The sequence below is a fragment of the Neobacillus cucumis genome (assembly GCF_023715505.1).
The window spans coordinates 1-57,671 of sequence record NZ_JAMBOH010000006.1; the positions used below are offsets into that span (position 1 = coordinate 1).

A 57,671-nucleotide genomic window follows, 5' to 3' on the forward strand; every position below is an offset into this window, starting at 1 on the left:
CAAAGCGAATGGGCGATTCAAAATCAAGTGTTTATCGCACTTATTGTTTTTTGCCTACATGTTCTTGTGCAAATCGAAACTAGAAGCAAGCGAAAAACCTTACAAATTAGTCGTTTTTTAAGGGCAGCATTGTGGAAACCAGCGAATATCTGGCTTCGAAAGATTGAAGGAAAGGCTACTCCTTGATAAATAAAATGTCGTCGTCACATAGGTCTAATTGTAAATAAATTTCCAAATGGATGGAGCCACCTTTGATTGGGTATTTACTTTTTTGGCTCTAAATAAGAAAGATGACTAAACTGAAAATTACGACATTTTTAATGCAACACTAGTGCTATTAGCTCTTGAAACATTTCATCAATTAAACAGCATTCTTTTTCACCTTCCATGCAGAATTGACCCTTCAAATTTAGCCATATCAGGTCCTTCACTAATGCCAATTGAAACCATTGTTACCTGCTTTAGTTCAAATGCCTCCCTAAAATTCTGGTAAGTAATATTTTAATTCTGGATGGAGAAAATACATTTGACAAAAGATTGTAACGAAAAGGGAGGAAAGGAAAAAATGACAAAAGTACAAGATTTAATGTCAAAAGATGTAAAGGTATGTACACCGCATGAGCCAGTGACAGCCGCAGCAAAAATTATGCGTGATATTAATTGTGGTTCAGTTCCTGTTTGTGAAGGTAAAAAAGTGGTGGGAATGATGACAGACCGTGATATTGTCCTTAACTGTGTTGCTGATGGAAAAGACTGTAACTCAATCCATTGCCATGATGTTATGACTTCAGATGTAATTACCTGTTCTCCGGATACAGATGCACATGAATGTGCTCGTATGATGTCTGATAATCAGATCCGCCGTATCCCTGTGGTCCAAAATGGAGAATTGGTTGGCATTTGTGCTATTGGTGACCTAGCAACAGTTGACATTCATATTAATGAAGCAGGGGATGCGTTAAGTGATATTTCTCGACCGCTTCAATAAGAAATTTTCATATTAATAAAACAAGGAATAAACCAGGGGAAACAGGTTTATTTCTTGTTTAATTCAGGAGCGTGTAGGTATTGTTTTCTAAGTAGTGAATTACCTACTTAATTTATTCTCATGATTTTTGTAAGTCTATTTTAAAATTACATAATCAGAATGAAGTGGCTCACTTTTGAAGTGATCGCTCTGGATCAAATTAATATTGACAAATACAGCTGTGTAACTCCCGATATTCATCCCACCATTCCCGTAATCCTTCTGTGTTTTTAAGTAGATACCCGATGTCAATCTTGCTTGATCGTCCGTTAAATATCTCATGATGGCACCCAATAAACGGCTGAGGCGCATTTTTTCGTCTTCACTTTTTCTATTAAATTGGGGTTGAACGTTCAACGTTCATGTTTTCCTCTATGTTCTCTTCGTTAGCTGGTTCGTTTTGACTTGGAGTGTCTTTTCCCTCCCAATATTTTAATAATAGTTTTAAAATATACTCCACCATATATGTTATTTTATATTATATCTTATCATATAAAGTTATCTTTAATTCCGTTTGACAATATCATGATTACTATTAAATAATACATATAAAGATATTAACCATTGGAAAAAGTTAACGTTATTGGATATAAACAAATTTATTTTTGATCTTCAGGGTCAGCCTCTCTTTTCAATAAGATGGATATTAATCATCGTTGCGTACGGCTAGACCCATACTTTCTAATTTATCTATGATCTCTTTTAAAGATTTTTGTCCTAAGTTGCGTAATTTTCTTATATCTTCTTCGGACTTATTAGCTAAGTCATGAATCGTATTAATGCCATTGCGTTTTAGACTGTTAAAAGAACGAACAGAAAGGTCTAAATCCTCAATAGTCAGGTTAAGAATTTCTTTATCTTTTGAAACTTCTTCTCTTTCCAACATAATTTGGCTATCTTGTAATTCAGGATTAAGTCCTACTAAAAAAGTAAGATGTTCCTTAAACACTTTTGCACTTTCAGAAATGGCTTCGCTAGGCCCTAAACTTCCATCTGTCCAAACTTCAAAATATAACCTTTCAAAACCATCCAATTGACCTACACGAGTGTTCTCAACTAAATAACTGGCGCGTGTAACCGGTGTATAGATTGAATCTATTGGTATGACTCCTACTTGAATGCCATCACGTTTGTTTTGCTCTGCAGGAACATAACCGCGTCCACGTTTTGCAGTTAGGCGCATTCTAAAATGTACATTTTCTTTAAGGGTAGTAAGATGCAAATCGGGAATTAAGACTTCTACATCACTATCATGAGAAATATCAGCAGCTGTTATTGTACCGGTTCTATGTACATCGATCATCAATTCTTTCTCATCGTCAGAGAGAATATTCATAGATAATTTTTTTATGTTCAAAATGATAGTTGTTACATCTTCTTCTATCCCATCAATAGTTGAAAATTCATTCTGCACCCATCTATTTTGTATGGAAGTGACAGCGGCACCGGGGAGTGAAGATAAAAGGATGCGACGTAATGAGTTGCCAAGTGTCGTTGCAAATCGTTTACCGAAATCTTAAAAGATCTCCCTCAGATATGGCGGAATGGGTAGAATCCTTACAAACAAGAAGAAAGAAGTTAGATACTTATAAGGAAATAATCCGATCCTGGCTGAGGGAACATCCTGATATGTCAGCAGCTCAGGTACAAGATTGGCTACAGGAAAGGAATCCAGCACTAGAGATAGGTGAAAGCACTGTGAGGGCCTATGTCCGGAATAGCTTCATATTCTCTTGGTGATGTCTCTTTCTATATCTTATATTCATTACGTAGATAAAAGTAGCAGTAGTAGGGTTATCCCCTCCAAATCCAATGAACAAATATTTGAAGGAAAACGATGCACAAATGTTTTTAACTTGTTTAAGTTGATATAAAGGGACTTCAGGAAGAGATTCATCTGCAGACGGAGAGTAATTCTCCGTTTTTTTATTTATAGTTCGATATCTTTGGTTGTATTTCCATATACATTTCCCACTTATCCACCTTTTCTGTACCCTCCATTGATGTATGAATAAATTCATAGTCATCTTACAATGGAAGAGGCTTATATTTTACTGGTACATTTGGGTAAATAAGTGTTTCATCTAATCAAGCGAAAACTGTCTACTCTAGTTTAGCAGTCACAGATGCTGCCGCCGTAAAAGTCCACTGCAACAATTACATTGTTTATATGCGTGATAAATGGGTGAAATGAATATTTCGTTAGGGGGTTTTTGAATTAGAACTTAACAAAATTTGTCTTAGGGTTGATAGTGATAATATAAAAGCGATTAAATCCTATAAGTGAATAGGATTTATGGAAAAAGGGATTTTAAGACAAGAGCGATTAAGGAAATTTCGAGTTCGTTGGACCGTTTAAGAATGAGCATTCTTAAACGTAAGTTTTTAATAAAGAAATTTCCTTGGGTTTGTATATAACGTTAATAGTAAAATGGCTGACTCCTTTAATTTAAGAGTCAGCTAGTCTTGAAAAAACTTGAAAAAATCGAACTGTTTTTATTGCCCCCACTTCATCGCAACAGTTAACGTGCAGCAGTTCATCGGCTGCTGCTGAGTAGCTTGTGTCGTTAGGGTAAAGTTTACGCCGGTCGGTGTAAATTTAGTTATAACAGGGACTCTTAGACCAATCGTTTTAATTAATTGATCGACTTCAGCATTTTTTCCTTGCTGTGCTGCACTCATTACTTTTTGTGCAAACGCGGCATTTCCTAACCGATCTAACAAGATACTTCCTTGTGCCATTAACAGCCGAAACGATTTGACCGACCCTTCAAAGATTTTCGTATCGACTGGGGGATACATACGAGGGATTGGATAGTTAACGGTATAGGTCGAGTATACCGGCATGGGAGGAACAACCGGATAATAAAAAGGGTTGTAGTACATTGTGTCTCTCCTTCCATAATAAAAAACAAGACAATATACGTTATGAAAAATGGAGGTCTTTTGTTCCATGTCGATAGTGGTTACGAATAGGAGAAATTATCAAAGCGGTACATAGTCTCCATCTTTCCAACCGGATATTATTTTTTATGTAAGCCCTTAGGTGTATGTATTATCTTTTCCTAATTTTATTTATATGGAAATTTTGATTAAAATAGTGATGGAACCATTTTAGGGGGAGTGATGATCATTAATCAAGCAATTATATTGTTTATTCTTGCTGGGCTAGCTGAAATTGGAGGGGGGTACTTGATTTGGCAGTGGCTGCGTGAGGACAAGCCACTGTGGTATGGAATTCTTGGCGGAATTATATTGGTTGTATATGGGGTAATCCCCACGTTTCAAAAATTCCCCTCCTTTGGAAGGGTGTATGCTGCATATGGGGGCGTCTTTATTATTCTCGCTTTACTATGGGGATGGGGCGTCGATAAAAAGACCCCTGATTTATACGATTGGATTGGTGCGATCATCTGTCTGATTGGTGTTTCGGTGATCCTTTGGGCGCCAAGACATTAAGAATTTTATTTTTTCGATTCACGAAGTTTTTTAATCTCTGCAAAGAAATTGTGGTATTCTTTGATAGGGAGGAGAGATTAACATGCTGCAAAATTTAAATAAACGTCTTGTTAAAATCATGCCGCTTATCACTCCAGTTAGTGTAGTATTGGGCGTTCTGTTAAGCACTTATATAAAGGATTTTTCTTATTTAATTCCATGGATTTTTGCCTTCATGACCTTTGAGGGAAGTTTAAGTTCCAATTTCCGCTCATTAAAAGATGTGATTGTCCATCCGTTTCCTATATTTCTAGCGATGCTGATTTTACATGTTCTTATGCCGCTATGGGCCTGGGGGATTGGTCATGTTGCTTTTTCAGGAGATGTATACACGATTACAGGACTTGTGCTTGGTATGGTGATTCCAACGGGTGTCACGAGTTTCATTTGGGTTTCAATCTATAAGGGGAATATTCCCTTGGTTTTATCGATTATTTTAATCGATACGTTATTATCTCCGATTATTGTTCCCTTAACCCTGTCATTATTTATTGGTCAAAAGGTCGAAATGGATACGATTAGTATTATGAAAGGTATGTTGGGGATGGTGGTGATCCCGTCATTAATCGGGATGACTTTAAACCAGCTGACAAAGGGGAAAGTGAAAGAACAAATAGGGCCAAGCCTTGCTCCTTTTTCAAAAATTTGTTTAGGCATTGTTGTGATGTTGAACGGATCGGTCGTTGCCCCTTATTTGAAACATATTGACCTTAAGCTGGTTAGCATTATAGTAATTGTCTTTTTCATAGCTTTAACTGGTTACTTGTTTTCCTTCTTTGTAGGGCGATTAATGAAAAGGGGACAGAGTACTGTGATTACACTGACGTTTACTGGCGGGATGAGAAATATAAGTGCGGGTGCAGTATTAGCGGTTTCCTTTTTTCCGGCAGCAGTTGCTGTGCCAGTTGTTGTAGCGATGCTATTTCAGCAAGTCCTGGCTTCATTAAATGGTCATTTTGTTGAGCGTTTTTATAGTAAAAAGGAAGTCAGCAATCAGAAGAAGTCAATTGCTTTATAGATGTTAAAAAAGCCAGTTTGAAGAAACTGGCTTTTTTACTATGCATCATTGCTAATATGCTTAAATGTGGAAACCTGAAATAAGCCTTGATCTGTCAGCTTTAACTCCGGAATCACTGGCAGTGATAAAAAGGAAAGCGTTAAGAATGGATTAAAGTGGTCGTTCGCTCCTAACGTACGAAGAGCCAGATTTATCTCATTTAATTTACTGTACACTTCCTGATAAGGGCGATCAGACATCAACCCTGCAATAGAAAGCTCTAATGAGGCAATTACTTCCCCTTGATTAACAACTATCATCCCACCTTGCATATCTTTAATCGCGTTAGCTGCAACAACCATATCGTAATTATTAGTGCCTGCGATGATAAGATTGTGCGAATCATGGGCGATGGTGGTAGCGATCGCCCCTGATTTTAGACCCAAGCCTTTCACAATACCCAAGCCAATTGCACCTGTCATATGATGGCGTTCAATCACGGCTAACTTTAACTGATCGGCTTCTATAGATGGTCGAAATAAACCAAGTTCACAGGTATCTACTTCTTCAATTTGATGAATCGTTACTAGACTGTTAGGAATAATTTCAATAATATTCGCCTTCGTATCCTTTAAAAGGATCTGAAAACTATCCTCTTCTAACTCATGAAACCGGACAGATTCCCTTATGGATGCAGATATAGAAGGAGTTGCGTTCCCTAGTTTATCGATTAGCAAGCCATCTTTGACAACAGCAAGCCCATCTTTATATACATCGGTTATTTGGATAGTTTCCAGGTTCTCAAAAAGGATGAAATCAGCTTTATATCCAGGAGCAATGGCTCCTTTGTCATCTAGACCAAAACATTCAGCCGCATTAATGGACGCCATTTGAATAGCAGTTAAGGGAGAGAGCCCTGAAGCAACCGCCAGTCGAACGTTATGATCAATACTGCCTTCGTGAACCAGGTCATCCAGGTGCTTATCATCTGTCACAAATAGACAGCGGCGGGCATTACGCTCATTTACAACAGGAATTAACTGATTCAAGTCCTTGGCAACTGTGCCCTCACGAATCATCAAGTACATTCCTCTGCGCAGTCGCTCTCTTGCTTCGTCAGCTGTTGTACTTTCATGATCTGTTCGAATGCCCGCAGACATATATGCATTTAAACCAATAGCCTTTAGGCCGGCTGCATGGCCATCGATTTTTTTACCCAAATGTTTGGCGTCATATATTTTACTGACCATATCTTGTTCCGCGTTTACCACGGCTGGGTAGTTCATTACTTCTGCTAATCCCAGTACTCGCGGATGTTGATAAAAAGGCTTTAAATCCTCAGCCGTAAGTGTGGCACCGGAATGTTCGAAGGCTGTTGCCGGCACGCAGGAGGGGAGCATAAAGTAAAAGTCAAAAGGAAGGTTTTTAGTTGAATTAAGCATATATTGTATGCCGGGCGCCCCTGATACATTGGCAATTTCGTGGGGATCCGCAATTACGGTAGTAACCCCATGGAGGAGGAGGACCTTGGCAAATTCCCTTGCTGTTACGGTAGAGGATTCAATATGGACATGACCATCAATGAAAGCTGGAGAAATATAACAGCCTTTTGCATCAATGATGTTTTTCCCACTGTATTCTCCAATCCCTGCAAAATACCCGTCAACTATAGCAATGTCGCCTTCCATTATTTCTCCATTAAATACATCAACAATTTTTCCATTCTTAATGACGGTATCTGCAGGTTCTTTTCCAGAGGCCACAGAGATTCTTCTTTCTAATTGATTTCTCTCCATCTTCAACATCCTCTTTTTGTCAGATTAATATTCCACCTTATTTTGTGTTTTTTCCCATGTTCTAAACGGCAAGTCGCCATTAGCAGGGAAAATTTGTTTCATAGGGATTTTTCGTGCTTCGAAAGGTAATGTAAGCTGGTCATAAATAAATTGATCATCGAAGCCGATTTTGGCTGCGTCCTCTTTAGTACAGGCATAATAAACAGCTTTTGGACGTGCCCAATAAATGGCGCCAATGCACATTGGGCATGGTTCGCAGCTCGTATAGATTTCACAGTCCTCAAGCTGAAAGCTTTTTAGAGTCTGGCAGGCCTCGCGGATTGCCTGAACCTCAGCATGGGCTGTGGGATCGTTTAAGGCTGTAACTTCATTACGGCCTCTGCCAATAATTTTCCCCTCTTTTACTACTATAGCTCCAAATGGTCCACCATGACTGTTCATCACATTGGTTAGAGCCTCATCAATGGCTTCCACCATAAATTTATCAGCTGACATCATAATCTCCCCAATCGTCTATATATTAAACGTTTGTCATTATAGGTGTATGCCTTGTAATAGGAAAGTAAGATTTCCCTTTTAAACTTGAGATATATTATTCTATAACACACGCATATTTTCTCCTTTGTCGTAAGGGTTTCTGACAGACTTTTTCAAAATAGCCATTGTAAGAAAGAATGCCAACGATATGACGGTTAAAGATTGAAGGTCCAGACTTTGTAATTCTAAAAAATAAAAATTTTCATGTTAGATTATATGACGCCAATGTAGAAGCTATCTCCACTTTTGGATATTATTAGTGAAAAGCTGATGATAGAAACTTTAACATTTTCCTTAGTTACATATTCTCACCCATCCAACTGAGCCAAAATTAGAGAGATAGAACATGGTTGTTCTTAGGAGGTCTATTAATAAATTTAAGGGGGGCTTGTATGGACGGGATACATGAGATTCTAGACGCGATTGTCGGGTCTGCTAATGATGATGTCCTTGCTACGATTATTCGCGTAGAAGGATCAGCTTATCGAAAAGAGGGGACTTCCACGCTGTTTCGAGGTGATGGAACGCAAATAGGTCTTCTAAGTGCCGGCTGTCTTGAGACGGATTTGTCCTTTCGAGTTCAAGAAGTCATAAACCAAAGAAAAACAAACACCGTTGTTTATGATTTAAGGGACGAAGACGATCTGTCATGGGGGCAGGGGGCAGGCTGTAACGGTGTAATAAGTGTTCTGTTGGAACCGATTGATGCCTGTTTTCGTGAGCATCTCTGTAAATTAAAGTTCCATTTAGATAATGGGAACCGTGTGACGGTGATAAAAAAATTAGCGAAAGACAATTCGGTTACTGACTATTTGTTTATCACAGATCATCAACAGCTGTTTGGAAAGTGGCACGGAAGAGTACCCCTGCAAATAAAAAGGCTTGTAAATGATATACATCAAAAAATACCGAAAAGTGGAATTTCTTATTTACCGGAATTATCAGCTGATATTTTCATCCATTGCTTTGAACCAAAGCCGCGGTTAATTGTCTTTGGGGCTGGCCGGGATGCCATTCCATTAGTTAATATGGCAGCTCAAGCAGGCTTTTCCGTCCTTGTCTCTGATTGGCGCTCGGCGTTATGTAAAGAAGAATATTTTTCGGAGGCTAATCAATTAATTGTGGGTTTTCCGAATGAAGTGATGCCTATGCTGACTTTATCCAGCTTAGACTCTGTCATCATCCTTACACATCATTTCCAAAAGGATCGAGAATTGTTACATCTTCTAAAAGGTAAAAACTTAAGATATTTGGGTGTGCTGGGCTCAAAAGATAGAACGCAACGTTTGCTTGATGGCCAAGAAATTCCGCCGGAGATTAAGAGCCCGGTTGGATTGCCAATAAGGGCGGAAGGTCCAGAGGAGATTGCGGTTAGTATTGTAGCGGAACTAATTCAGAGACAGCGGACAGAGCGGCCTGAGATGGTAATGGAAAGGAGCTGGTCGAGTAATGATTAGACAGGGAGCAACGATGTTGAACTCGCCAGCGGTTTGGCTTCCGGATAATCTGGCAGCAGCCTGGCAATTAAAACAACAGTTAGGTGAAGAGGCTAGCTTTATCGCGGGAGGAACACTCATGCAGACTCAGTGGCAAAAAGGTACGGATTGCCCCCGCCATTTAATTAGTTTGGAACAGATTAAAGAAATGCAAGGTTGTGAGAGAGCTAATTTTAACGGAGAAGCTGGTATCCGGATTGGTGCTTTAACCACACTAGCAGCTTGCAAGGATCACCCTTCACTTTCAAAAAATATCCCCTTATTAGCAGAAGCTATAAGAAATGTTGCAGCACTGGCTGTTCGTAATCGTGGAACGATTGGCGGCAATATTGCGGGAGGATTTGGCGATATAATTCCTGCCCTTTTGGCGCTCGATGCAACCTTATCCTTTTATGATGGAGGTAAAACAAAACTAAAAAGATTATCAGATTGTCTAGGTAAATCAGATGCTGCAATTCTTACCGCCATTTATGTTCCTGACAATAAAGAGCTTAAAGGGAAGAGTTATTTTTATAAAAAGCTTGGATACAGGGAGGCATTTACCCCTAGTATTGTAACCATCTCCGGCTGCTGTCAGCTCAACGAACAAAAGGAGGTCGAGTACATTCGCCTTGCTGCGGGGGGAGGGACAACGCCGCCTCAACGACTGGCCGGGGGTGAAAGATTAGTGGAAGGTTGCAAATTATCCAATGAACTCTTAAAAAATCTTTTTCAAAAGATAAAAGATGAATTCAATGCAGCAACAGATATGTTTACCACGGCAGAATATAAAAAAACGGTCGCTGCCAATATGATTGTTTCAAAGATTGCAGGCTATGCTGGTTAGAAAAGGAAGGGATCTTATGGCATTACAAACTAGCCTTTCAGAGCTGAAAAGAAGGGTACGTCCTGATGGTCCCGAAAAAGTGACCGGCAGAATGAAATACCTTACAGACCTAACGTTTCCTAACATGTTATATGGGGAAATTTTAAGAAGCACGGAGCCACATGCCAAGATTGTATCTATTTCGGTCGATGAAGCAGAGCAGCTTCCAGGTGTTAGGGCGGTTGTCACTTACAAGGACGTTCCTGGTTTGAATGGTTTTGGACTTATTTTTCCGGATCAGCCAGTTTTATGTGAAGACCGCGTCCGCTATGTCGGAGATGCTCTAGCTGCTGTCGCGGCAGATACAAAGGAAATCGCCGAGCAGGCATTACGGTTAATTCGGGTTGAATACAAGAAGCTGCCAGTAGTTGATAGTCCCGAGAAAGCTCTTCAGCCTGATGCCCCGCTTCTTCATCCAGGAGGCAACATTCTACATCATCCTTATTTTAAAAAAGGAGATGTGGAAATCGCTTTTCAAACATGCGCTATTGTTGTCGAGGAAACCTACGAGTTGCCAAGACAAATGCATGCCTATATGGAAACCGAGGGCGGCGTGATTGTCCCAGAACCAGATGGGAAATTAACCGTTTATGTAGGGACGCAGCATGGTTTTAAGGACCGGTTTCAATTGGCAAGAATTCTGGATATGCCGGAAACGGATATCCGTGTAGTTTCAAGCCCAATGGGTGGTTCCTTTGGCGGGAAGGATGAATTAAATATTCAGCCATATGGGGCATTACTTGCACTCGCCACAAACTGTCCTGTCAAAATTCATAACAGCAGACAGGAATCGGTCAGAGCAGGGCTTAAACGCCATCCAATGAACATTACAATGAAAACGGGAGTGGATCAAGAGGGGAATATTCTTGCCCATAAGGTAAAAATTATCGCCGATACTGGGGCGTATGCCACTTTAGGTCCTGCCGTTTTAGATTTTGCTGTGGAGCATGCACCAGGTCCCTATATCATCCCACATATGGAAATAGAGGGATTATCTGTTTTTACCAATAATGGCGTATCAGGTGAGTTCCGGGGCTTTGGCGGGAACCAAATCACGTTTGCATTAGAGGGGCAAATGGACCGGCTTGCTAATAAGTTGAATATGGATCCAGTAACATTCCGTTTAAAGAATTTAAGGAAAGCGGATGATCCTGGGCCATTAGGACAAAAAATAGCTCCTACGAATGGAGCATCAGATGTCCTTCAAGCGATTGAACGTTCCCATGCTGAAAAATCCAAGAGGTGGAAGCAGGAGGAACTTGATAAATGGAAGGTGAGAGGGACTGGCATTGCCCTCACGATGCATGGAGGCGGACTTGGAATCGACCGGAATGATCCTGCCGGCGGCCGGCTTTCTTTTACAAAGGCCGGGAAAATTGAAGCCGCCTTCGGGTTTGAAGAGTGTGGTCAAGGTCTTTTGGCCGTGATTGAAACCTTACTAATAGAAGAATTCGAGTGTACAGAAAAAGATATTAAGATTGTTATAGGAGATACCGCTTTGGTACCTGTCAGCGGTTCATCGACTGCCTCAAGATCAACAAGTATGGTATGGCAGGCACTAATGAGAATGAAGGATTCCTTTCGGAAGCAAGTTTTAGAACTCGCACAGATGATTACAGGGATTTTTGCTGATCAGCTGCGAATGGGACCAAGGGGAATCTGGAAGGTTGGAGAGATGGACGCTTCGGGACCTTTTATTACTTTTACCCAGCTGGCGCATCAGATGCCAACTGGCCGGTCAATTAATGTCCACACTTCGTTTAACTTTCCAACGAGTCCTGATGCAACAGTGGGGGGAAGTCACTATCTTTATGCTTTTGCAGCTGTAATCGCCCACGTAGAAGTGGATTTGTTAACTGGCCAAGTGAAGGTGAGCACAATCGACCAAGCGGTAGCGGCTGGCCCTGTTGTCAGCGCATTGGGATATCTAGGTCAAATAGAAGGAGGAGGCGTAATGGCCCTAGGCTATACCATGATGGAGGAAGCCGTCATGGATAAGGGAATCTATCTAACTGATAACTTTGATAACTATTTTATTCCCACCATTTGTGATGTTCCCTACAACACGAATGTTGAGGCGATTGAAAAACTGGCGGCGGGCGACCCATTTGGTCCAAGAGGGGTGGGGGAAATTGGAACGGTTGCGGTTGCGCCGGCGATTGTTCGAGCGATTTATGATGCAACGGGCTGCTGGGTGAATAAGCTGCCTGTTTCTCCTGAATTTTTATTAAAATCGATCAGTTTAGGAGAGATGAAACCATGGATATGAAACATGTCATCCAGAGTATGGACCTGCCAATAGCTGCCCCTAAAATAGAGCTTACCCTTACTGTAAATGGCGTCCTCCATCAGTTAGAAGCAGCACCAGCAGCAAGGCTTGTGGATATTTTACGGGAGGAACTAGGGCTGTCAGGTACAAAAATGTCCTGTGAGATTGGCCGCTGTGGTGCCTGTGCCGTTCATATGAATGGTCAATTAGTTAACTCATGTCTGGTTATGGCCTATCAAGCAAACCATACCTCCATTCATACAATAGAAGGACTAGAGGAGGATGAATTACATCCGATTCAAAAGGCGTTTTTAGAAGAGGGAGGATTTCAATGCGGGTATTGCACCCCGGGGATGATCATGGCTGTTAAGGCATTGCTTGATTCAAACCCCAGCCCTACTAAACAACAAATACAGGAAGCACTCTCGGGGAATTTATGCCGTTGTACGGGATATGGCGGAATCATTCGTGCAGTGGAAAAGGCGATTACAAGCTTAAAAGAAAATCAGGTTACTAACATCGAGGAGTGATTGACCGATGGCTAAAGTACTAACTGAAGTAGTTAAGGAGGATAAAAAGACAAAAGAGCTATTGGTAAAGAATGGCCTTGTTTTTACTGAGGGAGGCTTTAAAGATATCACCATTAAAATTGTTGATGAGAAGATTGTCTCACTGGTGGAGAGTGAAGCAGGTCCAATTTTGGAGACAGCGGAAAACATTATCGATGCAAGTGGCTGCCTAGTGGTTCCCGGATTTATCGATGCCCATGTTCATTTTAATGATCCAGGCAGAACCGATTGGGAAGGGATTGAGACAGGAAGCCGTGCTGCCGCAATGGGAGGGACGACGACCATTTTTGATATGCCGCTCAATTGTTCCCCATCTACCATAAGCTTACAAAATTTAACTGATAAGAGAGAGTATTTAACGTCATTATCCCATATCGATTATGCCCTCTGGGGCGGGATGACTGGTACTAACCTAAATAATAGACAGGAATTAGCCCAAATGAGTGAGGGAGTGATTGCCTGGAAGTCATTTATGAGTGAAAGCGGGATCGATGACTTTCAATACTTATCTCCCACTGAATTGAAACAAGCCATGCTAGCGGCAAAGGACCATGGCAAAGTACTCGCCCTCCATGCGGAATGGGAAAAGGATATTGCTAGACTTATAGCTTTTAATAAACAGCATCCATGGCTGAATGAACGAAGTGCTTATTTAGCGAGCAGACCGATCTCGGCAGAAGAAAAGGCAGTAAGTTATGCGTTAGAGCTTGCCGCCAAATTTGGAACAGCTCTTCATTTTGTTCATATTAGTTCACCAAAGGTAGTTCGTCTAATTGAGGAGGCTAAAAAAAGTGGTGTAAACGTAACGGTTGAGACGTGTCCTCATTATTTAATTTTTGATGAAGAGGATTTTCTTCGTGAGGGTGCGCTCCTAAAATGTGCCCCGCCATTAAGACCACGCCAAGAGGTAGAAGGACTATGGGAATGTTTGGCAGACGATATGATTGATACGATTGGGTCTGACCATTCTCCATGTCTATTTTCCATGAAAGCAACCGATTCGATCTGGGATGCTTGGGGTGGTATCCAAGGAGTTCAATTTACGTGGCTGGCAATGGTGGATGAGGCTTTGAAACGTGGAGTGCCTCTTAAACAGATTTTCCCTTTAGGAACATCCAATGTCGCAGACCGTTTTGGGATTGAGGAAAGAAAAGGAAGAATTAGTCCGGGGTTAGATGCCGATTTAGTTTTCTTTTGTTTAGATGAAACGACTGTTGCCGAAAAAGAGTCTTTTGGATTTCGAAATGCCTATTCCCCTTATGAGGGCCGAGTATTTTCAACCAAGGTTAAGAAGACGATGCTGCGTGGCAAGGTGATTTATGACGATCAAAAGGGAGTAACAAATGAAAAAATGGGTGTCTGTCTGAACTAAGGGAGTGAGGGAAAAGGAATGAAACTTACCCAGAGGGAGCAGGAGAAATTAATGGTCGTGGTGGCCGCCGATTTAGCGAGGCGCCGGAAGGACCGCGGCTTAAAACTTAATTATCCGGAAGCAGTTGCGCTCATAACGTACGAAATTATGGAGGGAGCAAGGGATGGCAAATCGGTTGCGGAATTAATGAGTGCGGGGACCAAAATTTTAGCCTCGGAAGATGTCATGGAAGGTATTCCTGAAATGATTCGGGACATTCAGGTCGAGGCGACATTCCCTGATGGCACAAAACTAGTAACCGTACATCAACCGATTCAATAGAAATTTCGGGTTTTAGGGCTATTCAACCAAATTAGTGAGTTATTCTACGAAACTAAGGGAGTTTTCTACGTTTTCTAGGATCAATTCTACAAAAATTAAATTATTTCTACGAAATAACCAAACAATTCTACAAATAATGTAGAAAATTTACAATATGCCAATTTTACGGAGTGAAAAGTATGATTCCAGGTGAATACCGCTTAAGAAAGGACCCAATTATTTGTAACCAAGGAAGGCCTGCTTCAATGGTCATGGTGCTCAATCTTGGGGACCGACCGATCCAAATAGGGTCACATTTTCATTTTTATGAGGTAAACGCAGCACTGCAATTTGACCGCGATCAAACATTTGGCAAACACTTAAATATCCCTGCAGGCACGGCTGTAAGGTTTGAACCTGGCGACACAAAAGAAGTAGAGCTCGTTCCCTTCGCGGGCCGCCGCGAGGTTTATGGATTAAATAATCAAACAAATGGTCCTCTAGAAACTAAAAAGGAGGGACATCATGAGCTTTAGAATGTCGAGAAAGCAATATGCGGATATGTTTGGTCCCACAACAGGGGATGCCATCCGCCTTGCTGATACTGATTTATTTATTGAAATAGAAAAGGACTTCGCCGTTTATGGCGATGAAGTGAAATTCGGAGGCGGAAAGGTGATTCGGGATGGGATGGGACAGCATCCGCTCGCAACCCGAGCAGCCGGAGCGCTCGATACTGTGATTACCAATGCCATTATCGTCGATTATACTGGAATCTATAAAGCGGACATCGGGATTCGTGATGGACGGATTGCTGGTATAGGTAAAAGCGGAAATCCGCTCCTGATGGAAAAAGTGGATATGATTATTGGGGCCTCAACAGAGGTCATTGCCGGCGAAGGGATGATTGTCACGGCCGGCGGTATTGATGCTCATATTCATTTTATCAGCCCGCAGCAAATTGAAACCGCCCTATCCTCAGGGATTACGACCATGATTGGAGGCGGCACGGGACCTGCGACTGGAACCAATGCCACAACCTGTACACCAGGTGAATGGAATATCCATCGTATGTTAGAAGCAGCAGAGGAATTCCCTATGAACTTGGGGTTTTTAGGAAAAGGAAATGCGTCAGCACCAGAATCGTTAATTGAACAAATTAATGCTGGGGTCATTGGCCTAAAGCTTCATGAAGACTGGGGGACAACGGCATCGGCAATCGACCATTGCCTTAGGGTTGCTGACCAATATGATGTCCAGGTCGCGATCCACACCGATACCTTAAATGAGGGCGGGTTTGTCGAAGATACCTTGGCAGCGATCAATGGGCGGGTCATCCATACATATCATACGGAAGGCGCAGGAGGCGGGCATGCCCCTGATATTATTAAGGTTGCCAGCTATCCCTATATTCTTCCGTCTTCTACTAATCCAACCCGTCCCTATACAAAAAATACCTTAGATGAACATCTTGATATGCTGATGGTATGCCATCACTTAGACCCTGAGGTACCGGAGGATATTGCCTTTGCCGATTCAAGGATTCGCAAAGAAACGATTGCGGCTGAAGATATTCTCCATGATTTGGGCGTATTCAGCATGATTAGTTCCGATTCACAGGCGATGGGCCGTGTGGGAGAGGTCATTACCCGTACATGGCAAACTGCGGATAAAATGAGAAAGCAAAGAGGAAAGATGCCAGAGGATACGGGTGTGGGCGACAACTTTCGGGTCAAACGCTATATTGCCAAGTATACGATTAATCCGGCGATTACTCATGGTATTGCGGAGGAGGTTGGTTCTATTGAGGCAGGAAAACTGGCCGACCTCGTCATCTGGGATCCGGCATTTTTTGGTGTTAAGCCTGAGCTGGTACTAAAAGGCGGTATGATTGCCCACAGTTTGATGGGTGATCCGAATGCTTCAATTCCTACTCCGCAGCCTGTATTATACCGCCCTATGTTCGCTTCCTATGGAAAAGCAAAATATTCTACTTCGATTACCTTTATGTCTAAAGCAGCGATTAATCTTGGTGTACCAGAGCAGCTCGGATTAAAAAAACTCATCAAACCGGTCCAGGGAATTCGTCACTTAAGCAAGACAGATATGAAGCTAAATGGTGAAATGCCCAAAATAGATGTGGATCCACAAACCTATGAGGTCATGGTGGACGGGGAACTTGTGACCTGTGAACCGGCTGAGATTCTACCGATGGCCCAGCGCTACTTTTTATTTTAAAAGAGGATCAGTAAAGGGGGATAAAGATGATTATTGAACAAATCGTTGGGAATGTTGAGGATATCCCATCATCTGGCAGGCATATCGAAAAGGTCTATTTATCAAGCGATGATTTGGTGAAGCGCATCCAGCGGGTGACTACCGACCATGGGAAAGAGGTGGGGATTCGTTTAAAGGAGCCTAAAGATCTTATAGAGGGCGATATATTATATATGGATGAACACAATATGATCGTCATAAGTGTCATGAATGATGACTTGCTGGTGATTCACCCTGCGAATATAAAGCAAATGGGGGAGATTGCCCATCAGCTCGGGAACCGTCATTTGCCTGCTCAATTTGAAGGTGAAGATATGCTCGTCCAATATGATTACCTTGTTCAGGAGCTCCTAGAACAATTAGATGTACCGTATTCTAGGCAAATAAGAAAAGTAAAAAAGGCCTTCCGTCATATCGGTCATCATCATGGATAACCAGCTATTAGCTTTGCTGCAATTTGGCGATTCGAACTTTCCTTCAGGAGCCTTTTCCCATTCATTTGGTCTGGAAACCTATATACAGGAAGGCACGATTCATGATAAAGAAACATTCTTTAGTTGGATTAGCATGTTTTTGAAAAAACAACTTGCTGCAACTGATGGGCTCGCCTGCCGGTTGGCTATTGATGCCTTAAGACAGAAACAAATAGAGGAGGTTTGGGCCCTCGACCGAAAGCTTTATATACAAAATATTCCTAAAGAAACCCGCCAAGCTAATAGGAGAATTGGCGAGAGGCTCATTAAAATGGGCAGGGATTTATATTCAATTCCATTATTAGAAGATTATCAGATGAAAATAAAACAAAGTGAAGCCTATGGACATCCTGCTATTGTATTTGCGATTATTAGTCAATTTTTAAAAATAGACCAATATCAAATTATGTTGACCTTTCTATATTCCACTGTCGGAACACTAGTTCAAAATGCGGTACGCGGTATTCCGCTAGGTCAAACAGCGGGCCAACAAATTCTTTTAGAGCTTCAGCCTTATTTAGTAGAAACGGTAAAACAAATAGACAAAATGGAGCATGATGATTTTGGTGCAGTTGCCCCTGGGATTGAAATTGCCCAAATGCGTCATGAGAGGCTGCATGTACGGTTATTTATGTCTTGAAAAATAAAAGAAAGAAGGGGAGAAGATGGAGCCTATACGAATTGGAATTGGCGGGCCGGTTGGAGCAGGAAAAACCATGCTGGTCGAGCGGTTAACGAGACATCTAAATGATGAATTTAAAATGGCTGTCGTAACGAATGATATTTACACAAAGGAAGATGCCCAATTTTTAATTAAAAATAGTGTGCTGCCTGGTGACCGAATAATTGGCGTGGAAACAGGAGGCTGTCCGCATACCGCGATACGGGAAGATGCATCAATGAATTTTGCCGCGATTGATGAATTAAAGGAAAAACATCCTGACCTTTCGATTATTTTTGTCGAGAGCGGAGGGGATAACCTGGCTGCTACCTTTAGTCCGGAACTGGTCGATTTCTCTATATACATAATTGATGTTGCCCAGGGGGAAAAAATCCCGCGTAAAGGCGGCCAAGGCATGATTAAATCAGATCTGTTTATTATTAACAAGATTGATTTGGCACCGTATGTGGGGGCGAGTTTGGAGGTCATGGAATCAGATACGAAGGCAGCCAGAGGTACCAAACCATACATTTTTACGAATTTAAAAACCGATACAGGCCTTGACCAGGTAATTGATTGGATAAAAAAGAATACGTTGTTAGTAGGATTGGGATAGGTGGAAATGTGGACTGGATACCTAAGCCTAATGGCTTCCAAAAAAGGGGATCACACCATTTTAAAGGACTCGTATTCAGAGGGGGCTTTTAAAATCACCAGACCCGTTTACCTTACCACAAGCGGCGAGGCTTATTTTTATATCATGAATCCCGGTGGAGGCTACGTTGACGGGGATACCTATAAAATCGATATTGGGGTGGAAGAAGCGGCAAGCGCGGTTGTGACAACCCAATCCTCTACCAAAATTTATAAAACACGAAATCGACCGGCTTTTCAAGAGACGAACATCTATTTAAAAAGTGGAAGTGTTTTAGAGTATTTGCCAGACCCTGTCATCGCCTATCAGAATGCTCGTTTTAAGCAGACGATGGTGGTGAAGATGGAGGTAGATGCTTCGCTCATTTGCTCGGACATTTTTACCCCGGGCTGGGCTCCTGATGGAACTCTTTTTCAATATGACTTCCTCCAGTCAAAAATGGAAATTTACATGGGGGATCGATTGGTACTTTTTGATCATGTTAAATTACAACCCGACAAAGATATTGAAGGGGTTGGCATGATGGAGGGTTATACTCATTTTGGGTCATTGATCGTTATTGATCATCGGATTAATTCAGCTGCGGTTGAGGAACTGCAAGAAAGGTTTGATGAGTACCTGGATGCTAGAATCGGTATATCGATGCTGGGCGTTCCGGGTTTTGTGGTGAGAGTTTTAGCAAATTCGACACAGGGGATTGGAAAGGTCCAATCCATCTGTCATGAAACCATCCGACGGAACATATTGAAAACAGATCCTGTTTTTCTAAGAAAATATTAATCGGCAGGTGGTTTGGACCACCGCCGATTTTTTCTTTATAATAGAAATAATACTTTACCAGTTTTGGAGGGCCAGATGACTAAATTATTTGTGGACAAGACAATTGAAATTAATGCACCTGCATCAAAGGTTTGGGGTGTCTTAACCATTAGTGAATTAAATCGTCAGTGGGCAGTCGAGTTTTCAAGCGGTGGGCCAGAGTTTCATCTAGAGTCAACTTGGGAGTTAGGAAGTCCAGTCTATTGGAAAGGCCAGGACGGAACTGTAATTGTTGAAGGGAATGTAACCGCTGCCCTGCGAAACAAACTTCTCCGTTTTACTGTCTTTGATGTTCGAATGGCAGAAAGACCAAAGGTTACTGAGCAAGATGGAATTACCTTTCAATTAGATGAAGTGGAAGGCAAGACGACCCTTCATATTCTCCAAGGTGATTTTTCGGCGATGGCAGATGGTCAAATCTATCGAGATGCCAGCGCTGAAATTTGGGATAAGGTCCTGCCGAGAGTGAAAAAGATGGCGGAGGAAAACTAAAGCCGCTATTAATCGGGTTAGATATTTTTATATCTGACCTTTTTTGGTTATGGTAAAATTTTTATAAAAAGGAGTTTGGAAAATATGAATATTATTGATCTGCATTGCGATGCCTTGATGAAACTCCAAGAAGCAAAGGGCTCCTTACGATTTGCTGATGCAAATGAACTCAATACCAATAAGAAGCGGCTACAAGCCGGCCAGGTCAAAGTCCAATGCTTTGCCATCTTTATTGAGCCGGATATTAAAGGCGATCAGAAGTTTCAGGTCGCTCTTGAGCAAATTGATTATTTTTATAAGGAAGTTCTCGGCCGTAATCCAGATATGGTCCATATCAAAGAGTGGTCGGACTTTGACCGTTTGAAGCTTGGGCAGATAGGAGCGATGTTAACACTTGAGGGTGTAGATGCCATCGGAAATGATTTGGCTAAGCTTCATATTCTCTACCAGTTAGGAGTTCGGTCGGTGGGATTGACTTGGAACCAAGCAAATCTTGCTGCAGATGGTGCCGGGGAACCTCGCGGAGGAGGGCTGACTCTGTTTGGCAAGGAGATTGTTGAGTTTAATAATCAACATCAAATTCTTACGGATGTATCTCATCTGAGTGACAAAGGAATTTGGGATGTGATTGAATTAGCAAGGTATCCGATTGCCAGCCATTCCAATGCCCGCGCTCTTTGTAACCATCCTCGGAATTTAACGGACGAACAGGCGAAGGCTATGTTTACGCGAGGTGGATTGGTCCATGTGGTTTATAATCCTCCGTTTATTAAGGAAAGTGGAGTAGTGACTATTTCAGATTTGGTCAAACACATTGATCATTTTTGTTCCCTAGGCGGCGTGAAGCAAATTGGCTTGGGTTCTGATTTTGATGGTATTACTGCCTTTGTCAAGGATTTGGAAGATGCCTCTAAGAGTCATAATCTGATTAATGAATTGTTGAAGCATTATAAAGAGGAAGAGGTAAGAGGCTTTGCCTGCGAAAACTTTCTTAATCACCGTCCGGGGATTGGCGTTATTTTGGATTAAAACATTATCATTTTAGGAGCTTCAAACCCTTGAGAGAGAAGGGTTTGAGGCTTTTTTGTTCTTTTTTAATCCAACTGACAATAACTCCTCCTGCTGATGCAACTTCAATAATAGCAGCACTTGGAACAGCTCCATAAACAGCTGCAGAAATGGCAAATCCGAATGCTCCTCCAAGTGAGCTTTCCATTTTGTAAACCCCTGTAGCCGCCCAATATCTATTGGTTCCAAAAAATGAGGAAAAGAACATAAAGAAAATGTACTCAACAAAAAGGTTAGTTAATTAATCTATTCGACATACTGAACAATGAGTAAGAATGTAAATGGAGGTAAAAAGAATGAAAGACAAATTAATGAAAATGTTAGAAGACCGTAAAATAGAAATGATTAAAATTCGTCGATATCTTCATGAAAATCCCGAACTATCATTTGAAGAAGAAAATACCAGTAAATTTATTGAAGAGTTTTATAAAGGTAAAGCTGTCGAAGTACAAACCAATGTTGGAGGCGGACATGGCCTTATCGTGACCATAACAGGTGGAAAACCTGGAAAAACAATTGGGCTGCGTGCTGATTTTGATGCGCTTCCAATTTTTGAAGAAACTGATGTACCATTTAAATCGAAAAAACCAGGTGTCATGCATGCTTGCGCTCATGATGGACATACCGCTTATCTGATGATTCTTGCTGACTGCTTAATTCAACTCAAGGATGAAATCCCTGGCAAGATCAAAATTATTCATCAACCTGCTGAGGAGGTACCGCCTGGTGGCGCAATAGGGATGATTAAATCTGGTTTACTGGATGATTTAGATCATATTTTCGGGATTCATTTACTGCCGCTTGGACCAGCAGGCGTTGTCGGCTATAACAGCGGCTATGTATTTCCAGGACGTGCCTACTTTAAGTTGAAAGTTCAAGGTACAGGGGGACATGGTTCTTCTCCTCACTTAGCAAATGATGCCATTGTAGCTGCTTCCCATTTCGTAACAGCTATTCAAACGGTTGTCAGCCGCCGCTTAAACCCATTTGATATGGGGGTTATTACGATTGGGTCATTTGACGGAAAAGGAACATTCAATGTCATTAAAGATAGTGTAGTGCTTGAAGGTGATGTCCGTGCCATGACAGATGAAACCCGCGAATTAATTGAACAAGAAATTCGCCGTATCGCCATGGGGATTGAACAAGAATTTAATGTAACTTGTGAACTTACTTATACACCAGATTATCCTCCATTATATAACGATCCAGAAGTGACAGACATGGTTGCCGGATTTTTGAAAAATGCAAATGAAAAAGAAATTATGCAAGTAAAGGAATTTCCTAAGATGTCTCCATCAGAAGACTTTGCACACTATGCGAAAAGATTTCCTGCGTGCTTCTTCTACATTTGCTGCACACCAAAAGGGGTAGAAAAACCATACTTTAATCACCATCCAAAATTCGATATTGATGAAGATGCCCTATTAGTAGCCGCAAAAGCAGTCGGTCAAGTTGTTTGTGGTTATTACAAAATAGACTAACACTTTTGAAAATATTCATTTGATAACAATAAACAAAAACCTCTGCCATGAAATTTACAATGCAGGGGTTTTTAACTGTTTGTTGTCCTTTTTTCTCATTCATTTATTTATGTTCAACCTCTACGGCATGAGTTTGTTGGTGAACGGACAGAAATGAGAATAGTAGAAAATTAAGTAACTCATGCTAAAATAGGCTATAGTAGGCTTTACAAAGTTAGTAGTAGGAGTGACGAAAAAGTGTATTTAACATTAGAGGAAACGGCTAAGTATTTATCGGTGTCTGTACCATATGTAGAGAAACTAATTTTACAAGGTAAAATACGAGTTTTGCATGACGAAGATGGCGTAGTAATGATCTTCAAGAATCAGTTCAAAACACATTTTGAACAGCTTGAGAAATACAAGAAATTAGTGGAGGAATTGAAGAGTGAACCAATTCCAGAAGATATAGATATAAAAGATGAAGACTAAGTCTTTCATCAACTAAAAGTGTACCGATTAGTGCCTGACACCATTCGTGTACATTGTCCGTGTGGAGTGGACGAATGGAGAGATGACCCGTATTGAGGTGATTGTTTTTGTCTAATGTCTTTATTAAAAGAATATATGAACCATATGATGAGATGGATGGCTGCAGGATTTTGGTTGACCGGCTCTGGCCGCGCGGGATTTCGAAGGATGCAGCAAAATTATCTTTTTGGTTTAAAGAAGTAGCCCCGAGTAATGAGCTGAGGAAATCGTTTTGTCATGTACCGGAACTTTTTGAAGAGTTTCGAACAAAGTATCTTGTTGAGCTGCGGACGGATAATGAGAAAGGTGATTTAGTCAAGAAAATACTTGAGCTGGCTGAGGAAGACAGGGTGACTCTTTTATATGGAGCAAAAGAACCTATCTATAATCATGCTCAAGTGTTGATGGAGGAGCTTAGACATAAAAGACAGGAAGCCGGATCCTAGAATTACATCATCCCCAGTACAAAAGCAGAAGGCCGAACCGTAAATGGCGTCTGCTTTTAATTTTTCCGGAATCGCCCCATCACTTCCATCGTTTGTATGATATTCACAAACGCCTGAGGGTCAACATTTTTAATCGTATGCTTTGTTTCATTAAGCTCAAATTTGGTAATAACAGTTGTTAACATTTTCCTTTGCTTATGAGTGTAAGCCCCCTCGACATCGGTCATTGTAACCCCTCTCGCATGCAGTTGAAATAGAGCGTCCGTTAGTTCATGATACTTATCGGTTATAATTGTAATCGTCAATTTATTTTGATTGGTATAAACCATATCGACAGCACGGCCGGCCACATAGATCGCAATTATTGTATAAAGGGTAATATTCCAGCCAAAAATCAGTCCAGAACTCCCTACCACAAAAAGATTCATAATCGTGTTTAAAAAACCAACTTGAATGTTCCTCTTTTTGGCAAGGGTTAAACTGATAATATCAGTCCCGCCCGTGGACCCGCCTTGACGGATAATGAGTCCAACAGCAATTCCATAGAGTGCACCGCCAATAATCGAGGATAGAAGAATATCAGGACTGATAGCCCGAATCGGGATGAATCTCATACTAAGAGATAAAACCAACACCGCATATCCAGTAAACAAGACAAATTTTTTCCCTAAGTATTTCATCCCAACAAAAAATAATGGAATATTAATGGCAAGAATAATTAACCCCGTATTAATATGGGTAAAGTGTTGAATTAAAAAGGAGATACCTGTTACACCACCGGACGTTAGCTTATGGGGAATTAGGAAGGTATTAAACGCAAAGCCGAAAAGAATCGAGCATAGTCCAATGACGATAATTTGAAATATTAATCGAAACAAATTAAACACCTCAGTTGTTTTTAACCAATTTGTTATACGTTCACATGACCCCGATTTAATCCCATCCAAATTGGCTAAACTTAATAAGAAGCAGATAAACATTATTAAAACCTCATCTTAGTTTGAGTCAATATAAAAAGTTTAATGTTAACGAATTTGTATTAAATATGTATTTTTGCAAAATAAAAACGCCTTGATTAGAGGCGTTTAAATTAAATCACATACAAGTATACCGTTAAGAAATGTGACAGGGTTCCTAATAAGATAAAAATATGAAAAATCTCGTGGAAGCCAAGATATTTAGTTTCAAGGAACTTCGGTTTTGCCCCGTAAATGACTCCGCCGATCGTATAGAAGATTCCTCCAAGGATAAGTAAGAACAGTCCAATCGAGTTTAGGCTTCCGGTAAGTGGTGAGAAGACAAACACAATCATCCAGCCCATCGCGATGTACAAAGCAGTCGAAATCCAGCGCGGACAAGAAAACCAGACCATTTTAAAAACAACGCCGCTAATCGCAACCGCCGAGATAATTGAAAATAAAATGGCACCTGTTTTTCCGTTCAGACTAATAAAACAAAAAGGCGTATACGTTCCCGCAATCAGAACAAAAATCATCGAATGATCGAGCCGACGCAAAAAGGCGATCACTTTATCACGTGCAATGACCATATGATATGTCGCTGAAGCAGAGTAGAGGAGGATCATACTGACACCAAAAATAATGACGGCTGTAATCGCAATTGGAGTTGGGGTGGTCATGGACGCTTTTATGACCATCATGAGCAGACCGACAAAGGATAAAACGGCTCCGGCTAAATGGGTTAATCCATTAATGGGTTCTCGAATATAATTATGCATTTTTTTCCTCCTGATCACAACATGTAGTTTTTATAACTACTTATAATAATACTGATAAAACAGAACCTAGTCAATCTTTATCTCATTATGTATAATAATATTATCGATTTAAGTTAGCGGGGGCTTTTAAAATGGAAAATATCAAACATATCATTGATTCGATAGGTCCTGAGATAAATTTAACACTGGATGAAATTCCAAACATTGATTTATATATGGACCAGGTCATTCAATTATTTGAAAATAAATTCAACGAGTCAAAGCGGAATCAAGAAGATAAGATTCTTACTAAAACCATGATTAATAACTATGCAAAGGGAAAATTGATTTTTCCGATACAAAATAAAAAATACTCAAAAGAACATCTAATTTTAATGAGCTTGATTTACCAACTAAAGGGGGCACTATCGATCAATGATATTAAAGTGACCCTAAGCGGAATTAATAAAAAAATTATAAATGAAAAAATGGATTTAGATTCTTTTTATAGTAGTTACTTACATCTAACCAGCCAAAATGTTGCTGATTTTAAAGTAGATATTGGAGATAGGACAACTCAAGTAAAGGAGGAAATTTCTGAGGACCACCAAGAAGACGCTGCTTATTTAGAGAAGGTTCTGATGATTTCTTCTCTAGTCCATATGAGTAATCTATATAGAAGAGCTGCTGAAAAACTAGTAGACGAAATTGTGGTTGAGAAGGAAGGGAAGCGTCAAAAATAATTTGACGCTTTTTTCATCGTTAAGAAAATTATAAAATATTCGCTTATGGATAACTATAAAAAAACGGACTATCGACGTCCAGCTCCAGCGCTTTTGTTCTGTGGTCTAAATTCCGGTAGGTCAATGGGCAGCAGGGGCCATTGTTTCAATCCACACATCTTGTACACCCGGCCCAACCTCAATTTCTTCTGGAGAGCAATCTTGAATTTTAATAGAGTCAGCATGATTAACACCGCCGTAAACCTTTATACAAGGCCCTCGATTTGTAAAATCCTTGATTGTCACCCTGCTCAAAATTACATTTCTAGCTCGATATTGCACCGCAATAACCGGGTTGCCTTTAAAGTCATACTCGGGGCTGCCAACCACTGTAAATTGATTAATGGCCACATTTTTATACGCGGAAACGACTAATCCTCGTGGTGTTGAATCCTTATATAAATCAGAGTATACCGGTGCAATCGCCGCCAGATTGGCAGCGATAATATTATGGGCGCTCCTCGATTCTGAATCGTTCAGTTTATGGCGGCCTATATGGCGGAAGTTAAAAGAACGATTATCATTGAGAGAAATATGGCCCATGATTATCACGTTGGACGCCGCAGAAGAATTCTGATGGGCCTTTATTTCAATTCCGCCAAAGCATCGGGCACTCGAATTATTCACTAAACAAACATTCCGCGAACCATCATCAATCTCAATTCCGTTTGAATTAGAGAAGCCCTGTTGATGAGCACGACCGCTTGGGTCGCACATATGTGAATTAGAGATAAAAATATAATCGCTGTGGTGTGTGGTAATTCCATCGTCACCAAAACCGTAGCCAGTCACATGATCAATCCAGACATATTTGCTGCCGCCGCGGGCCCGATATCCGTCACCGGCATAATTGTATAATGTTGAAGAAATATCAAAACAATGAAGCCCGGGGTTTATTCCTTCCACGTCTTTCACCCAGCCGTAAGTAACATTTGCATAGGTTAAACAGCTTGAATGGTTGCCCCATGTACTTGTCTTTTGAACATTACCGAGTCTTTCGACGTTCCAATCCAAACTTAACCCTTGGACAAAAAGGTGATGATTTCCTTTCCAATGATTAGCGTTTGTGATTAATCTAGTGCCCTTTGGGGCTTTGTCATGAAGTTTAATCGTGGTCGTGCCTGTACCCGAGCCGATAAGCCATGACCAATTCGGCAGTGTAATACCCTTCGTGACATAAATTCCAGGAGGAACGATTACTTTAACTTGTCCGTTACCAAGTGCCTTTTTAAATGCAGAGGTGCAATCTGTCTTTCCGTCGCCAACTGCACCATAATCCAATACATTTATTTCTGTCTTAATGTTAGCTAGTAAACGCTTGTACTCCACATCAAGCTTGTCTTTCCAATCTGGAACGACATTTCCCTCATGGTCCAGTAATATTCGAGTGGGTTCCAACAGTCGAGTTCGCTCAGCAGTAAGATGAAAAACACCACCTTCAAGTTTTTTCAAGATAGAAAAAGAGTTGTTTACCTCGGGTTGAGGTATGGTTGAAATGTTCCGTGTTTGCTCAAATAGGGATTCGGTTTCTAGTATCAAATCTTTTATTGGTAGTCTGTTTCCCGTTATTTGCTCAATCAGCAATTTGTTCTGACGCGGATCATGGGATTTATCAAAATTTAGCATGGTCTTCACTCCGTAAAAGCTAATTAAGTGTAGTATACACTGGTCAGGCCTCAAAGTGAAAAAGCAAGGGTTCGTTAAAAGTGGGAATTTGAATTCTGAATCTTTTGTGAAGAACTAGTATGTTTGTAGGTAATAGGGAGTATTTGGTATACGATAAAGAGGAGAGATGAACCAAATATTAAGGGAGGGGCAATAAACATGAAAAACTACAGACCGATCAGCTTGTTGGTGGTATTAATATCTATATTTTCATTAGCCGCCACGATATATGCTCTTGTTTCAAATCAAGATCAGGGTCGATATCAATTTGAGTCAATATTCGGTAAAAGTGTAGATATTTATGGAAAGGGGCTATATCAGCATGATTCCGTATCAATGGCAACACAAGCCATCACCCAAGATTTTGTGACCTTATTTTTAGGTATTCCTTTGCTCATTATTTCACTTGTTCTAACGGGAAAGGGATTGATAAAGGGGAGGCTGCTCCTCACAGGAACGCTCGGATACTTCTTATACACATATGCTTCTTATTCGTTTCTTTCCATGTATAACTCCATGTTCCTTGTTTATATCCTCATCATGTCAGCAAGTTTCTTTGCGTTTACACTATCCATGATGTCCTTTGATATTCCGATCTTACCACAATTATTTAAGGAGGCACTTCCTATTAAATTCATTAGCGGCTTCTTAATTGTTGTTTCGACTGTGTTTGGGATGATGTGGCTCGGAAAAGTCGTACTGCCGATGATTCTCCACATTGTACCGGATGGACTTGAACATTACACAACACTTGTCATACAAGCACTTGACCTTGGCTTTGTTGTACCGGTTGGCTTCTTAGCGGCTATTTTACTCTTCAGACGAAGACCATTCGGCTATCTTCTTGCAGCCGTGATTACCCTTAAAGATGTAACACTACTAACTGCCCTTTCCGCCATGGTCATTCTACAATTCTCAACAGGTGTCCAAATAAGCCCTGTCTTAATCATCATCGTCCTCCTCATTAACATCGTATTCCTCTACACCATGGTTCTCATCTTGAAAAACGTAAAAGATGTGTCAGGCACCATTAAGTGAATTATGATAGTGAAAATAGTAAAAAGCCAAGTTATCAATATCTAAACTTGGCTTAGTAGTAAGAGAATTCGTTCAATTCATGATGGATAGGATCTAATTTATTCTTCTTTTGAAAAAAAGAGAACCCTTACATAAATGAACGGTAATTTTGAACATTTATTTACATTTTTGTCAAAAGGATAAATGAAATGATAATGAAAAATAATAACTAATGTTCGGAGGTGGAAGTGATGGAACAGAAGGATTATCAAAAAATTTACGAAGAGTATAAGGCACAAGGTGAACAGCAGGCACAAGTTGAAGCAAATCAAGGGATTAGCTCAGGAAAAGAGGAATTTGTTGCAGTTAGAAAAAATGATGATGGCGACATCATCGCGTTCAGAACTAGTTCTGGGCGGGAATTAGATTATCTAACCGCTTTAAATGAAGCGAAGGCAGGCAAACTCGCCCATGTAGATGTTTTTCATAAATATGGCCGGGACATCATTCGGAGTGAACCAGACGGCATTAAGGAGAACAATCTGGATCAACTGCCAGAATTTTAATTGCAGAAAAAATGCGCTAGGGCAATGCCCAGCGCATTTTATTTGCTTGCAGCTTCATATTGATTAATTTTATCCTGGTATGTTAAAGTGACGCCAATTTCATCCCAGCCATTAAGCAGCATTTGCTTAGGGTATGGAGCGATATCGAATGAAAGTTCAAAACCTTCATTGTCGTATACTTTCTGTTCCTCAAGGTCAACTGTTAATGTGTATTCTGTGGACTCAGCCTTTTTAATAATTGTCTGAACCTGATCCTCACTAGCTACAATCGCGAGTATACCATTTTTTACACAGTTGTTTTTAAAAATATCGGCATAGCTTGGAGCAATAATGACTTTAAAGCCGAAATCCTGAACTGCCCATGGGGCATGCTCACGAGAAGAGCCACAGCCAAAATTTTCGCCGGCAACTATGATGGATGCGCCTTTATACTTCGGCTCATTCAATGAAAAATCAGGACGAGGATTCCCGTTGTCATCAAAACGCCAGTTATAAAATAAAAATTGGCCGAAACCACTGCGTTCAATCCGTTTCAAAAACTGCTTTGGGATAATCTGGTCAGTATCAATATTGGAACGGTTTAATGGATAAACAAGGCCTTGATGTAAGCGTAACGGTTCCATTTTAAATTACCTCCTGTGCAGTAAATTGACGGACATCAACAAAATGACCAGCTACAGCAGCAGCTGCTGCCATTTCTGGACTTACAAGGTGGGTGCGGGCACCATTTCCTTGGCGTCCTTCGAAGTTTCGGTTAGAAGTAGAAGCACAGCGTCCGCCTGGAGGAACAATATCATCATTCATTGCAAGACACATACTGCAGCCTGCTTCACGCCATTCAAAACCAGCTTCAATAAACACTTGATCAATGCCCTCTTTTTCAGCGGCAAGTTTAATACTAAATGAACCTGGAACAACAATCGCTTTAACACCAGGATTCACTTTGCGGCCGCGAATTACTTCAGCGGCTTTACGTAAATCGCTCAATCTTGAGTTCGTACAGGAACCAATAAATACATGATCGATCGCTACACTTGAAAGAGGCTGTCCAGCTTCAAGACCCATATATTCAAGGGCACGCTTGATTTCGTCTTTTTCATTTGGTTTGTCGGTACCATCGGGGCTTGGTACGTTTGCTGTAACCGGTATACACATGCCTGGGTTCGTTCCCCATGTTACCTGTGGTTCAACTTCAGCTGCATCAATTTCAACTACAGCATCATAAACTGCACCTTCATCTGTTGCAAGAGCACGCCATTTTTCTACAGCTTTCTCAAACTCTTCACCTTGTGGAGCATGTCTCCGGCCGCGTAGGTATTCAAAAGTGGTTTCATCTGGAGTAATTAATCCTGCTCTAGCACCAGCCTCAATCGACATGTTGCAGACCGTCATGCGCTCATCCATGGAAAGGGCTCGGATTGCTTCACCAGTATATTCAATAACGTAACCAGTACCAAACTGAACACCAAATTTACCGATAATCGCAAGGATTAAATCTTTTGCAGTAACGCCTGTCCCAAGTTTTCCATTAACCTTTACATTAAGGGTTTTTGGTTTGGCTTGCCAAAGGGTTTGTGTGGCAAGAACATGTTCAACTTCGCTTGTTCCAATACCAAAGGCCAGGGCACCAAATGCACCGTGTGTAGAGGTATGGCTGTCGCCGCAAACAATGGTTTTACCCGGTTGTGTAAGTCCAAGCTCAGGTCCGATAACATGGACGATTCCGTTATCTGGATGATGAATGTCAGCAAGGGTTACTCCGAATTCCTGACAATTTTTTTGTAATGTATCGATTTGATTTTTCGAAACAGGATCGTTAATAGTCAGCCTCTGGCGGGTGGGTACGTTATGATCCATTGTGGCAAACGTCAGGTCAGGTCGGCGTACCTTGCGCCCGTTGATTCGTAAGCCCTCAAACGCTTGAGGGGAAGTTACTTCATGAACAAGATGTAAATCAATATATAGTAAATCTGGTTTTCCTTCTTCTTGATGAACAACATGTTGTTCCCAAATTTTTTGGATAATCGTTTTTGGTGTTTTCATAGCACACTTCCTCACTATAAGAGATTTATAGTTTTTCTGGATAGAAAAATTGCGGGTAAACCATTAACCAACTGGTTTACCCTGCAAATGAATTAATAATAACAGCTCGCGATGCATTTGGATGCATGCTGGGATTTGATATAATCAACAATCAATTTTGTCATTTCTGCGGTTCCTACTTGGCGTCCTTCTGAGATTTGGAGGTCACCTGTATGGAATCCAGAATCGAGAACCGACTGTACGGCATCTTCAATGACTTTTGCTTCGTTATTTAAATCAAATGAATATCTCAGCATCATGGCAGCTGATAAAATCATGGCAGCTGGATTGGCAATCCCTTTACCCGCAATGTCAGGTGCGGACCCGTGAACTGGTTCGTACAGACCAACACCGTCTTCACGCAGGCTGGCAGAAGGGAGCATACCAATCGAGCCCGTTAAAACGGAAGCTTCGTCACTTAAAATATCGCCGAAAAGATTTTCTGTCACAATAACATCAAACTGTGTTGGGTTCGTGATTAATTTCATTGCGGCAGCATCAACTAACAAATGTTCTACCACAACATCAGGGTAATGAGCTTTTTTCTCTTCAACTACTTCACGCCACATCTTGCTTGATTCAAGGACATTGGCCTTATCAACAGAAGTTAGGTGACCCGAGCGCTGCTGGGCAGCTTGGAAGCCTTTATCTACGATTCTTTCAATTTCCTTACGTGTATAAGAAAGTGTGTCGACTACAGCATTACCATTATCACGGCGTTCGCTTGGTGTACCGAAATAAAGCCCGCCCGTTAATTCACGTACAATGAGGAGGTCGCTACCTGACACTACTTCTTCCTTTAGTGGAGAGGCATGGAGGAGGTTCTTAAATCCCTTAATAGGCCTTAAATTTGCATACAAATCCAGTGCTTTTCGGATACCGAGCAAGCCACGTTCTGGACGAAGATGGGAAGGGTTTTGATCCCATTTTGGTCCACCCACGGCACCAAGTAAAACAGCATCTGCTTGTTTGCAGGCATCTACCGTTGAATCCGGAAGGGGAGTGCCGTACTGATCGATGGCTGCTCCTCCGATTTCATGGGTTTCAAAGCTAAAACTATGATTATATTCTTCCGCAATAGCTTGTAAGACATCTTTTGCGGAGTTGATAACTTCCTTGCCAATTCCATCACCGGGAAGTAAGACAATATGTTTTTTCACTAGAAGCAACCTCCTTATTTTTGTGTTTTAAGAGAGGGCGCCTATGTAGACGCCTAATTTTTATATAAGATTCTTTTATAGTGCTGCTGGTTCTTGAACCACTGCTGTTTGGTTAAAACAAGCACGATTGACTGCATTTAAGAAGGACTTTGCTGATGCTTCTAAAACGTCTTGGGCAGAGCCGCGGCCCGAGTAAGAGTTTCCGTTTACCGTCATCTTTACATGGACCTCCGCAAGAGCGTCGCGTCCTTGACCAACAGAGCTTAGTCTGAAATCAGTCAAATGGATTTCTTCTTCAATTAGTGCTTCAAGAGTGTTCATCAATGCTTCAACACTTCCAGATCCGGTACGTGCTGTTTCAACTCGATTACCCTCTGGAGTGGTAAGGGCAACAGTCGCAGTAGGAAGATTTGCTGAACCATAGTGCACTTGGAAAGCAACCAATTCATATTTTTTCACATCGATAGTCGCTGTCTGAATGTCAGTTAAGATGGTAAATAAATCCTCATCTGTAACTTCCTTTTTACGATCAGTTAATTGTTTAAAAGAAGTAAATGCTTCAGCAAGTTTTTCAGGTGATAAGGAGTAACCTAATTGCTCGATTTTGTCATTGAAGGCATGGCGGCCAGAATGCTTTCCAAGAACTAAGTCATTGGATGTAACCCCGACTAATTCAGGGGTGATAATTTCATAGGTTAGTGCATTTTTTAATACACCGTCCTGATGTATTCCTGATTCATGAGCGAAGGCATTTCTTCCTACAACTGCTTTATTAGGCGGAACAATCATCCCTGTTAAACGGCTGACCAAATCACTTGTGCGTTTAATTTCTTTTAAAACTAGATTCGTAGTATATGGATACTTATCTTTACGGATATTTAGGGCAACGGCAACTTCTTCTAGAGAGGCATTGCCGGCACGTTCCCCAATCCCGTTAATGGTACCTTCAACTTGAGTTACACCATTTTCAATTGCTGCTAACGTATTGGCGACGGCCATTCCTAAATCATCATGACAATGACAGGAAAGGGCAGCCTTATGAATATTAGGTACATTTTCTCTGATGTAACGGAACATCCGCCCGTATTCTTCAGGGGTTGTATAACCTACTGTATCCGGAAGATTAATGACAGTTGCGCCGGCATCAATGACCTTTGTAATAATTTGAACTAGAAAATCCAGATCAGAGCGGGAAGCATCTTCTGCAGACCATTCAATATGCGGAAATCTTTGTTTCGCATATCTAACCATGTCTACTGCTGTGTTAATAACCTCCTCTGGAGTTTTCATCAGCTTATATTGCATATGGATAGGGGAGGTAGCAAGAAAAACATGCAATCTAGGTTCGGCTGCATCCTTTAACGCATCCCACGCAATGTCAATGTCCGATTTTGTTGCACGTGCCAGGCCTGTAACCGAAGAGTTTTTGATTGTCTGGGCAATGGCTCTTACTGCTTCAAAATCGCCTTGAGAGGAAGCCGGAAAGCCGGCCTCCATAATGTCAACACCAAACCGTTCAAGCTGTCTGGCGATTTCTAATTTCTCAAGCTGGTTTAAATTTACACCAGGAGACTGTTCTCCATCACGTAAGGTTGTATCAAAGATGTTAACGTGAACCATTTACCACCACTTCTTTCTTCGCATTTACTGGCTTCTTAATAAACGGCATTAATGCACGAAGCTCGCGGCCGACTACCTCGATTTGGTGATTGTTTTCAGCACGGTTAATCGCATTGAATTGTGGGCGGTTTGTTTGGTTCTCTAAGATCCAGCCCTGAGCAAATTTACCAGTTTGGATATCTTTTAATACTTCTTTCATGCGTGCTTTAGTATCTTCGTTCACTACACGTGGTCCAGAAACGAAATCTCCCCATTGTGCAGTGTCAGAGATAGAATAACGCATGTTTTCTAATCCACCTTCATATAAAAGGTCAACGATTAATTTCAATTCATGTAAACACTCGAAATAAGCAACTTCAGGCTGGTAACCAGCTTCTACTAGAGTTTCGAAGCCAGCTTTGATTAGGGCAGTAGCACCGCCGCAAAGAACCGCTTGTTCTCCGAATAAATCTGTTTCTGTTTCTTCTTGGAAAGTAGTTTCCAATACTCCGGCACGAGCAGAGCCGATTCCTTTTGCATAAGCAAGAGCAACATCACGAGCTTGACCAGTGTAGTCTTGGTAAACCGCATATAGAGCAGGAACTCCAGCACCTTCTGTATAAGTACGGCGAACTAAATGTCCTGGGCCTTTTGGAGCTACTAAGAATACGTCAACATCAGCAGGAGCAACGATTTGGCTGAAGTGAATGTTGAAACCATGTGCAAAAACTAATGCGTTTCCTGCTTGAAGATTTGCTTTGATGCTTTCTTCATATACTTTAGGCTGCATTTCATCTGGAAGAAGAACCATTACTACATCAGCAGCTGCAGTTGCTTCTGCAACAGGACGAACGTCTAAACCATCTTCAACTGCTTTATCCCATGATTTTCCTTCGCGTAAACCAACTACTACATCAAAGCCGCTTTCTTTTAAGTTAAGCGCATGTGCATGACCTTGAGAGCCATATCCGATTACTGCGATTTTCTTTCCTTGTAAAACTTCCTCTTGAATATCTCCGTTATAAAGTACCTTTACCATTATGAATCATCCTCTCAGATATATTGTTATTTTAAAAGTGAATATGTTGCTAGATCGTTTACTTGTGGCTGGTGCCCACGCTGGAGGGCAGTCAGACCGGTTCTTGCAATTTCTTTAATGCCGTAGGGGCGAAGCATTTCAATCAAGGCATCAATTTTATCAGGACGTCCTGTAATTTGGACGGCGAGACTGTCTTTGCTTACATCAATAATTAAGGCACGGAACGGATCAATAATCCCGTTGATTTCACTGCGCAACTGGCTGTTAGATGCTACTTTTATTAGGGCAAGTTCTCTTGCGACAATTGCTTTATCAGTAATATCGGATACCTTTAAAACATCAATTTGCTTGTTTAATTGTTTTGTTACCTGTTCAAGACGCTGTTCGTCTTCAACTTCAACTACCAATGTCATTTTTGAAATTCCCTCGGTTTCAGAAGGGCCAACCGAAATACTTTCAATATTGAACTGGCGTCTTTGCAGGAGCCCGGTTACGCGGTTTAGGACACCGCTTCGGTCTTGAACGGTTGCTGTTATGATCCGTTTCATGGTTTCACCCCCAACATTTCATGAATTCCTTTACCAGGGGCAATCATCGGGAATACTTTTTCTTGCTGAAGGACACGGCAATCAACTAATACCGGACCATTATGGGCAAATACTTCCGGTAAAACCGTGATCAGTTCTTCCTGATTGTTAACCCGATAACCCTTAATTGAATAGCTGTCAGCAAGTTTGACAAAATCAGGCTGTGTATGAAGAATCGATTCTGAAATACGATTTCCATGTAAGAGTTCCTGCCATTGGCGAACCATACCTAGGGCGCCGTTGTTGACAATAATAATTTTTACCGGAAGGTTTCTTTCATATATAATCGACAATTCCTGAAGTGTCATTTGGAAGCCGCCATCCCCAACAATTGCTACAACGGTACTATCTGGTTCGGCGATTTGTGCGCCAATTGCGGCAGGGAAACCAAAGCCCATTGTTCCAAGTCCACCAGAGGTAATCCAGCGATGTGGCTGCTTAAAGGTGTAATATTGTGCTGCCCACATTTGGTGCTGCCCAACATCAGTTGCAACGATGGCGTCACCCTTAGTAACTTTATGGACTGCTTCGATTACCCATTGCGGACACATTCCGTTTGGATCATGTTTATACCAAAGCGGATACTCCTGTTTGTTCTGGCTCAGTTTTTCCAGCCATTCAGCAGCTTTAGGTGATTCAATTTCCTGATTAAGCAGTTCGCTAAGTGCCTCTTTCGTATCAGAAACGATTGGGAGATGTGTTGGAACATTTTTACCAATTTCAGCAGGATCGATATCGATATGGGCAACCTTCGCAAATGGGGCGAAGTGTTTAAGATTTCCTGTTAGCCTGTCATCGAATCGGGCACCAAAGTTGATAAGCAGATCACATTCGTAAATCGCCATGTTTGCTGCATAGGTTCCGTGCATTCCACCCATTCCTAACGAAAGGGGATTATCTGCAGGAAAGGTACCAAGTCCAAGTAAGGTAGTGACTACTGGGATTTGGTGTTTTTCCGCAAAAGCAGTTAATTCAGCGGATGCTTTTCCATGAAGGACACCGGCGCCCGAAAGAATTAATGGCTTGATAGCTTTTGAAATCGATTCGGCAAGCTTTTTAATTTGTAATGGATTTGGCTTGGTTGTTGGCTGATATCCAGGTAAATTAATGCTTGCTTCCTCAAATTCCTGGGTTAAAAATCCAGCTGAGATATCTTTCGGGACATCCACTACGACTGGTCCTGGCCGCCCTGTAGAAGCAATATGAAAAGCTTCTTTGACGATGCGCGGTAAGTCCTCAACGGATTGGACCTGAAAGTTATGTTTGGTAATTGGTGTCGTGATCGCCATAATATCTGCTTCTTGGAAGGCGTCTGTTCCGATGATGTTTCGTGCAACCTGCCCAGTGAAAACGACAAGCGGCAGGGAATCCATCATTGCATCCGTTATGCCTGTAACAAGGTTGGTTGCTCCAGGTCCTGAGGTAGCAATGACCACTCCAGGTTTGCCTGTAACGCGGGCATAACCTTCGGCTGCATGAATCATTCCTTGTTCATGTCGGAAGAGAATATGCTCGATTGTTCCTTTGGCACGGTATATGGCGTCGTAAATTGGAAGAACGGCACCACCAGGATATCCAAACAGTGTTTCTACACCTTCTTTTTTCAGTAAGTCGATGAGAAGGTCTGCACCGGTTCTCGGTTCTGTAGTTGTTTGGACCTCAAGCTTTTTTGCTTCTACTTTCACGTCATAATCCCTCCTTAAAGGTATAAATTGAATGTAGATATCGAAAAATAATGAATTTTTAAGTAAATGTCGTTTTTTGTATTATAATATAGAAATTTGTAAATAAACAGATAATTTTATTAATAAAATGTTGGAATTTTACAACAAATCTTTATACACAGTCAAAAAGGCCCATTCTCCACGAATTAACTGCAAAAACCAAAACATAAGCAGAATAATCGGGGAGAAAAGGCCTTTCATTTTCTCGGTACCACCCGTTTTTTTACAGTATCCTTACGAATACTGCCTTAGGAAGCGACAACTAATTAGAACGCTTCTTTTGGTAACAGGTGCTTTAAAAATAACACCTGATTGAGCCTACTTTATAAAACATTTCAGCCCAACACTCAGGGATGATGTCAGAATAAGTTGTATTACTGGGCTTCCAGCAACCCCAGCTCTCTGAAAATACAAGATCTTATTCCTTTATTCCCGTCATCGATTTAACTATTATTTTGTCAAATAACCATCATTGTCATTTTTAGTACCTTATCTTCCTTAGGGAAGGGGAGGGGTACTACGATTCCCGTGCTTTAGCTTCGGCAATCATGCCGTTATTTTATATCTTCATTATGCCGCCAGTATTAGCAGAAGTAACAAGCTTAGCATATTTTGCTAGATAACCAGTTTTAATTTTTGGTTCTGGTTTAACCCATGCCTTGCGTCTTTCAGCTAACACTTCATCATCAACAACTAGTTCAATCGAACGTGCTTCTAAATCAATTAAAATCTTGTCGCCATTTTCAACGAGGGCAATCGGTCCGCCTTCTGCAGCTTCTGGTGAGATATGACCAATCGAAATTCCACGGCTTGCACCCGAGAATCGGCCGTCCGTGATAAGCGCAACTTCTTTACCTAGTCCACGTCCCATTATAGCGGATGTAGGAGCAAGCATTTCTGGCATTCCTGGTCCGCCTTTAGGTCCTTCATAGCGGATTACCACTACGTGGCCAGCTTTGACGGTGCCGTTATTAATGTTTTCTTGTGCTTCTTCTTGAGAATCAAACACGATGGCTTCTCCTAAGAAGGTCTTAATAGAAGGATCAACTGCACCAACCTTGATGACGGCACCATCAGGAGCAATGTTTCCATATAGGATGGATAGTCCACCAACTGGGCTATATGGATTGTCTTTAGTCCGAATGACCGCCTCATTTGTGATTGTTGCTTCCTTCACATTTTCATGAAGAGTTTTTCCTGTAATGGTTAGGCAATTATCATGTAATGCGCCTTCTACTTTATAAAGCTCATTGATGATTGCACTTACACCGCCGGCACGATGAACATCGTCCATAGAATAATCAGATGCTGGCATAATCTTTGCAAGATAAGGGACTCTTTCAGCGATTTTGTTAATTTCGCGAAGATCGTAATCAATCCCTGCTTCATGAGCGATGGCTAATGTGTGTAACACCGTATTAGTGGAGCCGCCCATTGCCATATCTAGTGCAAAGGCATTATCAATGGCTTCTCTTGTAATGATGTCACGTGGTTTAATATCATTTTTAATTAATTCAATAAGATGTCTAGCGGCTTGCTTAATTAGTTGGTGTCTTTCTTCTGAAGTAGCAACCATCGTTCCGTTACCAGGAACGGTCATTCCTAAAACTTCCATTAAACAGTTCATTGAGTTTGCTGTGAACATTCCGGAACATGAGCCGCAAGTAGGGCAGGCATTTGTTTCAATCTCAAGTAACTGCTGCTGGCTAATTGTGCCGTTGTGGTAGGCACCAACACCTTCAAAAACTGAAGTTAGGGAAAGATTTTTTCCTGTTGATGGTGAAACACCAGCCTCCATTGGACCGCCTGATACAAAAACAGATGGTACGTTCGTTCTTGCGGCAGCCATTAACATCCCTGGTGTGATTTTGTCACAGTTTGGAATGTAAAAAACACCGTCAAACCAGTGTGCGTTGATTACAGTTTCAGCACTGTCCGCGATAATTTCACGGCTTGGAAGGGAGTAGCGCATGCCAATATGTCCCATTGCAATTCCGTCATCGACGCCGATTGTATTAAATTCAAAAGGAATACCTCCAGCTTCACGGATCGCTTCTTTCACTATTTCACCGAAATGATTAAGGTGTTTATGTCCTGGGATAATGTCAATATACGAGTTACACACTCCAATAAATGGCTTTTCAAGGTCACTCGTTTTTACCCCGGTTGCATATAATAGACTGCGGTGGGGAGCACGATCAATTCCCTTTTTAATCATATCGCTTCGCATTTTCTTAGCTCCTAACTGACAATGGTATGGTCTGTATCTTGGGTAACAAGCCACTCCGTCGTTTGTTACATTTCATCTATTAATGATTGATGATTTATTTTCGATAATCATACAACCAATCGAGAACATGGTCAATATAAAAATCTGACAATTCAAACAAATCAATTAATCTGGTAGCGTTTTCATCATTGGTCTAATAAGGAATTTATAAATAAAAAATTTTTAAAAAATTTTTTATTCTTTGAAACTGAGGAGAGGAAATTCGAAGAAATTTCAGTAGTAAGTAGGGGGGAGGAGTATAAAAGTCCAGTTGAAAACTACTATGCTAATAAGTAAAAATGTTAGATTAATATAGTAGTTTATCAACCAATTTTTGCTAAATGTTCATATACTTGTCGTAAATATCGGAAGCCTTTTTCCTCTGCTATCTGTAAATAATGTCTCCAAACTTTTGCTGTCATGATGGCATCACTAAGGGCATGGTGGCGATTTTCTACCTCAATGCCACATTCCTCGCAAACTTCTTCAAGCGGGGCTGATTTCATATAGGGGTTTGATAGGCGGATGAGAAAAGAAGTATCGACAATCCGATGGTCGAATCTTGTTCGTAAGGCGTCGCTGGTGATTCTCTTCATAAACGCCTGCTCGTGACTGGCATGGTGTGCAACTAGAAGATCGCTTTTTATAAATTGAAAGAATTGCATTAACGCATCTTTAGCAATCGGGGCAGTACTTAAATCTTCTTCGTGAATATTCGTTAAAGCAGAAATTTCACTCGATAATGGAAGATTCGATTTTACTAATGTATAAAAGGTCTCCTGTTCCTTTAATTGGCTTCCTGTCATTTTGACCGCACCAATCGAAATGATTTGGTCCCCCTTTTCGGGGTAAAAACCGGTCGTTTCTAAATCAAAGACCACAACCCTTAATTCTTTTAACGGAACGTCCAAACTGTTCTTTTCTTTCATCTCTCTTTGAATTTCTCTAAGGAATGCCATTTGCTGCAGAGAGGATTGATTTGGTAAGCTGGCAAATAGATTTGAATTTGCTCTTCCAGATATTTGGCGGAAAAATTGGATCATATCATTCATTCTCATCTAAATCATCCTTTTCTATTAACCTTTTCATATTATGAAAGAGGACTGCACCGTTTTTAATGATTTCTTTAACCTCTCTGATCTGTTCTTTTGTCAGGCGGCTGACAGCTAAATAATGACCTGAGTCATAGTCCTTATGGTCAGAAAATAATAATCGGTAGGTTAGCAGCTTTAAGAACTGTTTTTTGAAAAAAGCTTTATCACTCGCAGGAAAATAGGAATCTGGTATTTTTTCAAGACGCAAAAGAGATGAGGTTTCGTACAATTTTTCTTTCATGGAGAGAAGACGGATTGCATTTACATATGGAAAAAGACCAATTTCTTTGATATTTAGTTTTCCGGCATGGGCCCCGTGTGTTTCTGCGAGAAGCTGGCCCAATACGTTGATTCCTTTTTTGAGATGAAGGGTATTGCTTAAAGATTTCATCAGTAAGTGATGTTGGTTCATGTTTTGATAAATATGTTCCTTTAACTTTTCAACATAGGCGGCATCGCCATAAATAGATCTTCCGTCTAGAAAGATGAGCAGATAGCGGATCGATTCCCAGGTTGATTCCAGCATCCATTTCGATAATTGCTGCTTCCATTCATTAAGTGATTTACACCAGAACGGGTTGCTGGCCATTACGCCGCCGTCACAATATCTGTACCCTGCTTGATAGAGCCCTTTTGAGATTTCTTTTCCTAATGTTAGAAAGTAAGATTTGGCTTCGTTAGATGAAGCTAGATAAATAATTCCATGGTCTTGGTCACTCCACACAGATTGTTCCATCCTGCCAGCGCTGCCCATGACGAAGAATGTGAAAGGTGAAGGAGGAGGTCCATATTGGCTCGAAACCTGATTAATTGCGATATCTGCCACGCGGTGGATTAATGTATCGTGCAGTTCGTTTAGTTTAAAATGGTCATGGCATACGTTTTTCATATTGTCGTCGCGAAGCTGAACTAGTTCCATATATGGGTCAAGTTGCACATGTACACCCCCAAAATTCAAATAGCAGTCAATCCTTATTAAAGGGATTGACTGCGTTTCATTATTCATTTCTTATTGAATTTTAAATTGTTGTTCTGCTTTTACCAATTCAGGGTATCCGTAGCTGCCATGCTCGCTCATATCAAGACCAATAATTTCTTCTTCTTCAGTGACACGTAATCCATTCATTACTTTTTTCATCGCAGCTAAAAGAATGAAGGAGACAATAAAAGCGAAGGCTGCACAAGTGAAAACCCCTAATGCTTGAACACCGAGCTGATGTAATCCGCCCCCATAAAATAAACCGGGCTTACCAACAGTGGCTAATTCTTTTGTCGCGAAGAATCCATTAGATAAGGTCCCCCAAACCCCGGCAGTTCCGTGAACAGATAGAGCGGCAATTGGATCGTCTATTTTAATCTTCTCAAAGAATCTGATACTATAAAACACTAATATTCCAGCGATAAAACCAATTAATACTGCTGCCCATGTTTCTACGAAAGCACAGGAAGCTGTGATCGCTACAAGACCCGCTAAAGCACCGTTTAACATCATTGGAACATCTGCTTTCCCTAATACGATCCAAGAAACGATCATCGCTGCTATGGTTCCAGCTGCAGCGGCAAGGTTGGTATTCATAGCAACAAATCCAAAGAACCCTTTGTCAACAGATAATGTACTACCTGCATTGAATCCGAACCAGCCAACCCATAATAGTAAGACGCTCAGGGCCGTGAATACTTGGTTGTGTCCTGCTAGGTTATTAGCGGAACCGTCTTTGTTATATTTTCCAATCCGTGGTTTTAATAGAATGGTAGCCGCAAGTGCTGCCATTGCACCAGTTAAGTGAACAACTGTTGATCCAGCAAAGTCTTGTTTACCATGCTCAGCTAACCAGCCGCCTCCCCAAATCCAGTGAGCGATAGGAGGATAAACGATGACTGAGAAAAGAACGGCAAATACTAGATAAGCACTTAGTTTAGCACGCTCTGCAAAACCGCCAAACGCAATAGTAAGTGAAATACCTGCAAAGGCTAATTGGAATAAGAAGAAAACTGCGCCGGAAAGTGATAAACTGTCCATGTCATAGCCTGAATATAAGAAATTCGAGAAACCAATCAGTGAGTTACCTTTACCAAAAATTAAACCAAAACCAACTGCCCAAAATATAATGGAACTGATACTAAATGTTAGTATGGTTTTCCCCGCTATATGTCCTGCATTTTTCATCCGGGTTGATCCTGTTTCTAAGAGGATGAAACCGCCGATCATTAAAATAACTAGTACTGCTCCTAACATGACCCAAAGACTATTCATTAAGAATGTAGTATCCATTTATATTCCCCCTTATTAATGATGTTAATTTTTATAACATCCTCTGTAGTTGTAACTTTACAATAAGTTGAAGGTGCTATCTATAATTGTGGGAGATTTTCTAACATGGTTTTTGAAAAAGGGGAAATAATCTCCCTATGATATGTAAAAATAAAGCCTCGTTTCTGTTATAAGAATCGAGGGCTTTGTACTCGTTAAGGAAATTATAAAATTTTCGCTTGTGGATAACTATTAAAAAACGGACTATCGACGTCCAGCTCCAGCGCCCAGCCCCTCGATGGACTACAGCCACTCAGGGAATGAAGGCAAAGAACGCCTTCTTTCCCTGAGCATCTTATGATTGTCGGGGCTGTTCAAGGCGCTTGCGCCTTTGTTCTTTTATCAATTTCTTCGGATTCCGAACTGGGCATTTAGCTGTCCTTGGATCATTTTGCGGCGTAAATCATCCTGATTTTGTTTCTTCTGTTCTCGTAGCAATTCCTTTCTAATTTCGTGTGTTTGAATTCCATCCTCAATTTTGTTGGCGATATCCATTAACAATTCGACATCCGTAAAGGAAAATTTTCGGCTTCCGCCTGCAGATCTTTCGGGGAATATCAGCTTTCTTTCTTCATAATATCGTATTTGTCTTTCGGAAAGTCCGGTTAAGTCTCTGACAATACCAATAGTAATAACCTTTTTATCTTTGTAAGACATATCTTTTCCCATTTTACTCGCTCACCACACCCCAATGTTAGCTATAGTTAGAATATTTTTAATATTATACGTTACATTTCCTCACATGAAAATGGATATTTGTATTTATATGTTTTATTTTTATGAATAAATTTTTTTTGGAGTAGAAGGATATTATTTTTTTGAGGGCATTGACTTCTTATAAAGAATCTCCAGTTCACTGATTGTAAGTGATTGAAGCTCGGCGGATGAATAAAGCATATCGGAACCTGCTAACTTTTTAATATAAAATTGCTTTAATCGTTCAAGGCCTCTTCGTAAGTGGGTTGTCAACGTCTTTCCCTCCTTTAGATACTAGGCGTTTTGTAATTTTCGTAAAAGTTCGTGTCCTTTAGAGCCCATAGTTTTCATAAGCTCTTCATATAATTCATCACGTAATTTATCTAATTGTAAGATTTGCATCGCTAATTTAATTTCATATCGTTGATTCATGTGAATTCTCCCCCTCGATTAGTTTATATTCAAAAATTAACTGATTTTTTTGCTCTTGTCAGTGAAGATGTTAGAAAGGTTAACAGGGTATTTTCTGGGGTGCCTGAATGTATTGAAAGGAATTCTTACGAATGAAAAGACTGTGTTAAATTTGGCTGTTGATTTCCGCTCCAGGCACTTCGCTTTCCGCGGGCTCCCCAGCCCCGTACTCCCGCAGGAGTCTTCGTGCCTTCCGCTCCAAACAACATGCTCAACAATCAACAATAACCCTTTTACACAGCCAATGAAAAAGAACCGGCCAAAGACCGGTTCTCATGATGCTTTAAAATTCTCCTTCAAAAGGTGTAAATGGAATGCGGAGGCGATTTTCGATTGCTCTAACCCGTTGATTGACGCGTTGGAGCCGTCTTTGCAATTGGGCTACATCCCGCTGGAGCTGATTAATTTCTCTTTCTTGACGCTCATTTTGCCTTTCAAGCTGATTAACTCGACGTTCAAGCTGCTGGGGCTGCCGATCTGGATCATATTGGTCAATCGGAGCATAGTGATTCATTTGATCAATTGGAGCATAAGAATGAAATGGTTCATTTGGACTGTAGGAAGGGTATTGTTCTACTGGAACATAGGTATGATACTCAGTTGGCATTTGTGGACCTTGATAATAACCGTAGGGATTCATTTAGGCATCTCTCCTTGTGTGATAGTACCCTATAGATTATGTAGTCGAATGCAGTGGGAAACGGCGTATGCCTATAAAGGAAATTTGATTCAGAAATATAGGGATAGTTCATTAAATTTATAAAAAACTTATATTCTTCAAAAAAATGGAAATCCATATTTTATTAAAAATTAGTATATTGCTATTGGGGAATTATAGAAAAGTATTTCGATTTTACTATTCCAGAACATAGGATACAGGAGTATTTAGTATAAAAACTTCTATAATAGATAGGTGATTTTAGTTTATTAATTTATTAATATAGTAAGAAAATAAAATATTGAATAAAAACACAAAACAAGTTATAATCACTTATAGTCTTAATATTATTAATCTTGTAAAATTAATATTATATAAAAATAATTAGGAGGTTCAAACATGAAAAAAATGAAGTTAGTTTCAACGCTCATGGTGGTTGGATTACTCTTGCTGCTATCAGCTTGTGGAACAAGTAAAACAGGGAACAGCGAGAAGAAAACACTTAGAGTTGTAACCGATGCTGCCTATGCACCATTTGAATACCAGGAAAAAGGCAAAGTCGTCGGTTTCGATGTTGATTTTGTTAACGCTGTTGCTGAGGAAGCAGGTTTCAATGTAAACATTGAACATGTTGGCTGGGATCCAATCTTTGTAGAAATCGAAAAGAAGACAGCAGATTTCGCTGTATCTGCGATTACCATCACTCCAGAACGTCAACAGAGCTATGACTTTACTGTTCCATATTTCCTATCAAAAAATGAAATCTTAGTGCCAAAGGGAAGTTCAATTAAGAGTGCGAAAGATTTAGAGGGCAAAAAGGTTGCGGTTCAAAATGGAACGACTGGACAGGAAGTAGTCGAAAAATTATTTGGGAAAAATAACCCTAATATTAAAAAGTTTAAAAATAACAATCTAGCCATCCTTGAATTGAAAAATGGCGGAGCTGACGCAGTTGTTGCGGATAACACAGTTATTGAAACATATGTTAAAAATAATCCAAAAGATAATTTCGAATTCATTGAAGACGATACTGCTTTTTCAAAGGAATTTTATGGTCTATTATTACCGAAGGACAGTAAGTTGAAGCCTGAACTTGATAAGGCAGTTAAGGCAGTAATTAACAATGGAACATATGCAAAAATCTATAAAAAGTGGTTTGGGGTTGAACCAGATACCCAAACATTAAAAGACCAACAATAGTACTCTATTGAAATTGCGTAACTTCTATCTAATAGGCAGTTACGCAATTTTTGGTTAATAAACAAACTGGACAACGAACAATCTAAGCGGGGGGATCATAATGGATTTTAGGTGGGATATCATCGTTGATTATGCACCTTTACTTTTAAAGGGTACATTGTTAACGATTGGTTTTTCAATTGCTAGTATTATATTTGGTACCATTCTTGGTTTATTTATTGGATTAGGAAAATTGATGAAAAATAAGCTCTATTCCATGCCGTTTAGATGGTACATTAACTTTTTCCGAGGCACACCATTAATGGTGCAAATTCTATTAATTCATTTTGCTGTTGTTCCCGCATTTCTCAGTACCACAAATGCAATTGTGGCAGCCATCCTAGCACTTTCTTTAAACTCGGCTGCATATGTGGCGGAAATATTCCGGGCTGGGATTCAGTCTATTGATAAGGGGCAAATGGAGGCAGCTCGTTCTCTTGGGATGACACATGGACAAGCTATGCGTTATGTTATCTTACCACAAGCCTTTAAACGGATGATTCCTCCGCTTGGGAATGAATTTATTGTTTTGATAAAGGATTCGTCATTGGCAGCATTGATTGCAGCCCCTGAGTTGATGTACTGGGGACAAGCTATGCAAGGGGAGTATATGCGTCCGTGGGAGCCATATCTTTCATCAGCGGCGATTTATCTAGTGTTAACCTTATCTTTAAACTTCCTATTAGGAAAACTTGAAAGGAGGTTCGCAACAGAATGATTCAGGTGAAAAATTTAAAGAAGTCGTTCGGGACGAATGAGGTCCTCAAAGATATTAATGTTACGGTTAAGCCAAAAGAGGTAGTAGTTGTGATTGGTCCTTCCGGTTCAGGAAAGTCGACGTTTCTTCGCTGCATCAACATGCTTGAATCAATTACGGGTGGACAAATCCTGATTGAGGGCGTTGATATTACCGATAAAAAAACAGATATCAATAAAATTCGGACCGAGGTTGGAATGGTGTTTCAACAATTTAATCTTTTCCCTCATAAGAAGGTTATTGATAATATTATGCTTGCACCGATGAAGGTAAGGAATATACCTGCAGATAAGGCGAGGGCTAAAGGGATGGAGCTGCTGCGTAAGGTCGGTCTTGAGGATAAAGCAGATGCCTATCCGGATTCTTTATCAGGTGGACAGAAGCAACGGGTGGCGATTGCCAGGGCGCTGGCGATGGAACCGAAGATAATGCTGTTTGATGAACCAACCTCTGCGCTTGACCCAGAGATGGTTGGTGAGGTATTAGAGGTAATGAAGGATCTTGCTAAAGAGGGCATGACGATGGTGGTCGTAACTCACGAAATGGGTTTTGCGAAAGAAGTGGGGGACCGGGTCATCTTTATGGACGGCGGATTAGTAGTAGAAGAAAAAGTTCCAACTGAGTTGTTCGATAATCCACAAGAGGAACGGACGAGGGCATTTTTGAGTAAAGTATTATAACTTTTTTATTGGGGGCCTAAGAGGCTCCTATTTATTTGGTCTTGTATCTGGTGGAATATGCCTGAGAAGCTCCAATTTTGGGTGGAACGGTCAAAATTAAAAATAATTTTGCCTATGCTGGTGCTACCTTTTAGTTTAACGGTCATAAAAAAATTATTATGCAAGATAGTGAGAATTTTTCAGCGAAACGATCACATTTCCAAAAAAATAAAAAGATGACTACTCATCATCTCTTCCATCTCTCAAGCTTATGAATATTTCTTGTAAACATCCCAGCAATGAATTTGGGCATTCCAAATTCAACAATCTTCTCTTTTACTCGTTGTTCCATTTCTTCCACCGTTATATTAGGAAGAGTAAATTCGCCATCCATAAAGCAGTGGCTGCAATATTTAGTGCTTTTGGTTTCATTTTTCTCCGTTCCGCCGCCTAACTCATCTTTTGCTAAAGGCATCCCACAGCTTTGACAGTTTTTATAAACTCCCAATTTCCACACCCCATTTCAATTCTCAAAATCAAACACTTCGGTAATTTTATCCGCTTTAATCCGGTTTTGACATAGTTTGAAAAGTTTTCTGAGGAAATCCTCCACCTCAGCTGGAGAGGATGGCAATTTTATATGAATAGTTGTAGACCCAAACATTTGCTTAAAATATGCCTTTCTTTGGCCGTTTTTTCCGTCTCGTTTAAAAGGTTTATAGGACCAAACCAGATGGGGCCCTTCCTCAAGTTCTTGTATTTGCCTTATTTCAGCACAGGTAGTGGATTTATCATGTGCATAAATAACTAAATAATAGTTGTCATTACGATGCCAATCTATAAATAAAAGATAATAGCCGCTGTCAGTTTCTGGCCGGATCACTTCATATGCGGCTAATACTTGCTTGCCATTCGTCCATTGATGGAACTTTGGCAGCATCCCGGCTTCAGTTTCTAGCTTTTTAATCTCAAATCTTATGGGATTAGCTCGTTTAATTTGTCCGATTAAAAAATCAGCTTGACCTTTTTCCAAATAAATATCCCCTTTAAGTATTTGTTACCATTATACGTTGACAGTCGTAAAAAAAGGAAGCTAGTCTATTTCTATTTTTAACTAAAGAAAAAGGTGCTATACTTTGTTTATTGATAATTCTGAAAAAGTGAGTAAAACAGGATGAATTTTTCAAAGAGGCTATCAGTTCAATCCTTGTTTAAAGAAGATGAACGCTATACACGCCCGAAAAGCTAAAGAAAAAGGAGCAGAGGCAGTTATGAACACTTCATAACCCCGAAAGATGTAAGCCAGAGGAGCTACGGCAGTTATGAACACTTCATAACCCCCGAAAGATGTAAGCCAGAGGAGCTACGGCAGTTATGAACACTTCATAACCCCCGAAAGATGTAAGCCAGAGGAGCTACGGCAGTTATGAACACTTCATAGCCCCCGAAAGATGTAAGCCAGAGGAGCTACGGCAGTTATGAATGCTTCATAAGCCCCGAACGATATAAGACAAATGAGCTACGGCAATTATGAATGTTTGATAGCCCCCGAACGATGAAAGACAAAGGAGTCACTGCGGTTATAAACACTTCATAACCCTCAAAAGACACAAGTAGGCTGCCCCTCCGGCAGTTATGGAAGAACTACGGGTTAGCAGAATGACAACAAATCCTCCGCTTACCCAAGCGTTTGTCTTCAAAATGAAATACAACTGACATCATTTTAAAAAATTCCTTTGTTAGAATCGATATAATTGGGACTTAAAATCCATACATACGTCGAATAGTATATGGAATAAATATGACTCTTTTCCATATGAATGACATAGAGTGTTTGCAATTGGAGGGAAAGAAATGACGTTAGAAGAGCAGCTAAAACAAAAGACGTATTATAAAATGTTCATCAATGAGCATGAAGACATTCACCCGATCCGCGTTCTTGGCGAAGCGTTTCAGGAGGAGGCAACAAAGGATCTCCCAAACCTATCATCCATACGCTTTGCCCAAGGGGAAGTGTATTTTCACCATAAAGACTATGAAGCGGCTATATTCAAATGGGAAAACATTACCGAAGAACTTGAACCATGGGCAAAGAAAAATACAGCTGATGCCTATTATGAATTAGGTTTGCTGTCGACTGCAGAGGATATTTACACTACTATCTCATCAGATAATGCAACATTAAACACTGAAGTCGCATTACAGCTATTTTCTCTGTATATCGAACGCGGCAAGAACGACGCAGCGGTTGCAACAATTAAAAGGACAATTGCGTCTAATCCGGAGTACCCGAACGTTACCGAAATCGCCAGGGCATTTTTTGAAGGACAGCAGGACTGGAATAATGCGGTTGATTTGGCAGTATCCGAGGCCATGCGCTCTGAGGATTTAAATTGGATTAACGTATTACTCACCTATGTCGACAAAGGTGTCACAAAGGGCCATGCGCCAAGCTATTTTACCCCTGCCTTAATTCGCTTGTTTCAACTTGATAAGAAAAAATTTGAACAACTCGTATCTTCACTATGGAAAAGCTACGAACACGAAGAATCTTATTTTACTTGGATGAGAGAAATCAACCAGTTATTATTACAACTTGACCTAGAAAGAGAAGATAATTGGCATGAGCTGTCAAGGCTTCATAAAAATTCTTATTTCAACTTGATTGAAGGCAGATATTTTATCAAAATGCTGCAAGAATTTATCCCAGACATGTTGACCAATTGGCTTCGCTTAGCGGATGAAAGAAATGTCGTGTTATCGTCTGCTGCTGTGCTTTCTTGGAACGAATTATTTCCTACTACTATCAGTTTATCCATTGTTTCCGAGGCGGAAAAGCTGATTAGTATAACTGAGACTGAAATGGATGAACTTGAGGAGAGCCTGTCATTATTTGACGCTATTATTGATTGGGCAGCAGCACATGATATGGGTGAGAATAACCGGTTTAAATGGCTTGTCGATCAATTGGTGGATTTTGACAGACAGCACTTGCTTATTACCGGGTTAACAGGAAGTGGTAAATCCACTTTTATTAATACTGTTCTTGGAGAAGACCTTCAGGACAGCCCAACTTCTTCTATCGTCATGTTTAAAGACGGGGAAGAAGAGGAAATAACTGAAATAACGGATCGAGAGATTACTAGATTAGATGGCTTTGCGGAATTTCAGGAACGGATGGACCGCCGACGTAATGCCTTAGAATCGATTATTGAATTTACAAGTCCAAACAGATTTTTGCAGGAAAATAAGGTGGCTTTTATTGATACCCCAGGTTTAAGGGGAAACCACAATGACCGCTATGAAGTATTGAAAAACCTGCAAGTCGCCGACGCTATCTTGTTTGTGCTCGATGGTAACGCTCCGTTTAGAGACAAAGAAAGAGGAATATTGGTACAGATTCAGGAATTAGCACCTGATATTCCGGTTCATTTTCTGCTTAGCAAAATGGATACGATTGCGGGTGAGCAGGAAGCGGTTAGAATATATCAAGAAACCGAGTCCTTGATTCATTCCATATTGCCGGATGCAAACGTCTTTGCCTTTTCATCGCAATATGAGAGAGTTCAGCAGTTAAAGGATATAAAAGAGTTTATTCAGTCGATAAAAAGTACTAGAAACCTAGAGGACAGGCGACTAGCTAAGCTGTTGTATTTTATCCGAACGATTATTGCAAACCTATTGCAAAAACGGATTGATGTGGAAGATCAACTGGTAGAATCAATCCGCTGGAATGAAGAAATGTACACCAAGTTAAATGGGGCCGTAAATCAGCTAAAGGATACAGAAGTACAAAAAACAAGAGCGATTACGAAATCCTACCGGACCATCAGGGAATCGATTCAAAAGGATATCGCCAAGACAGTTCCCTCTATGTTAAGAGAATGCTCTGCACTTATTAAAGAGGACAGCAACTTTAGTAATATTCATCTGGAATTGAATGAGGAAATGAATCGCAGATTACAAGAATACTTGGAACAAACGGTCATGCCTAAATTCTATTCTTCCTTACAGGATTGGATTGCCTATAGCAAAGAGGAGTTTGACCAGGCACAGGAATTTTTAAATGAGATGGGGGACGGCTTTAACCAAATGTATGGGGAGGAGCACCTCGCACTTGTTTGTGATTTCAAGGTGCTAGATGATTGGCTCCGCGATATAGATCGTATGACAAGCCGGTTCCAGCTTGAAAACGTGAATATCCTCCTCCGCCGGACGCCATCACAATTTTTACTGAAGAGTGCCGGAAAATTATTTGGGGCGATTTCGCAAAACAAAGCAATGCTTTATAATAAATACAAAGCATTCGTGGAAAATGAGGACTACGCTGAAACAATTGACGAAGTTAGTAAGCAATTTTTCCAGCCGTTTGAGCTGTTCGAAAAATCAATAGAGCGGGATGTAACTTTATTTATCAAAAGTCCGTTAAGGAATTTAACAGCTGCCGTAGAAGAAGCTAAGTTAGGAATTGAGTCAAACCAGGACCTGCTTAACAAAATGAATACCAATCCGGAAATGTTCCGTGATCCGTTGACACTTTTCGGGGTAAGACTCCGACAATTTGAATGGATGACTGTGGCTGGAAAAGGAATACAAACTGTATATTAATAAAAGAGTACCTAAGTGGTACTCCTTTTTTTTGGTGTTGGTAATTGAACTCTTTTTTTCTTCCAATTAAGGTTTTCCTAGAATAATATGGAACATAAGATATAGGAGAATTGAGTGGAGGAGAACATGAAAAAACATTCCGGTCGTCCTGTGCCGGAATACTTATTCATAATTTCTCTCTAATAACCTTTTACAAAATTAACTAGATTAATGTCTGGTACCTGTCCATTTAGATAGGTCTTTAAATTTGGAATAAGAATGTTTTCAACGACCCGTTTATTATAGTGCTCGGTTGCCCCAGAGGTGTGCGGGGTAATAATGACGTTGTCCATTTCCCATAGTGGACTTTCTGTACTTAGCGGTTCTGTTTCAAACACATCCAGACCGGCACCTGCAATCTTGCCTTCCTGTAAAGCAGAAATCAATTCCTCTTCAACCACGAGTTCACCACGGCCAATATTAATGAAAAAGGCAGACGGTTTCATTTGATTAAATTGCTGTACTCCAAATAAGTGATGGGTTTCTGGTGTATGCGGTAGGGTGACCACCACATAATCACATTTTGGCAGCACCTGGTCTAACTGTTCGGGTGTATACATTTCGTCGACATAGTCAGATGGTTTCCCTGAGTGCCTGACACCAAGTACCGTCATTCCAAATGCTTTAGCAATTTTAGCTGTTTCTTTCCCAATTTCACCAACGCCAATTACTCCGATCGTTTTTTCATGGATTTCGAGACTTAAGTGAGCATGGTCCCATGTTTTCGTTTGTTGATTTTTTACATAGGTATGAATTTTTCTTGTTAATCCAAGCATTAAGGCAAAAATAGTTTCAGAAATCGGATAAGCATGTACACCATTGGCGCTTGTTACGTTAATATTTTTTGATTGCAATCTCTCAAGGGGCAAAGAATCGACGCCGGCACTCCAGGTTTGCAGCCACTTCAGGTTTGACCCAGGGGTAAGGCAATAATCTGTTAATTCTTTTCGCCAGCCGGCAATGATTTCTGCATCCTGCGCATGTTCCTTCCAAACGGCTGGGTCTTTGTTGACGATTACATCCCATTCAGGGACGATGTCTTTAATTTTCCCTATGTATTCCTGTTTTAAGTTTTGTGTAATGACTATTTTCCGGTTGCCCATTTAACTCCCACCTTTTAGTTGATATAGACTAATCATATCGTATATATAATAAAATATTAATAGATTCTTTTTATTGGGGGTGTACAAATCAAATTTAGGCACTTTTGTTTGGCGCTGTCCAAAAGGTTACGGTGTAGTTTTTGTTTAGGAGGACAAGAATAGCTTGTATCAACAGGTTTATGTCCGCATGAAAGCGCCATGAGGACAGGAATAGCGGGTTGCCAACAGTCTTTTGTCCGCATGAAGGCTCCATGAGGACAAGAATAGCCTCTGGTAACAGCTTTTTGTCCACATGAAAGCTCGATGGGGACGGAATAGCTTGCGGTTACAGCTTTTTGTCTGCAAGAACAATCCAAAAAAAAGTGTACCGTATCGCGCTCTCATGCAGCCGCACAAAAACCTCATCTAGCATAAAACTTGTAATACGATGAATATGAGGGGGATGAATATATGCAAATAAAATCATGCAGGGCCATTGTAACAGGGGGCGCCTCGGGTCTTGGAGAGGCAACTGTTCGCCATATCATTAGAATGGGTGGAAAAGCCGTAATTCTCGACCAATCAGAGGATAATGGTGTGCGTCTACAGAATGAATTAGGAGAAGCTGCTTTATTTTTAAAAGCAGATGTGACCAAAGAAGTGGATATCCAAGAGACTGTTAATAAAGCTGCCGATTTTTTAGGTGAAATCAACACGGTAATAAACTGTGCAGGGATTGGGAGTGCTAATAAAGTACTAGGCAAGAAGGGAGTACATAATCTTGGGCTCTTTTCTAAGGTCATCCAAGTCAATTTAATAGGAACCTTTAATGTAATCCGTTTGGCAGCTGAGAAAATGGCAGGAAATAATGCGAATGAACAAAACGAGCGCGGCGTTATTATCAACACGGCTTCTGTGGCGGCCTTTGATGGACAAATCGGGCAGGCCGCCTATAGTGCCTCTAAAGGAGGGATTGTCGGCATGACCTTGCCGATTGCCAGAGAGTTAGCCCGTTACGGAATTCGTGTAATGACCATTGCACCGGGATTGTTCCACACACCGATGTTTGATACTCTCCCGGAAGATGCAAGGATTTCATTAGGGAAAATGGTGCCGTTTCCTCCACGACTAGGTTATCCGAGCGAATACGCACAGCTCGTTCAAAGCATTATCGAAAACCCTATGCTAAATGGTGAAACCATCAGGCTCGATGGAGCAATCAGGATGCAGCCTAATTAATATGATGGAAGGGACGACGAACAGCGATCCTTTTTTAGCGTTATGAATCCATTTCATTCGTGTCATAATGGAGGTAAATCGTTTGCAAGAATAGGAGAGGAACTAATGATAAAACAGTTTTGGATTAACCTGCCGGTAAAGAACATAAATCAATCAAAGGAATTTTATAGTAAACTTGGATTTTCAGTACACACTCGCGCTGACCAAACCGACCAAGCGCAACTAGTGATTGGAAATACGGATACATCGATTATGCTTTTTCCGGAATCAACTTTCAAACATTTTACCAGGCATGAAATTGCTGATACAAAGCAGGCTTCTGAAGTATTGCTTTCGTTTGATGCCGAGAGTCGGGAAGAAGTAGATAAAATAGCCGAATTAGCGGTAAATGCGGGAGGTACGTTATATGGCAAGCCTTCTGAGATTCAGGGCTGGATGTATGGATGCGGCTTTACTGATCTCGACGGTCATAGGTGGAATGTTCTATATATGGATATGGAAAGGATGCCGAAAAATTAGGCTTATAAAATTGGAGGGATTCCCCTTTAGGAGAATCCCTTACTAAAAAATCATCCTCCAAAGAACAAATCCAGTATATTCGAAGCGTTCGATGTTTTTTTATTATAAAACTCTGAATATCCGCAGTTCTTACAAAAAACAACTGTGAAAGTGTTGTGCTGAAGGTCAAACATTTTGGATAGTCCTGTTCCTGTCATTGCTACATCTTTCGTGCCAGTATCCCTGCTTCCGCATTTAATACATCCTTTTTCACTCATCGCAATCAACTCCAAATTAGATATCTCAAAATATTTACGATTGAAGTAAGAAAAAGTTGCTAACTAAATGTAAAAATATTCTAAATTGTCATGCTTTTTTGGTACAATAGAGATATGTGAGTGAAGCAATGATCCAAATATAATGATTGGTTTGGGAGTTTTTTACCAAAAAATGTAGAATTGTTCTTTGTTTTTGTTGAATTCCTGTTTTTATCGTAGAATTCCCCTTTATTTTTGTAGTAAAAAGCTTAGATTTGTAGAATAACCGTAGGAGAATACATTCAAAATCCTCTTAATCTAAAAACCACATCAGAAGAGTAAGCGCTTACAATACTTGAAAGTGAGGTTATTAGAATGAAACATCCATACTTAAACGAAGATCACGAAATTTTTCGTCAGTCATTTAGAAAGTTTTTAGAAAAAGAAGCATATCCCTTCTATGAACAGTGGGAAGAAAATCGTATGATTCCTCGGTCATTCTGGAAAAAGATGGGAAATCAAGGCTTTCTGTGTCCGGATATTGACGGGAAGTATGGCGGCAGCGAAGTCGACTGGGGATTTGCCGTAGTCATCAATGAGGAGCTTGAACGAGTAGGATCAGGTTTAGTAGGCATCGGGCTCCATAATGATATTGTCATTCCGTATATAACCTCTTACGGAACGGATGAACAAAAGCAGCGCTGGCTGCCGAGGTGTGTAACAGGCGATATTATTACAGCAATCGCTATGACCGAACCCGGAACTGGCTCAGATTTAGCCAACATAAAAACTACAGCCAATCTGGACGGTGACTATTATATCGTCAATGGTCAAAAGACCTTTATCACAAACGGAATCCAATCTGATTTAATTGTTGTTGCAGTCAAAACAGACACTCAAGCAGTTCCCAAACATAAAGGCGTAAGTCTCCTCGTGATTGAGCGGGATACACCGGGGTTTTCTCGAGGGAGAAAACTGAACAAAGTCGGTCTGCATTCACAGGATACAGCTGAATTAATTTTTGAAGAATGCCGTGTCCCAAAAAATAACCTGCTGGGAGAGGAGGGAAAAGGCTTTCTCTATTTGATGGAAAAACTCCAACAGGAACGCCTTCTGGTCGCGATTGGGGCGCAAACGGCCTCAGAAGTGATGCTCAAGAAGACTATGGATTATGTAAAAAGCAGGGAGGCCTTTGGAAAACCAGTTAGCCGGTTTCAAAACACTCAGTTTAAGATTGTCGAACTGGCAACAGAAATTGAAATGGGCAGAGCCTTTTTAGATCAGTTAATCGCAGAACACATTGAAGGGAAGAATGTGGTAACGAAGGTGTCGATGGCCAAATGGAAACTGACGGAAATAGCTAAACGGGTCGCTTCCGAATGCATGCAGCTCCACGGAGGTTATGGCTATATGGAAGAATACGAGATTGCCAGGCGATTCCGCGACATCCAAGTTTCAAGCATTTACGCCGGAACAAACGAAATCATGAAAACGATTATTGCAAAAAATCTAGGATTATAGGGGGAAATAATCATGCGTGAAGTTGTCATTGTAGAAGGCGTTCGTACACCAGTAGGAAGAAAAAATGGAGTATTAAAGGATATCAGGCCGGATGACCTGGCAGGTTTAACCCTTAAAGAGCTCATTAACAGGGCCGGAATCAATCCAGCAATCATTGATGATGTTATTTTAGGATGCGTGACTCAGTCGGGAGAGCAGGCTGGTGATATTGCACGGGTTGCTGCATTAATTGCTGGGTTCCCAGTCGAAGTTCCAGGAACAACAATTGACCGCCAATGCGGCTCCAGCCAGCAAGCCGTTCACTTTGCGGCACAAGCGATCCTCTCCGGCGACATGGATGTGGTCATCGCTGGCGGTGTTGAAAGTATGTCCCGTGTTCTAATGGGATCCAATTACAAGGGTGCGGCAGAGCCATTTAGCCCGACGTTACGGTCAAAGTATGAAATGATACACCAGGGTCTATCGGCTGAGAGGATTGCTGAAAAATATGGGTTTACCCGCGCTGAACTTGACCAATTCTCACTGGAGAGCCACCAGAAGGCCCTTAAGGCACAAGAAGAAGGATATTTTTCTAGAGAGATTTTTCCAATTGAAGTGACCCTTCATGATGGAACAACGGCTGTTATTAAGGCTGATTCTGGTCCAAGAAAAGGGACTTCTCTTGAAGCATTAGCAGGTCTCCGTCCAGCGTTTAAAGAAGATGGGGTCATTCATGCCGGAAATT

59 protein-coding genes and 2 pseudogenes (1 of these 61 running past the window's edge) are annotated in these 57,671 nt (G+C 40.8%); 33 read left to right on the forward strand and 28 right to left on the reverse strand.

Annotated features, from left to right (window positions below):
- A pseudogene (locus tag M3226_RS10710) lies at positions 1 to 186 on the forward strand (IS4 family transposase); the annotation flags it as partial.
- Positions 187 to 565: 379 nt separating this feature from the next.
- The gene (locus tag M3226_RS10715) at positions 566 to 988 is read left to right on the forward strand and encodes a CBS domain-containing protein (RefSeq protein ID WP_251565148.1); all 423 of its coding nucleotides are present in this window, start codon (positions 566 to 568) and stop codon (positions 986 to 988) included.
- A gap of 135 nt (positions 989 to 1,123) precedes the next feature.
- On the opposite strand, the gene M3226_RS10720 is transcribed toward M3226_RS10715, so the two are convergent.
- Together M3226_RS10720 and M3226_RS10725 are read right to left on the reverse strand one after the other, a co-directional pair.
- On the reverse strand, positions 1,124 to 1,384 hold the full coding sequence (locus tag M3226_RS10720; RefSeq protein WP_251565150.1) for a hypothetical protein: 261 nt from the start codon (positions 1,382 to 1,384) through the stop codon (positions 1,124 to 1,126).
- 289 nt (positions 1,385 to 1,673) lie between these two features.
- Positions 1,674 to 2,528: pseudogene (locus M3226_RS10725) on the reverse strand (DNA-directed RNA polymerase subunit alpha); the annotation flags it as partial.
- On the opposite strand from M3226_RS10725, the gene M3226_RS10730 reads away from it, so the two are divergent.
- Positions 2,504 to 2,767, forward strand: a complete 264-nt coding sequence (locus M3226_RS10730; RefSeq protein WP_251565153.1) for a hypothetical protein — start codon at positions 2,504 to 2,506, stop codon at positions 2,765 to 2,767. The pseudogene M3226_RS10725 and the gene M3226_RS10730 overlap by 25 nt on opposite strands.
- Before the next feature lie 756 nt (positions 2,768 to 3,523).
- Here M3226_RS10730 and M3226_RS10735 read toward each other — a convergent pair.
- A complete protein-coding gene (locus M3226_RS10735) occupies positions 3,524 to 3,913 on the reverse strand; it encodes a hypothetical protein (protein ID WP_251565155.1) in 390 nt (129 codons plus the stop codon).
- Positions 3,914 to 4,153: 240 nt separating this feature from the next.
- On the opposite strand from M3226_RS10735, the gene M3226_RS10740 reads away from it, so the two are divergent.
- Complete coding sequence (locus M3226_RS10740; protein WP_251565157.1) at positions 4,154 to 4,486, forward strand: YnfA family protein; 333 nt, start codon at positions 4,154 to 4,156, stop codon at positions 4,484 to 4,486.
- Positions 4,487 to 4,568: 82 nt separating this feature from the next.
- A complete protein-coding gene (locus M3226_RS10745; protein WP_251565159.1) occupies positions 4,569 to 5,543 on the forward strand; it encodes a bile acid:sodium symporter family protein in 975 nt (324 codons plus the stop codon).
- 38 nt (positions 5,544 to 5,581) lie between these two features.
- On the opposite strand, the gene ade is transcribed toward M3226_RS10745, so the two are convergent.
- Both ade and M3226_RS10755 read right to left on the reverse strand, forming a co-directional pair.
- Positions 5,582 to 7,324, reverse strand: a complete 1,743-nt coding sequence (gene ade, locus M3226_RS10750; protein ID WP_374110584.1) for an adenine deaminase — start codon at positions 7,322 to 7,324, stop codon at positions 5,582 to 5,584.
- Positions 7,325 to 7,342: 18 nt separating this feature from the next.
- Entirely contained in the window at positions 7,343 to 7,813 is a 471-nt protein-coding gene (locus tag M3226_RS10755; RefSeq protein ID WP_285857807.1) for a nucleoside deaminase, read from the reverse strand.
- Positions 7,814 to 8,247: 434 nt separating this feature from the next.
- Here M3226_RS10755 and M3226_RS10760 point away from each other — a divergent pair, with 434 nt between their 5' ends.
- The 14 genes from M3226_RS10760 (at position 8,248) to M3226_RS10825 (ending at position 21,132) form a co-directional block, all read left to right on the forward strand.
- A complete protein-coding gene (locus tag M3226_RS10760; RefSeq protein ID WP_251565163.1) occupies positions 8,248 to 9,312 on the forward strand; it encodes an XdhC family protein in 1,065 nt (354 codons plus the stop codon).
- On the forward strand, positions 9,305 to 10,177 hold the full coding sequence (locus M3226_RS10765) for an FAD binding domain-containing protein (protein ID WP_251565165.1): 873 nt from the start codon (positions 9,305 to 9,307) through the stop codon (positions 10,175 to 10,177). Before M3226_RS10760 ends, M3226_RS10765 begins: the two co-directional genes overlap by 8 nt.
- Before the next feature lie 16 nt (positions 10,178 to 10,193).
- Complete coding sequence (pucD, locus tag M3226_RS10770; protein ID WP_251565167.1) at positions 10,194 to 12,485, forward strand: xanthine dehydrogenase subunit D; 2,292 nt, start codon at positions 10,194 to 10,196, stop codon at positions 12,483 to 12,485.
- Positions 12,476 to 13,015 carry a (2Fe-2S)-binding protein gene (locus M3226_RS10775; RefSeq protein WP_251565169.1) on the forward strand — a complete coding sequence of 180 codons (540 nt, stop codon included), beginning with the start codon at positions 12,476 to 12,478 and terminating at the stop codon, positions 13,013 to 13,015. Before pucD ends, M3226_RS10775 begins: the two co-directional genes overlap by 10 nt.
- A 7-nt stretch (positions 13,016 to 13,022) precedes the next feature.
- Positions 13,023 to 14,426: an allantoinase AllB gene (allB, locus tag M3226_RS10780; RefSeq protein ID WP_251565170.1), complete on the forward strand. Its 1,404-nt coding sequence runs from the start codon at positions 13,023 to 13,025 to the stop codon at positions 14,424 to 14,426.
- Between the two features lie 18 nt (positions 14,427 to 14,444).
- Positions 14,445 to 14,747, forward strand: coding sequence for an urease subunit gamma (locus tag M3226_RS10785; RefSeq protein ID WP_251565172.1), 303 nt, complete (start codon positions 14,445 to 14,447; stop codon positions 14,745 to 14,747).
- A gap of 179 nt (positions 14,748 to 14,926) precedes the next feature.
- Positions 14,927 to 15,262: an urease subunit beta gene (locus M3226_RS10790; protein WP_251565174.1), complete on the forward strand. Its 336-nt coding sequence runs from the start codon at positions 14,927 to 14,929 to the stop codon at positions 15,260 to 15,262.
- On the forward strand, positions 15,252 to 16,964 hold the full coding sequence (ureC, locus tag M3226_RS10795) for an urease subunit alpha (protein ID WP_251565176.1): 1,713 nt from the start codon (positions 15,252 to 15,254) through the stop codon (positions 16,962 to 16,964). The genes M3226_RS10790 and ureC overlap by 11 nt, the downstream gene beginning before the upstream one ends.
- Before the next feature lie 26 nt (positions 16,965 to 16,990).
- Positions 16,991 to 17,437 (forward strand): urease accessory protein UreE, encoded by a 447-nt coding sequence (ureE, locus tag M3226_RS10800; RefSeq protein ID WP_251565178.1) that lies wholly within the window; start codon positions 16,991 to 16,993, stop codon positions 17,435 to 17,437.
- On the forward strand, positions 17,430 to 18,116 hold the full coding sequence (locus M3226_RS10805) for an urease accessory protein UreF (RefSeq protein ID WP_251565180.1): 687 nt from the start codon (positions 17,430 to 17,432) through the stop codon (positions 18,114 to 18,116). The genes ureE and M3226_RS10805 overlap by 8 nt, the downstream gene beginning before the upstream one ends.
- Before the next feature lie 25 nt (positions 18,117 to 18,141).
- A complete protein-coding gene (ureG, locus tag M3226_RS10810; RefSeq protein ID WP_251565182.1) occupies positions 18,142 to 18,753 on the forward strand; it encodes an urease accessory protein UreG in 612 nt (203 codons plus the stop codon).
- A gap of 6 nt (positions 18,754 to 18,759) precedes the next feature.
- Positions 18,760 to 19,572, forward strand: a complete 813-nt coding sequence (locus tag M3226_RS10815) for an urease accessory protein UreD (protein ID WP_251565599.1) — start codon at positions 18,760 to 18,762, stop codon at positions 19,570 to 19,572.
- 75 nt (positions 19,573 to 19,647) lie between these two features.
- Entirely contained in the window at positions 19,648 to 20,103 is a 456-nt protein-coding gene (locus M3226_RS10820; protein WP_251565184.1) for an SRPBCC family protein, read from the forward strand.
- Positions 20,104 to 20,187: 84 nt separating this feature from the next.
- Positions 20,188 to 21,132 carry a dipeptidase gene (locus M3226_RS10825; protein WP_251565186.1) on the forward strand — a complete coding sequence of 315 codons (945 nt, stop codon included), beginning with the start codon at positions 20,188 to 20,190 and terminating at the stop codon, positions 21,130 to 21,132.
- Between the two features lie 7 nt (positions 21,133 to 21,139).
- Here M3226_RS10825 and M3226_RS10830 read toward each other — a convergent pair whose 3' ends face one another.
- A complete protein-coding gene (locus M3226_RS10830) occupies positions 21,140 to 21,319 on the reverse strand; it encodes a hypothetical protein (RefSeq protein WP_251565635.1) in 180 nt (59 codons plus the stop codon).
- A gap of 148 nt (positions 21,320 to 21,467) precedes the next feature.
- Here M3226_RS10830 and M3226_RS10835 point away from each other — a divergent pair, with 148 nt between their 5' ends.
- The 3 genes from M3226_RS10835 (at position 21,468) to M3226_RS10845 (ending at position 23,611) form a co-directional block, all read left to right on the forward strand.
- Positions 21,468 to 22,655 (forward strand): amidohydrolase, encoded by a 1,188-nt coding sequence (locus M3226_RS10835; RefSeq protein WP_251565188.1) that lies wholly within the window; start codon positions 21,468 to 21,470, stop codon positions 22,653 to 22,655.
- Between the two features lie 237 nt (positions 22,656 to 22,892).
- On the forward strand, positions 22,893 to 23,126 hold the full coding sequence (locus tag M3226_RS10840) for an excisionase family DNA-binding protein (RefSeq protein ID WP_098527370.1): 234 nt from the start codon (positions 22,893 to 22,895) through the stop codon (positions 23,124 to 23,126).
- 107 nt (positions 23,127 to 23,233) lie between these two features.
- Entirely contained in the window at positions 23,234 to 23,611 is a 378-nt protein-coding gene (locus tag M3226_RS10845; RefSeq protein WP_251565190.1) for a DUF488 domain-containing protein, read from the forward strand.
- 56 nt (positions 23,612 to 23,667) lie between these two features.
- Here M3226_RS10845 and M3226_RS10850 read toward each other — a convergent pair whose 3' ends face one another.
- Positions 23,668 to 24,591: a YitT family protein gene (locus tag M3226_RS10850; RefSeq protein WP_251565192.1), complete on the reverse strand. Its 924-nt coding sequence runs from the start codon at positions 24,589 to 24,591 to the stop codon at positions 23,668 to 23,670.
- Between the two features lie 110 nt (positions 24,592 to 24,701).
- The gene (gene trhA, locus M3226_RS10855; RefSeq protein ID WP_251565194.1) at positions 24,702 to 25,349 is read right to left on the reverse strand and encodes a PAQR family membrane homeostasis protein TrhA; all 648 of its coding nucleotides are present in this window, start codon (positions 25,347 to 25,349) and stop codon (positions 24,702 to 24,704) included.
- A gap of 131 nt (positions 25,350 to 25,480) precedes the next feature.
- Between trhA and M3226_RS10860 the strand changes: the two genes are divergently transcribed.
- On the forward strand, positions 25,481 to 26,071 hold the full coding sequence (locus M3226_RS10860; RefSeq protein ID WP_251565196.1) for a DUF1836 domain-containing protein: 591 nt from the start codon (positions 25,481 to 25,483) through the stop codon (positions 26,069 to 26,071).
- A gap of 120 nt (positions 26,072 to 26,191) precedes the next feature.
- On the opposite strand, the gene M3226_RS10865 is transcribed toward M3226_RS10860, so the two are convergent.
- Complete coding sequence (locus M3226_RS10865) at positions 26,192 to 27,736, reverse strand: glycoside hydrolase family 55 protein (protein ID WP_251565198.1); 1,545 nt, start codon at positions 27,734 to 27,736, stop codon at positions 26,192 to 26,194.
- Between the two features lie 198 nt (positions 27,737 to 27,934).
- On the opposite strand from M3226_RS10865, the gene M3226_RS10870 reads away from it, so the two are divergent.
- The gene (locus M3226_RS10870) at positions 27,935 to 28,813 is read left to right on the forward strand and encodes a hypothetical protein (protein ID WP_251565200.1); all 879 of its coding nucleotides are present in this window, start codon (positions 27,935 to 27,937) and stop codon (positions 28,811 to 28,813) included.
- A gap of 230 nt (positions 28,814 to 29,043) precedes the next feature.
- Complete coding sequence (locus tag M3226_RS10875; protein WP_251565202.1) at positions 29,044 to 29,358, forward strand: DUF3892 domain-containing protein; 315 nt, start codon at positions 29,044 to 29,046, stop codon at positions 29,356 to 29,358.
- A gap of 38 nt (positions 29,359 to 29,396) precedes the next feature.
- On the opposite strand, the gene leuD is transcribed toward M3226_RS10875, so the two are convergent.
- The 15 genes from leuD to M3226_RS10950 all read right to left on the reverse strand — a co-directional run bounded on the left by leuD (position 29,397) and on the right by M3226_RS10950 (position 45,030).
- The gene (gene leuD / locus M3226_RS10880) at positions 29,397 to 29,981 is read right to left on the reverse strand and encodes a 3-isopropylmalate dehydratase small subunit (RefSeq protein WP_251565205.1); all 585 of its coding nucleotides are present in this window, start codon (positions 29,979 to 29,981) and stop codon (positions 29,397 to 29,399) included.
- Between the two features lies 1 nt (position 29,982).
- The gene (leuC, locus tag M3226_RS10885) at positions 29,983 to 31,401 is read right to left on the reverse strand and encodes a 3-isopropylmalate dehydratase large subunit (RefSeq protein ID WP_251565207.1); all 1,419 of its coding nucleotides are present in this window, start codon (positions 31,399 to 31,401) and stop codon (positions 29,983 to 29,985) included.
- A gap of 92 nt (positions 31,402 to 31,493) precedes the next feature.
- Positions 31,494 to 32,600, reverse strand: coding sequence for a 3-isopropylmalate dehydrogenase (gene leuB, locus M3226_RS10890; RefSeq protein WP_251565209.1), 1,107 nt, complete (start codon positions 32,598 to 32,600; stop codon positions 31,494 to 31,496).
- A gap of 75 nt (positions 32,601 to 32,675) precedes the next feature.
- The gene (locus M3226_RS10895) at positions 32,676 to 34,220 is read right to left on the reverse strand and encodes a 2-isopropylmalate synthase (RefSeq protein ID WP_251565211.1); all 1,545 of its coding nucleotides are present in this window, start codon (positions 34,218 to 34,220) and stop codon (positions 32,676 to 32,678) included.
- Complete coding sequence (ilvC, locus tag M3226_RS10900; RefSeq protein ID WP_251565213.1) at positions 34,207 to 35,238, reverse strand: ketol-acid reductoisomerase; 1,032 nt, start codon at positions 35,236 to 35,238, stop codon at positions 34,207 to 34,209. The genes M3226_RS10895 and ilvC overlap by 14 nt, the downstream gene beginning before the upstream one ends.
- Before the next feature lie 26 nt (positions 35,239 to 35,264).
- A complete protein-coding gene (gene ilvN / locus M3226_RS10905) occupies positions 35,265 to 35,786 on the reverse strand; it encodes an acetolactate synthase small subunit (RefSeq protein WP_098527357.1) in 522 nt (173 codons plus the stop codon).
- Entirely contained in the window at positions 35,783 to 37,510 is a 1,728-nt protein-coding gene (gene ilvB, locus M3226_RS10910) for a biosynthetic-type acetolactate synthase large subunit (protein ID WP_251565215.1), read from the reverse strand. The genes ilvN and ilvB overlap by 4 nt, the downstream gene beginning before the upstream one ends.
- Positions 37,511 to 38,108: 598 nt before the next feature.
- The gene (gene ilvD, locus M3226_RS10915) at positions 38,109 to 39,779 is read right to left on the reverse strand and encodes a dihydroxy-acid dehydratase (protein WP_251565217.1); all 1,671 of its coding nucleotides are present in this window, start codon (positions 39,777 to 39,779) and stop codon (positions 38,109 to 38,111) included.
- A gap of 362 nt (positions 39,780 to 40,141) precedes the next feature.
- Positions 40,142 to 40,876: an exonuclease domain-containing protein gene (locus M3226_RS10920; RefSeq protein WP_251565219.1), complete on the reverse strand. Its 735-nt coding sequence runs from the start codon at positions 40,874 to 40,876 to the stop codon at positions 40,142 to 40,144.
- On the reverse strand, positions 40,863 to 41,849 hold the full coding sequence (locus M3226_RS10925; RefSeq protein WP_251565221.1) for a DUF294 nucleotidyltransferase-like domain-containing protein: 987 nt from the start codon (positions 41,847 to 41,849) through the stop codon (positions 40,863 to 40,865). Before M3226_RS10925 ends, M3226_RS10920 begins: the two co-directional genes overlap by 14 nt.
- A 72-nt stretch (positions 41,850 to 41,921) precedes the next feature.
- The gene (locus M3226_RS10930) at positions 41,922 to 43,184 is read right to left on the reverse strand and encodes an ammonium transporter (RefSeq protein ID WP_251565223.1); all 1,263 of its coding nucleotides are present in this window, start codon (positions 43,182 to 43,184) and stop codon (positions 41,922 to 41,924) included.
- Between the two features lie 381 nt (positions 43,185 to 43,565).
- The gene (locus M3226_RS10935; protein WP_251565225.1) at positions 43,566 to 43,892 is read right to left on the reverse strand and encodes a MerR family transcriptional regulator; all 327 of its coding nucleotides are present in this window, start codon (positions 43,890 to 43,892) and stop codon (positions 43,566 to 43,568) included.
- A gap of 141 nt (positions 43,893 to 44,033) precedes the next feature.
- Positions 44,034 to 44,192: a hypothetical protein gene (locus tag M3226_RS10940; RefSeq protein ID WP_176550420.1), complete on the reverse strand. Its 159-nt coding sequence runs from the start codon at positions 44,190 to 44,192 to the stop codon at positions 44,034 to 44,036.
- A gap of 21 nt (positions 44,193 to 44,213) precedes the next feature.
- Positions 44,214 to 44,351, reverse strand: a complete 138-nt coding sequence (locus M3226_RS10945; protein WP_176541029.1) for a hypothetical protein — start codon at positions 44,349 to 44,351, stop codon at positions 44,214 to 44,216.
- 322 nt (positions 44,352 to 44,673) lie between these two features.
- Complete coding sequence (locus tag M3226_RS10950) at positions 44,674 to 45,030, reverse strand: hypothetical protein (RefSeq protein ID WP_251565227.1); 357 nt, start codon at positions 45,028 to 45,030, stop codon at positions 44,674 to 44,676.
- Between the two features lie 417 nt (positions 45,031 to 45,447).
- Here M3226_RS10950 and M3226_RS10955 point away from each other — a divergent pair, with 417 nt between their 5' ends.
- The 3 genes from M3226_RS10955 (at position 45,448) to M3226_RS10965 (ending at position 47,724) form a co-directional block, all read left to right on the forward strand.
- On the forward strand, positions 45,448 to 46,248 hold the full coding sequence (locus tag M3226_RS10955) for a basic amino acid ABC transporter substrate-binding protein (RefSeq protein WP_251565229.1): 801 nt from the start codon (positions 45,448 to 45,450) through the stop codon (positions 46,246 to 46,248).
- Between the two features lie 100 nt (positions 46,249 to 46,348).
- Positions 46,349 to 47,005, forward strand: a complete 657-nt coding sequence (locus M3226_RS10960) for an amino acid ABC transporter permease (protein ID WP_251565231.1) — start codon at positions 46,349 to 46,351, stop codon at positions 47,003 to 47,005.
- The gene (locus M3226_RS10965; RefSeq protein WP_251565233.1) at positions 47,002 to 47,724 is read left to right on the forward strand and encodes an amino acid ABC transporter ATP-binding protein; all 723 of its coding nucleotides are present in this window, start codon (positions 47,002 to 47,004) and stop codon (positions 47,722 to 47,724) included. Before M3226_RS10960 ends, M3226_RS10965 begins: the two co-directional genes overlap by 4 nt.
- Before the next feature lie 226 nt (positions 47,725 to 47,950).
- On the opposite strand, the gene M3226_RS10970 is transcribed toward M3226_RS10965, so the two are convergent.
- Together M3226_RS10970 and M3226_RS10975 are read right to left on the reverse strand one after the other, a co-directional pair.
- Positions 47,951 to 48,211, reverse strand: a complete 261-nt coding sequence (locus tag M3226_RS10970; protein WP_251565235.1) for a zinc ribbon domain-containing protein — start codon at positions 48,209 to 48,211, stop codon at positions 47,951 to 47,953.
- Positions 48,212 to 48,226: 15 nt separating this feature from the next.
- Positions 48,227 to 48,736, reverse strand: a complete 510-nt coding sequence (locus M3226_RS10975) for a hypothetical protein (protein ID WP_251565237.1) — start codon at positions 48,734 to 48,736, stop codon at positions 48,227 to 48,229.
- Between the two features lie 821 nt (positions 48,737 to 49,557).
- Here M3226_RS10975 and M3226_RS10980 point away from each other — a divergent pair.
- Complete coding sequence (locus M3226_RS10980; RefSeq protein ID WP_251565239.1) at positions 49,558 to 52,311, forward strand: dynamin family protein; 2,754 nt, start codon at positions 49,558 to 49,560, stop codon at positions 52,309 to 52,311.
- A 179-nt stretch (positions 52,312 to 52,490) separates the two neighbouring features.
- On the opposite strand, the gene M3226_RS10985 is transcribed toward M3226_RS10980, so the two are convergent.
- On the reverse strand, positions 52,491 to 53,453 hold the full coding sequence (locus tag M3226_RS10985) for a D-2-hydroxyacid dehydrogenase (RefSeq protein WP_251565240.1): 963 nt from the start codon (positions 53,451 to 53,453) through the stop codon (positions 52,491 to 52,493).
- Between the two features lie 450 nt (positions 53,454 to 53,903).
- Between M3226_RS10985 and M3226_RS10990 the strand changes: the two genes are divergently transcribed.
- Both M3226_RS10990 and M3226_RS10995 read left to right on the forward strand, forming a co-directional pair.
- The gene (locus M3226_RS10990; protein ID WP_251565242.1) at positions 53,904 to 54,671 is read left to right on the forward strand and encodes a 3-hydroxyacyl-CoA dehydrogenase; all 768 of its coding nucleotides are present in this window, start codon (positions 53,904 to 53,906) and stop codon (positions 54,669 to 54,671) included.
- A 105-nt stretch (positions 54,672 to 54,776) separates the two neighbouring features.
- A complete protein-coding gene (locus tag M3226_RS10995; RefSeq protein ID WP_251565243.1) occupies positions 54,777 to 55,190 on the forward strand; it encodes a VOC family protein in 414 nt (137 codons plus the stop codon).
- A 50-nt stretch (positions 55,191 to 55,240) separates the two neighbouring features.
- Here the strand turns inward: M3226_RS10995 and M3226_RS11000 are convergent, their stop codons facing one another.
- Complete coding sequence (locus M3226_RS11000; protein WP_251565244.1) at positions 55,241 to 55,447, reverse strand: zinc ribbon domain-containing protein; 207 nt, start codon at positions 55,445 to 55,447, stop codon at positions 55,241 to 55,243.
- A 354-nt stretch (positions 55,448 to 55,801) separates the two neighbouring features.
- Here M3226_RS11000 and M3226_RS11005 point away from each other — a divergent pair, with 354 nt between their 5' ends.
- On the forward strand, positions 55,802 to 56,947 hold the full coding sequence (locus M3226_RS11005) for an acyl-CoA dehydrogenase family protein (RefSeq protein ID WP_251565246.1): 1,146 nt from the start codon (positions 55,802 to 55,804) through the stop codon (positions 56,945 to 56,947).
- Positions 56,948 to 56,959: 12 nt separating this feature from the next.
- Positions 56,960 to 57,671, forward strand: partial view of a thiolase family protein gene (locus M3226_RS11010; RefSeq protein ID WP_251565248.1) — the 5' portion only. It continues 449 nt past the right edge of the window; the window shows 712 of its 1,161 coding nt (coding positions 1-712); its start codon is at positions 56,960 to 56,962; its stop codon lies off the right edge, out of view.

What these genes read in the sequence shown, in the direction of transcription:
- M3226_RS10850 (WP_251565192.1), bottom strand. Translation starts at nt 24,591, where the DNA reads ATGTTTATCTGCTTCTTATTAAGTTTAGCCAATTTGGATGGGATTAAA.
- ureE (WP_251565178.1), top strand. Translation starts at nt 16,991, where the DNA reads ATGATTATTGAACAAATCGTTGGGAATGTTGAGGATATCCCATCATCT.
- trhA (WP_251565194.1), bottom strand. Translation starts at nt 25,349, where the DNA reads ATGCATAATTATATTCGAGAACCCATTAATGGATTAACCCATTTAGCC.
- leuD (WP_251565205.1), bottom strand. Translation starts at nt 29,981, where the DNA reads ATGGAACCGTTACGCTTACATCAAGGCCTTGTTTATCCATTAAACCGT.
- M3226_RS10955 (WP_251565229.1), top strand. Translation starts at nt 45,448, where the DNA reads ATGAAAAAAATGAAGTTAGTTTCAACGCTCATGGTGGTTGGATTACTC.
- M3226_RS10745 (WP_251565159.1), top strand. Translation starts at nt 4,569, where the DNA reads ATGCTGCAAAATTTAAATAAACGTCTTGTTAAAATCATGCCGCTTATC.
- M3226_RS10865 (WP_251565198.1), bottom strand. Translation starts at nt 27,736, where the DNA reads ATGCTAAATTTTGATAAATCCCATGATCCGCGTCAGAACAAATTGCTG.
- ilvD (WP_251565217.1), bottom strand. Translation starts at nt 39,779, where the DNA reads ATGCGAAGCGATATGATTAAAAAGGGAATTGATCGTGCTCCCCACCGC.
- M3226_RS10790 (WP_251565174.1), top strand. Translation starts at nt 14,927, where the DNA reads ATGATTCCAGGTGAATACCGCTTAAGAAAGGACCCAATTATTTGTAAC.
- M3226_RS10820 (WP_251565184.1), top strand. Translation starts at nt 19,648, where the DNA reads ATGACTAAATTATTTGTGGACAAGACAATTGAAATTAATGCACCTGCA.
- M3226_RS11000 (WP_251565244.1), bottom strand. Translation starts at nt 55,447, where the DNA reads ATGAGTGAAAAAGGATGTATTAAATGCGGAAGCAGGGATACTGGCACG.
- M3226_RS10835 (WP_251565188.1), top strand. Translation starts at nt 21,468, where the DNA reads ATGAAAGACAAATTAATGAAAATGTTAGAAGACCGTAAAATAGAAATG.
- M3226_RS10895 (WP_251565211.1), bottom strand. Translation starts at nt 34,220, where the DNA reads ATGGTTCACGTTAACATCTTTGATACAACCTTACGTGATGGAGAACAG.
- M3226_RS10985 (WP_251565240.1), bottom strand. Translation starts at nt 53,453, where the DNA reads ATGGGCAACCGGAAAATAGTCATTACACAAAACTTAAAACAGGAATAC.
- M3226_RS10990 (WP_251565242.1), top strand. Translation starts at nt 53,904, where the DNA reads ATGCAAATAAAATCATGCAGGGCCATTGTAACAGGGGGCGCCTCGGGT.
- leuC (WP_251565207.1), bottom strand. Translation starts at nt 31,401, where the DNA reads ATGAAAACACCAAAAACGATTATCCAAAAAATTTGGGAACAACATGTT.
- M3226_RS10870 (WP_251565200.1), top strand. Translation starts at nt 27,935, where the DNA reads ATGAAAAACTACAGACCGATCAGCTTGTTGGTGGTATTAATATCTATA.
- M3226_RS10875 (WP_251565202.1), top strand. Translation starts at nt 29,044, where the DNA reads ATGGAACAGAAGGATTATCAAAAAATTTACGAAGAGTATAAGGCACAA.
- M3226_RS10945 (WP_176541029.1), bottom strand. Translation starts at nt 44,351, where the DNA reads ATGAATCAACGATATGAAATTAAATTAGCGATGCAAATCTTACAATTA.
- M3226_RS10960 (WP_251565231.1), top strand. Translation starts at nt 46,349, where the DNA reads ATGGATTTTAGGTGGGATATCATCGTTGATTATGCACCTTTACTTTTA.
- M3226_RS10935 (WP_251565225.1), bottom strand. Translation starts at nt 43,892, where the DNA reads ATGGGAAAAGATATGTCTTACAAAGATAAAAAGGTTATTACTATTGGT.
- M3226_RS10980 (WP_251565239.1), top strand. Translation starts at nt 49,558, where the DNA reads ATGACGTTAGAAGAGCAGCTAAAACAAAAGACGTATTATAAAATGTTC.
- M3226_RS10730 (WP_251565153.1), top strand. Translation starts at nt 2,504, where the DNA reads ATGAGTTGCCAAGTGTCGTTGCAAATCGTTTACCGAAATCTTAAAAGA.
- M3226_RS10765 (WP_251565165.1), top strand. Translation starts at nt 9,305, where the DNA reads ATGATTAGACAGGGAGCAACGATGTTGAACTCGCCAGCGGTTTGGCTT.
- M3226_RS10860 (WP_251565196.1), top strand. Translation starts at nt 25,481, where the DNA reads ATGGAAAATATCAAACATATCATTGATTCGATAGGTCCTGAGATAAAT.
- M3226_RS10930 (WP_251565223.1), bottom strand. Translation starts at nt 43,184, where the DNA reads ATGGATACTACATTCTTAATGAATAGTCTTTGGGTCATGTTAGGAGCA.
- ilvC (WP_251565213.1), bottom strand. Translation starts at nt 35,238, where the DNA reads ATGGTAAAGGTACTTTATAACGGAGATATTCAAGAGGAAGTTTTACAA.
- M3226_RS10735 (WP_251565155.1), bottom strand. Translation starts at nt 3,913, where the DNA reads ATGTACTACAACCCTTTTTATTATCCGGTTGTTCCTCCCATGCCGGTA.
- M3226_RS11005 (WP_251565246.1), top strand. Translation starts at nt 55,802, where the DNA reads ATGAAACATCCATACTTAAACGAAGATCACGAAATTTTTCGTCAGTCA.
- M3226_RS10965 (WP_251565233.1), top strand. Translation starts at nt 47,002, where the DNA reads ATGATTCAGGTGAAAAATTTAAAGAAGTCGTTCGGGACGAATGAGGTC.
- M3226_RS10805 (WP_251565180.1), top strand. Translation starts at nt 17,430, where the DNA reads ATGGATAACCAGCTATTAGCTTTGCTGCAATTTGGCGATTCGAACTTT.
- ilvN (WP_098527357.1), bottom strand. Translation starts at nt 35,786, where the DNA reads ATGAAACGGATCATAACAGCAACCGTTCAAGACCGAAGCGGTGTCCTA.
- M3226_RS10815 (WP_251565599.1), top strand. Translation starts at nt 18,760, where the DNA reads ATGTGGACTGGATACCTAAGCCTAATGGCTTCCAAAAAAGGGGATCAC.
- M3226_RS10995 (WP_251565243.1), top strand. Translation starts at nt 54,777, where the DNA reads ATGATAAAACAGTTTTGGATTAACCTGCCGGTAAAGAACATAAATCAA.
- ureG (WP_251565182.1), top strand. Translation starts at nt 18,142, where the DNA reads ATGGAGCCTATACGAATTGGAATTGGCGGGCCGGTTGGAGCAGGAAAA.
- ureC (WP_251565176.1), top strand. Translation starts at nt 15,252, where the DNA reads ATGAGCTTTAGAATGTCGAGAAAGCAATATGCGGATATGTTTGGTCCC.
- M3226_RS10920 (WP_251565219.1), bottom strand. Translation starts at nt 40,876, where the DNA reads ATGAGAATGAATGATATGATCCAATTTTTCCGCCAAATATCTGGAAGA.
- pucD (WP_251565167.1), top strand. Translation starts at nt 10,194, where the DNA reads ATGGCATTACAAACTAGCCTTTCAGAGCTGAAAAGAAGGGTACGTCCT.
- M3226_RS10760 (WP_251565163.1), top strand. Translation starts at nt 8,248, where the DNA reads ATGGACGGGATACATGAGATTCTAGACGCGATTGTCGGGTCTGCTAAT.
- M3226_RS10950 (WP_251565227.1), bottom strand. Translation starts at nt 45,030, where the DNA reads ATGAATCCCTACGGTTATTATCAAGGTCCACAAATGCCAACTGAGTAT.
- M3226_RS10830 (WP_251565635.1), bottom strand. Translation starts at nt 21,319, where the DNA reads ATGGAAAGCTCACTTGGAGGAGCATTCGGATTTGCCATTTCTGCAGCT.
- M3226_RS10785 (WP_251565172.1), top strand. Translation starts at nt 14,445, where the DNA reads ATGAAACTTACCCAGAGGGAGCAGGAGAAATTAATGGTCGTGGTGGCC.
- M3226_RS10825 (WP_251565186.1), top strand. Translation starts at nt 20,188, where the DNA reads ATGAATATTATTGATCTGCATTGCGATGCCTTGATGAAACTCCAAGAA.
- M3226_RS10740 (WP_251565157.1), top strand. Translation starts at nt 4,154, where the DNA reads ATGATCATTAATCAAGCAATTATATTGTTTATTCTTGCTGGGCTAGCT.
- M3226_RS10715 (WP_251565148.1), top strand. Translation starts at nt 566, where the DNA reads ATGACAAAAGTACAAGATTTAATGTCAAAAGATGTAAAGGTATGTACA.
- M3226_RS10755 (WP_285857807.1), bottom strand. Translation starts at nt 7,813, where the DNA reads ATGTCAGCTGATAAATTTATGGTGGAAGCCATTGATGAGGCTCTAACC.
- M3226_RS10775 (WP_251565169.1), top strand. Translation starts at nt 12,476, where the DNA reads ATGGATATGAAACATGTCATCCAGAGTATGGACCTGCCAATAGCTGCC.
- allB (WP_251565170.1), top strand. Translation starts at nt 13,023, where the DNA reads ATGGCTAAAGTACTAACTGAAGTAGTTAAGGAGGATAAAAAGACAAAA.